Annotated in this window: 50 protein-coding genes, 2 tRNA genes and 2 pseudogenes (1 of these 54 cut by a window edge); 30 read left to right on the top strand and 24 right to left on the bottom strand. The window is 70.5% G+C overall.

Annotation, left to right across the window (positions count from 1 at the left end):
- Positions 1-164 precede the first annotated feature (164 nt).
- The 5 genes from AB0I03_RS11415 to AB0I03_RS11395 all read left to right on the top strand — a co-directional run bounded on the left by AB0I03_RS11415 (position 165) and on the right by AB0I03_RS11395 (position 4,667).
- Positions 165-1,118 (top strand): ABC transporter ATP-binding protein, encoded by a 954-nt coding sequence (locus AB0I03_RS11415; protein WP_360410273.1) that lies wholly within the window; start codon positions 165-167, stop codon positions 1,116-1,118.
- Complete coding sequence (locus AB0I03_RS11410; RefSeq protein WP_360410270.1) at positions 1,115-1,921, top strand: ABC transporter permease; 807 nt, start codon at positions 1,115-1,117, stop codon at positions 1,919-1,921. Before AB0I03_RS11415 ends, AB0I03_RS11410 begins: the two co-directional genes overlap by 4 nt.
- Before the next feature lie 11 nt (positions 1,922-1,932).
- Positions 1,933-2,730: an ABC transporter permease gene (locus AB0I03_RS11405; protein WP_360410267.1), complete on the top strand. Its 798-nt coding sequence runs from the start codon at positions 1,933-1,935 to the stop codon at positions 2,728-2,730.
- Between the two features lie 139 nt (positions 2,731-2,869).
- Positions 2,870-3,781 carry a M23 family metallopeptidase gene (locus tag AB0I03_RS11400; protein WP_360410264.1) on the top strand — a complete coding sequence of 304 codons (912 nt, stop codon included), beginning with the start codon at positions 2,870-2,872 and terminating at the stop codon, positions 3,779-3,781.
- A gap of 19 nt (positions 3,782-3,800) precedes the next feature.
- Positions 3,801-4,667, top strand: coding sequence for a ThuA domain-containing protein (locus tag AB0I03_RS11395; RefSeq protein ID WP_360410261.1), 867 nt, complete (start codon positions 3,801-3,803; stop codon positions 4,665-4,667).
- Positions 4,668-4,860: 193 nt separating this feature from the next.
- Here the strand turns inward: AB0I03_RS11395 and AB0I03_RS11390 are convergent, their stop codons facing one another.
- Positions 4,861-5,478: a pyridoxamine 5'-phosphate oxidase family protein gene (locus AB0I03_RS11390; protein ID WP_360410258.1), complete on the bottom strand. Its 618-nt coding sequence runs from the start codon at positions 5,476-5,478 to the stop codon at positions 4,861-4,863.
- Between the two features lie 49 nt (positions 5,479-5,527).
- On the opposite strand from AB0I03_RS11390, the gene AB0I03_RS11385 reads away from it, so the two are divergent.
- Entirely contained in the window at positions 5,528-6,838 is a 1,311-nt protein-coding gene (locus AB0I03_RS11385) for an aminotransferase class I/II-fold pyridoxal phosphate-dependent enzyme (protein WP_360410255.1), read from the top strand.
- 76 nt (positions 6,839-6,914) lie between these two features.
- On the top strand, positions 6,915-8,198 hold the full coding sequence (locus tag AB0I03_RS11380) for an MFS transporter (RefSeq protein ID WP_360410252.1): 1,284 nt from the start codon (positions 6,915-6,917) through the stop codon (positions 8,196-8,198).
- Between the two features lie 104 nt (positions 8,199-8,302).
- Here AB0I03_RS11380 and AB0I03_RS11375 read toward each other — a convergent pair whose 3' ends face one another.
- A complete protein-coding gene (locus AB0I03_RS11375) occupies positions 8,303-9,070 on the bottom strand; it encodes an SDR family oxidoreductase (protein WP_360410249.1) in 768 nt (255 codons plus the stop codon).
- Positions 9,071-9,125: 55 nt separating this feature from the next.
- On the bottom strand, positions 9,126-9,935 hold the full coding sequence (locus AB0I03_RS11370) for a PHB depolymerase family esterase (RefSeq protein ID WP_360410246.1): 810 nt from the start codon (positions 9,933-9,935) through the stop codon (positions 9,126-9,128).
- A gap of 190 nt (positions 9,936-10,125) precedes the next feature.
- On the opposite strand from AB0I03_RS11370, the gene AB0I03_RS11365 reads away from it, so the two are divergent.
- Together AB0I03_RS11365 and AB0I03_RS11360 are read left to right on the top strand one after the other, a co-directional pair.
- On the top strand, positions 10,126-10,392 hold the full coding sequence (locus tag AB0I03_RS11365) for a hypothetical protein (protein WP_360410243.1): 267 nt from the start codon (positions 10,126-10,128) through the stop codon (positions 10,390-10,392).
- The gene (locus AB0I03_RS11360; protein ID WP_360410240.1) at positions 10,389-10,802 is read left to right on the top strand and encodes a type II toxin-antitoxin system VapC family toxin; all 414 of its coding nucleotides are present in this window, start codon (positions 10,389-10,391) and stop codon (positions 10,800-10,802) included. The genes AB0I03_RS11365 and AB0I03_RS11360 overlap by 4 nt, the downstream gene beginning before the upstream one ends.
- Positions 10,803-10,867: 65 nt before the next feature.
- Here AB0I03_RS11360 and AB0I03_RS11355 read toward each other — a convergent pair whose 3' ends face one another.
- The 5 genes from AB0I03_RS11355 to AB0I03_RS11335 form a co-directional block, all read right to left on the bottom strand.
- Positions 10,868-12,628: an IucA/IucC family siderophore biosynthesis protein gene (locus AB0I03_RS11355; protein WP_360410237.1), complete on the bottom strand. Its 1,761-nt coding sequence runs from the start codon at positions 12,626-12,628 to the stop codon at positions 10,868-10,870.
- A complete protein-coding gene (locus AB0I03_RS11350) occupies positions 12,625-13,218 on the bottom strand; it encodes a GNAT family N-acetyltransferase (protein ID WP_360410234.1) in 594 nt (197 codons plus the stop codon). The genes AB0I03_RS11355 and AB0I03_RS11350 overlap by 4 nt, the downstream gene beginning before the upstream one ends.
- Positions 13,215-14,507 (bottom strand): lysine N(6)-hydroxylase/L-ornithine N(5)-oxygenase family protein, encoded by a 1,293-nt coding sequence (locus AB0I03_RS11345; RefSeq protein ID WP_360410231.1) that lies wholly within the window; start codon positions 14,505-14,507, stop codon positions 13,215-13,217. The genes AB0I03_RS11350 and AB0I03_RS11345 overlap by 4 nt, the downstream gene beginning before the upstream one ends.
- Positions 14,504-15,907 carry an aspartate aminotransferase family protein gene (locus tag AB0I03_RS11340; RefSeq protein ID WP_360411050.1) on the bottom strand — a complete coding sequence of 468 codons (1,404 nt, stop codon included), beginning with the start codon at positions 15,905-15,907 and terminating at the stop codon, positions 14,504-14,506. The genes AB0I03_RS11345 and AB0I03_RS11340 overlap by 4 nt, the downstream gene beginning before the upstream one ends.
- A gap of 463 nt (positions 15,908-16,370) precedes the next feature.
- A complete protein-coding gene (locus AB0I03_RS11335; RefSeq protein WP_360410228.1) occupies positions 16,371-18,041 on the bottom strand; it encodes a DUF885 domain-containing protein in 1,671 nt (556 codons plus the stop codon).
- Positions 18,042-18,107: 66 nt separating this feature from the next.
- Here AB0I03_RS11335 and AB0I03_RS11330 point away from each other — a divergent pair, with 66 nt between their 5' ends.
- The 4 genes from AB0I03_RS11330 to AB0I03_RS11315 all read left to right on the top strand — a co-directional run bounded on the left by AB0I03_RS11330 (position 18,108) and on the right by AB0I03_RS11315 (position 20,589).
- Positions 18,108-18,902 (top strand): hypothetical protein, encoded by a 795-nt coding sequence (locus AB0I03_RS11330; RefSeq protein WP_360410225.1) that lies wholly within the window; start codon positions 18,108-18,110, stop codon positions 18,900-18,902.
- Positions 18,817-19,308 carry an NADAR family protein gene (locus tag AB0I03_RS11325; RefSeq protein WP_360410222.1) on the top strand — a complete coding sequence of 164 codons (492 nt, stop codon included), beginning with the start codon at positions 18,817-18,819 and terminating at the stop codon, positions 19,306-19,308. The genes AB0I03_RS11330 and AB0I03_RS11325 overlap by 86 nt, the downstream gene beginning before the upstream one ends.
- On the top strand, positions 19,308-19,784 hold the full coding sequence (locus AB0I03_RS11320; protein WP_360410219.1) for a hypothetical protein: 477 nt from the start codon (positions 19,308-19,310) through the stop codon (positions 19,782-19,784). The genes AB0I03_RS11325 and AB0I03_RS11320 overlap by 1 nt, the downstream gene beginning before the upstream one ends.
- A 229-nt stretch (positions 19,785-20,013) precedes the next feature.
- A complete protein-coding gene (locus AB0I03_RS11315; protein ID WP_360410216.1) occupies positions 20,014-20,589 on the top strand; it encodes an HD domain-containing protein in 576 nt (191 codons plus the stop codon).
- Positions 20,590-20,672: 83 nt separating this feature from the next.
- On the opposite strand, the gene AB0I03_RS11310 is transcribed toward AB0I03_RS11315, so the two are convergent.
- A tRNA-Asn gene (locus AB0I03_RS11310) sits at positions 20,673-20,748 on the bottom strand.
- Between the two features lie 281 nt (positions 20,749-21,029).
- Between AB0I03_RS11310 and AB0I03_RS11305 the strand changes: the two genes are divergently transcribed.
- Positions 21,030-21,362 (top strand): YtxH domain-containing protein, encoded by a 333-nt coding sequence (locus AB0I03_RS11305; RefSeq protein ID WP_360410213.1) that lies wholly within the window; start codon positions 21,030-21,032, stop codon positions 21,360-21,362.
- Positions 21,363-21,420: 58 nt separating this feature from the next.
- On the opposite strand, the gene AB0I03_RS11300 is transcribed toward AB0I03_RS11305, so the two are convergent.
- Positions 21,421-23,895, bottom strand: coding sequence for a glycoside hydrolase family 3 C-terminal domain-containing protein (locus AB0I03_RS11300; RefSeq protein WP_360410210.1), 2,475 nt, complete (start codon positions 23,893-23,895; stop codon positions 21,421-21,423).
- Between the two features lie 146 nt (positions 23,896-24,041).
- On the opposite strand from AB0I03_RS11300, the gene AB0I03_RS11295 reads away from it, so the two are divergent.
- From AB0I03_RS11295 to AB0I03_RS11275, 5 genes are all read left to right on the top strand, one after another.
- Entirely contained in the window at positions 24,042-24,629 is a 588-nt protein-coding gene (locus tag AB0I03_RS11295; protein ID WP_360410207.1) for a TetR/AcrR family transcriptional regulator, read from the top strand.
- Positions 24,626-25,501, top strand: a complete 876-nt coding sequence (locus tag AB0I03_RS11290) for a putative RNA methyltransferase (protein ID WP_360410204.1) — start codon at positions 24,626-24,628, stop codon at positions 25,499-25,501. Before AB0I03_RS11295 ends, AB0I03_RS11290 begins: the two co-directional genes overlap by 4 nt.
- Before the next feature lie 132 nt (positions 25,502-25,633).
- Positions 25,634-26,473 (top strand): glutaminyl-peptide cyclotransferase, encoded by an 840-nt coding sequence (locus AB0I03_RS11285; protein ID WP_360410201.1) that lies wholly within the window; start codon positions 25,634-25,636, stop codon positions 26,471-26,473.
- 40 nt (positions 26,474-26,513) lie between these two features.
- The gene (locus tag AB0I03_RS11280; RefSeq protein WP_360410198.1) at positions 26,514-27,023 is read left to right on the top strand and encodes a GNAT family N-acetyltransferase; all 510 of its coding nucleotides are present in this window, start codon (positions 26,514-26,516) and stop codon (positions 27,021-27,023) included.
- Positions 27,024-27,125: 102 nt separating this feature from the next.
- On the top strand, positions 27,126-28,289 hold the full coding sequence (locus tag AB0I03_RS11275; protein ID WP_360410195.1) for a hypothetical protein: 1,164 nt from the start codon (positions 27,126-27,128) through the stop codon (positions 28,287-28,289).
- Between the two features lie 39 nt (positions 28,290-28,328).
- On the opposite strand, the gene AB0I03_RS11270 is transcribed toward AB0I03_RS11275, so the two are convergent.
- Together AB0I03_RS11270 and AB0I03_RS11265 are read right to left on the bottom strand one after the other, a co-directional pair.
- On the bottom strand, positions 28,329-29,261 hold the full coding sequence (locus AB0I03_RS11270) for a carbohydrate kinase family protein (protein WP_360410192.1): 933 nt from the start codon (positions 29,259-29,261) through the stop codon (positions 28,329-28,331).
- Between the two features lie 89 nt (positions 29,262-29,350).
- Positions 29,351-30,463 (bottom strand): hypothetical protein, encoded by a 1,113-nt coding sequence (locus AB0I03_RS11265; protein WP_360410189.1) that lies wholly within the window; start codon positions 30,461-30,463, stop codon positions 29,351-29,353.
- Positions 30,464-30,778: 315 nt separating this feature from the next.
- On the opposite strand from AB0I03_RS11265, the gene AB0I03_RS11260 reads away from it, so the two are divergent.
- Positions 30,779-32,026, top strand: coding sequence for an ABC transporter substrate-binding protein (locus AB0I03_RS11260; protein WP_360410186.1), 1,248 nt, complete (start codon positions 30,779-30,781; stop codon positions 32,024-32,026).
- 103 nt (positions 32,027-32,129) lie between these two features.
- Here AB0I03_RS11260 and AB0I03_RS11255 read toward each other — a convergent pair whose 3' ends face one another.
- From AB0I03_RS11255 to AB0I03_RS11240, 4 genes are read right to left on the bottom strand one after another with little or no spacing between them, the layout of a single operon-like run.
- Complete coding sequence (locus tag AB0I03_RS11255; RefSeq protein WP_360410184.1) at positions 32,130-32,966, bottom strand: ABC transporter ATP-binding protein; 837 nt, start codon at positions 32,964-32,966, stop codon at positions 32,130-32,132.
- A gap of 8 nt (positions 32,967-32,974) precedes the next feature.
- Positions 32,975-33,925 carry an ABC transporter ATP-binding protein gene (locus AB0I03_RS11250; RefSeq protein ID WP_360410182.1) on the bottom strand — a complete coding sequence of 317 codons (951 nt, stop codon included), beginning with the start codon at positions 33,923-33,925 and terminating at the stop codon, positions 32,975-32,977.
- A complete protein-coding gene (locus AB0I03_RS11245; protein WP_360410179.1) occupies positions 33,915-34,958 on the bottom strand; it encodes a branched-chain amino acid ABC transporter permease in 1,044 nt (347 codons plus the stop codon). The genes AB0I03_RS11250 and AB0I03_RS11245 overlap by 11 nt, the downstream gene beginning before the upstream one ends.
- A gap of 9 nt (positions 34,959-34,967) precedes the next feature.
- A complete protein-coding gene (locus AB0I03_RS11240; RefSeq protein ID WP_360410176.1) occupies positions 34,968-36,293 on the bottom strand; it encodes a branched-chain amino acid ABC transporter permease in 1,326 nt (441 codons plus the stop codon).
- A gap of 372 nt (positions 36,294-36,665) precedes the next feature.
- Here AB0I03_RS11240 and AB0I03_RS11235 point away from each other — a divergent pair.
- A tRNA-Ile gene (locus tag AB0I03_RS11235) sits at positions 36,666-36,739 on the top strand.
- Positions 36,740-36,841: 102 nt separating this feature from the next.
- Here AB0I03_RS11235 and AB0I03_RS11230 read toward each other — a convergent pair.
- Complete coding sequence (locus AB0I03_RS11230) at positions 36,842-37,603, bottom strand: SDR family oxidoreductase (RefSeq protein ID WP_360410173.1); 762 nt, start codon at positions 37,601-37,603, stop codon at positions 36,842-36,844.
- Between the two features lie 103 nt (positions 37,604-37,706).
- Here AB0I03_RS11230 and AB0I03_RS11225 point away from each other — a divergent pair, with 103 nt between their 5' ends.
- On the top strand, positions 37,707-38,561 hold the full coding sequence (locus AB0I03_RS11225) for a helix-turn-helix transcriptional regulator (protein ID WP_360410170.1): 855 nt from the start codon (positions 37,707-37,709) through the stop codon (positions 38,559-38,561).
- Between the two features lie 207 nt (positions 38,562-38,768).
- Positions 38,769-39,953 carry an MFS transporter gene (locus tag AB0I03_RS11220; RefSeq protein WP_360410167.1) on the top strand — a complete coding sequence of 395 codons (1,185 nt, stop codon included), beginning with the start codon at positions 38,769-38,771 and terminating at the stop codon, positions 39,951-39,953.
- Positions 39,954-40,322: 369 nt separating this feature from the next.
- Here the strand turns inward: AB0I03_RS11220 and AB0I03_RS11215 are convergent, their stop codons facing one another.
- Complete coding sequence (locus AB0I03_RS11215) at positions 40,323-41,303, bottom strand: zinc-binding dehydrogenase (protein WP_360410164.1); 981 nt, start codon at positions 41,301-41,303, stop codon at positions 40,323-40,325.
- A 171-nt stretch (positions 41,304-41,474) separates the two neighbouring features.
- Positions 41,475-44,639 (bottom strand): BTAD domain-containing putative transcriptional regulator, encoded by a 3,165-nt coding sequence (locus AB0I03_RS11210; protein ID WP_360410161.1) that lies wholly within the window; start codon positions 44,637-44,639, stop codon positions 41,475-41,477.
- Between the two features lie 203 nt (positions 44,640-44,842).
- On the opposite strand from AB0I03_RS11210, the gene AB0I03_RS11205 reads away from it, so the two are divergent.
- Positions 44,843-45,658 carry a putative hydro-lyase gene (locus tag AB0I03_RS11205; protein WP_360410159.1) on the top strand — a complete coding sequence of 272 codons (816 nt, stop codon included), beginning with the start codon at positions 44,843-44,845 and terminating at the stop codon, positions 45,656-45,658.
- Positions 45,659-45,670: 12 nt separating this feature from the next.
- On the opposite strand, the gene AB0I03_RS11200 is transcribed toward AB0I03_RS11205, so the two are convergent.
- On the bottom strand, positions 45,671-46,399 hold the full coding sequence (locus tag AB0I03_RS11200) for a winged helix-turn-helix transcriptional regulator (RefSeq protein WP_360410157.1): 729 nt from the start codon (positions 46,397-46,399) through the stop codon (positions 45,671-45,673).
- 160 nt (positions 46,400-46,559) lie between these two features.
- Here AB0I03_RS11200 and AB0I03_RS11195 point away from each other — a divergent pair, with 160 nt between their 5' ends.
- The 3 genes from AB0I03_RS11195 (at position 46,560) to AB0I03_RS11185 (ending at position 48,002) form a co-directional block, all read left to right on the top strand.
- Positions 46,560-47,171, top strand: a complete 612-nt coding sequence (locus AB0I03_RS11195; protein ID WP_360410154.1) for a carbonic anhydrase — start codon at positions 46,560-46,562, stop codon at positions 47,169-47,171.
- 26 nt (positions 47,172-47,197) lie between these two features.
- A complete protein-coding gene (locus tag AB0I03_RS11190) occupies positions 47,198-47,488 on the top strand; it encodes a 4a-hydroxytetrahydrobiopterin dehydratase (RefSeq protein WP_360410152.1) in 291 nt (96 codons plus the stop codon).
- Positions 47,489-47,642: 154 nt separating this feature from the next.
- On the top strand, positions 47,643-48,002 hold the full coding sequence (locus AB0I03_RS11185; protein ID WP_360410150.1) for a hypothetical protein: 360 nt from the start codon (positions 47,643-47,645) through the stop codon (positions 48,000-48,002).
- On the opposite strand, the gene AB0I03_RS11180 is transcribed toward AB0I03_RS11185, so the two are convergent.
- Positions 47,999-49,246: a pyridoxal phosphate-dependent aminotransferase gene (locus tag AB0I03_RS11180; protein WP_360410147.1), complete on the bottom strand. Its 1,248-nt coding sequence runs from the start codon at positions 49,244-49,246 to the stop codon at positions 47,999-48,001. The genes AB0I03_RS11185 and AB0I03_RS11180 overlap by 4 nt on opposite strands.
- Before the next feature lie 100 nt (positions 49,247-49,346).
- On the opposite strand from AB0I03_RS11180, the pseudogene AB0I03_RS11175 reads away from it, so the two are divergent.
- Positions 49,347-50,174: pseudogene (locus AB0I03_RS11175) on the top strand (LysR substrate-binding domain-containing protein); the annotation flags it as partial.
- 90 nt (positions 50,175-50,264) lie between these two features.
- Here the strand turns inward: AB0I03_RS11175 and AB0I03_RS11170 are convergent.
- Positions 50,265-51,560: a YibE/F family protein gene (locus tag AB0I03_RS11170; RefSeq protein ID WP_360410144.1), complete on the bottom strand. Its 1,296-nt coding sequence runs from the start codon at positions 51,558-51,560 to the stop codon at positions 50,265-50,267.
- 174 nt (positions 51,561-51,734) lie between these two features.
- Complete coding sequence (locus AB0I03_RS11165; protein WP_270114469.1) at positions 51,735-52,517, bottom strand: maleylpyruvate isomerase family mycothiol-dependent enzyme; 783 nt, start codon at positions 52,515-52,517, stop codon at positions 51,735-51,737.
- A gap of 141 nt (positions 52,518-52,658) precedes the next feature.
- Between AB0I03_RS11165 and AB0I03_RS11160 the strand changes: the two are divergent.
- A pseudogene (locus AB0I03_RS11160) lies at positions 52,659-53,111 on the top strand (thiamine phosphate synthase); the annotation flags it as partial.
- 114 nt (positions 53,112-53,225) lie between these two features.
- Here the strand turns inward: AB0I03_RS11160 and AB0I03_RS11155 are convergent.
- Positions 53,226-54,572 carry a GH1 family beta-glucosidase gene (locus tag AB0I03_RS11155; protein WP_360410141.1) on the bottom strand — a complete coding sequence of 449 codons (1,347 nt, stop codon included), beginning with the start codon at positions 54,570-54,572 and terminating at the stop codon, positions 53,226-53,228.
- Between the two features lie 320 nt (positions 54,573-54,892).
- On the opposite strand from AB0I03_RS11155, the gene AB0I03_RS11150 reads away from it, so the two are divergent.
- A protein-coding gene (locus tag AB0I03_RS11150; protein WP_360410138.1) for an ABC transporter substrate-binding protein crosses the window boundary here: on the top strand, positions 54,893-55,392 show its beginning. It continues 850 nt past the right edge of the window; the window shows 500 of its 1,350 coding nt (coding positions 1-500); the start codon lies at positions 54,893-54,895; its stop codon lies off the right edge, out of view.

Genomic DNA, 55,392 nt, shown 5'->3' with positions numbered 1-55,392 from the left:
GGGAAACTTCGACTCTTTAATCATTCCCGCTTCGCTGTGAGTTGTAACTACCGCTGACCCCTCAATGGGGGTAGGGCAAGCACTACCTTTACTGACCGGTATTTATGAAGGATTCGCTTCAAAATCTGTTGTACTCTGTCGGGGCCCGGGCTTAGGGTTGCCCCATGCCACATGACGATGAGATCCTGGTGCGCGCCGCGGACCTGCGAAAAAGCTACGGCGAGCACGAAGCGGTGCGCGGCGTCGACTTCGAGATCCGCCGCGGCGAGGCCTTCGGCTTCCTCGGCGCGAACGGCGCGGGCAAGTCGACCACGATGCGGATGATCGGCTGCGTCTCCCAGCCCACCGGCGGCGAACTGGAGGTCTTCGGCCGCGACCCCCGCACCCAGGGCGCCGAGATCCGCGCCCGCCTCGGCGTCGTGCCCCAGGACAACACCCTCGACGGCATGCTCACCGTCTTCGAGAACCTGGTGGTCTACGCCGGCTACTTCGGCATCAAGCGGAAGGCCGCCAAGGTCAGGGCCGCCGAGCTCCTCGAGTTCGTGCAGCTCTCCTCCCGCTCCAAGGACCAGGTCAGCGAGCTCTCCGGCGGCATGCAGCGCCGCCTCGCCATCGCCCGCTCGCTCATCAACGACCCTGAACTGGTGATCCTCGACGAGCCCACCACCGGCCTCGACCCGCAGGCCCGCCACCTCGTGTGGGAGCGGCTGTTCCAGCTCAAGCAGCGCGGCGTCTCGATCCTGCTCACCACCCACTACATGGACGAGGCCGAGCAGCTCTGCGACCGCCTCGTCGTCATGGACGAGGGCCGCATCATCGCCTCCGGCTCCCCCCGCGAGCTCATCGACACGCACGTCACCAAGGAGGTCGTGGAGCTGCGCTTCGGCGCCGCCCACACCACCGAGCTCGCCGAACTCGCCTTGACCCTCAACGGCGTCGGCGCCCAGATCGAGGCCCTGCCGGACAAGATCCTGGTCTACACCGACGACGCCGACGACACCAACGCCGCGCTCGAGGCCCGCGACATCAGCCCGACCTCGGTCCTGGCCCGCCGCGCGAGCCTCGAAGACGTCTTCTTGCGCCTCACCGGCCGCGCCCTCGTGGAGGACGAAGCGTGACCGCACTGAGCGTCGACCGCACCGCCCCCACCCCGGCCCAGGCCGCCTGGCGCGCCTTCAACCTCCAACTGGCCCTGTACAAGCACGTCTGGCACGGCACCGTGTTCACCTCCGTGCTCCTGCCGATCCTCTACATGGTCTCGATCGGCATCGGCGTCGGCGCCTACATCGAGGCCGACTCCCTCGGCGGCCTCGACTACGCGGCGTTCATCGCCCCCGGCCTCGTCTGCTCCGTCGCCGTCATGATGCTCGGCAACGACATGGTCTTCCCCGTGTTCGGCGGCTACCAGGACTGGGGCGGCCACTACCTCGCCCAGCGGGCGACCCCGCTGCGCCCCGTGGACATCCTCAACGGCCACCTCGCCTACGCGGCGGTCTTCCGGCCCTTCACCAACTGCACGCTCGTGGCGGTCGTGCTCGCGTTCTTCGGCGTCTACACCTCGTGGTGGGCCGCGCTCGCGGTCGTCGCCGCAGCGCTCGTCTCGGCCTCGATGGCGCCCTGGCTCCACTTCTGGGCCACGAGCCTGAAGAACGACGCGAACCTCAACATGATCTTCCGGTTCGCCGTCATGCCCATCTCGCTGTTCTCCGGAGTGTTCTTCCCCGCCAGCGAGATGCCCGGCTTCCTCCAGCCGCTCGTGTGGCTCTCGCCCCTGTGGCACGGCACCGAGCTCGCCCGGGCCGCGACCGCCGGCGTCGCCCCCGCGCTGGCACCGGTCCTCCACATCGCCTACCTCGCGGCCCTCGCCGTGGCCGGCTGGTTCGCCGCCCGCCACGCCGTGCAGCGCCGCCTGAACTTCTAGGAGCCCAACGCATGTCGGTCATCGCCTACAGCGCCGCCCGCGCCTCCCTGAAGTCCTCGGGGGCGCTGCTCAACCGCAACTGGGTGGCCATGCGCCGCGCCTGGATCCTCGTGATCTCCGGCGCGGTCGAATCGCTGCTCTTCCTGTTCGCCTTCGGATTCGGCGTCGGCGCCCTCGTCGGCGACATCACCCTCCCCGACGGCACCACCGTCTCCTACACCGCCTACGTCGCGCCCGCGATCCTCGCCAACGCCGCCATGATGGGCGTGCTCGCCGAGACCTCCATCAACGTGTTCGCCAAGTTCAAGTGGATGAAGGTCTACGACGGCATCCTCGCGACCCCCTTGCGGCCCTGGGACGTCGCCCTCGGCGAGGTCTGGTGGGCGCTCATCCGCGGCGGCACCTACATCGGCGCGTTCGTCGTCGTCATGGGGCTCTTCGGGCTCCTGGACTCCTGGTGGTCGCTCCTGGCGGTGCCCGCGTGCGTGTTCATCGCCCTGGCGTTCGCCGGGATCGGCCTCACGCTCGCCACGGTCTTCCGCGACTGGCCCGACTTCGACTGGATGAACGCGGTCGTGTTCGCCATGTTCCTGTTCGGCGGCACCTTCACGCCCGTGGAGGCCTACCCGGCGTTCGCGCAGCCGATCGTCTACATCATGCCGCTCTACCACGGCATCGAGCTGGTGCGCGGCCTCAGCCTCGGCCAGCTCGGCCCGATGATGCTCGTGCACGTCGCCTACCTCATGGCGCTGTGCGTGACGGGCATGTGGATCGCGCAGAAGCGGCTGGCGAAGGCCTTGTACAAATAGGGGCAAGGTCAAGCAGCAGGCCGCGCCCTTCCTCACGAGGGGCGCGGCCGTCGCCGTTCAGCGCACGACACCGTTCAGTAAGAAGAATTTCTTCATATGTGACCTTCACAACGAAGAATTTCTTCGATACCGTCCTGTTATGGAACAGCGCCTCCACCTCCGACCGCGCTTGCAGCGCGTCGCGCTCCTCGTCACCGCCCTCCTCACCGCAGCCGCCGCAGCCTTCGCTCCGGCCCTGACGGCGAACGCCGACGAGATCACCGCCCAAGCGGTGAGCCACAAGAGCCCCTTCAACTGCAACAAGACCTTCTGGGCCAACAACTGGATCGACTCCCCGGCCCACAACCCGAAGAACACCATCGACTGGCAGAGCTACGGCTCCGACGCGATCAACGGCGAGAACGTGCGCGCCACCGCCGGCGGCACCGCCTACTTCTACAACGCCGGCAGCACCAGCTACGGCCTGTGGGTCCAGATCGTCCACTCCGACGGCTCCCGCACCCGCTACGCGCACCTGGCGACCATGGTCGGCGCCGTCGGCACCTCCCGCACGGTCGCTCAGGGCACGATCATCGGCACCGTCGGCTCCACCGGCGGCTCCTCCGCCCCGCACCTGCACTACGAGCAGCGCAACGCCTCCGGCACCGTCGTCACCCCCGTCATCCAGGGCATCCAGGTGCCCTACGGCTCCAAGAAGGCCATCACCTCGACCAACGCCTGCGGCAGCACCAATCCCTATACGCCCCAAGAGGTCTGCGGCTCGGGCTACACCGTGATCGACTCCCAGGCCGTCACCGGCGGCCGCGTCTACCTCCTCTACAACAGCGGCAACGGCTACAACTGCGTCACCACGATCAAGAGCACGAGCATCGGGACCGCCTCCGCCGTCTCGGCCGGCCTCCAGGTCGAGGGCGGCACCATGACCACCGACTCGGGGAGCTTCGCGTACTACGCGGGGCCGATCCGCAAGTACGCCGCCGATTCCTGCGTCAAATGGGGAGGATCGGTCGGCTCCAGCTCGTACCTGAGCGGCTTCGAGCACTGCGGTTAAAGGCCGATAGGCTGGGCGCGTGAGAACCCTGCTGCGACTCCTTACGACCGTCGCGCTGGCCTGCGCGCCCGCCTTCGCCGCCGTCGCCGTGAGCCCGGTGGCCGCACACGCCGCCGGAGGGCCGCAGGTCCTGGTCGTCACGACCGGGAACGCGGCGCAGGACGTGGCCGACTACGCGATCGAGCGCCTCCAGATGGAGGCGCGGCGCTGGAACTTCACCCTCACCGAGGGCACACCGGAACACCTCGAGCGCCTCGGCGGGTACGACGTGGTCATGTTCGTCAACACCGGCGCGGACTTCCTCGACGCGGACCAGCAGGAATCGGTCGAGACCTTCGTGGAGCAGGGCGGCGGCCTCATCGCCACGAACGCCGCGATCCAGAGCGAGACTGACTGGACCTGGTACCACGAGACGCTCGGCGCGACGGCGCTCCCGCCGGCCGACGCCTCGACCGAGGAGGCCGTCACGTTCAACTCCGGATCGCCGGTCACCGAGGGCCTGGACGAGGAGCTGAAGCTCACCGAGCACTGGTACTCCTTCGATCCCGCACCGGTGCAACCGGGTTCCACGGTGCTCGCGCAGCTCGGGTCCGGTCAGGCGGTGGCCTGGGTGGACGAGGAGCTGCCGGTCTTCTACGCCTCGCCCGGCGGCGAGGGGAAGACCTGGGGCGACCGGGACTTCCTGAAGCTCATGCGCCAGGCGATCTGGTGGAGCGCGGGCGAAGAGGGCGCCATGGTGCAGAACTCCGAGGACGCCGCTCCGGCCTGGCCGTACACGCTGACGTTCGCGATGTTCGTGATCGCCGTCGCCGGGGGCGGCTCGATCGCGGTGTGGCGCTTGGACAAGGCCGAGACGGAGAAGGAAGCGGCCGCCGCGCGGGCGTAGCCGCAAGGAGCAGAGCAGCGATCGGGCGGGCCGTCTCGAACTTCGGCCCGCCCGATCTGTACGCGATGCGCGCGGTGCACCTCCTGCGCCAGACGGCGCCGGACCGGCCCGAAGGGAAGTTCCCACGACCCACACTCTGGACGGTCATTTCGCCAAGAGGCCGAGCCGAATCCGGCACCGCGCGGATCGCAGTCTAAAGCCGCCCCACCACCGTCGTGGTCACAGGGGCGACGCCGTTGTCGAACGGCAGGTCCTCGTCCTCGGGCTCCTCGACCGGCGGGCCCGAACGCTGCTTGATCGAGACCTCCTCGAGCGGGATCGCCAGGAGCGCGGACATCGCGTTCTCCTTCTCGTTGGCCTCCCGTGACCGCTCGGCGCGGCCTTCGCCCATCCGGTTGATGAGGGCCTTGAACACGCTCCAGCGCTCGTCCGGGTCCGTGACGAGCTGCGCGTTCGCGTGGACGACGACGCTGCGGTAGTTCATGGAGTGGTGGAACCAGCTCTTGGAGTAGACGAGCCCGTCCACGATCGTGGCGGTGGCGCTCACGGCGAACCCTTCGCGCCCGCCCAGACCCATGCTGGAGCCCGTGGAGCCGTGCACGAACAGCGTGTCCCCGACGCGCACATGGAACGTCGGCAGCACGCGCGGCGCGCCGTCCGGCCCGACGAAGGCGAGGTCGACGAACAGCGCCTCGTCCAGCACCTGGTAGGCGGCGTCGCGCTCGTACGTGACCCGCTGGCGGGAGCGCCTCGGGATGGTGCGCTCGGTAGGGGTGAACTGGCCGCTGGAGGGGCATTCGAGGGCGGACATCGGGGGTGGCTCCTATCGCCGATTTATGTACTGGTACAATGCTTCAGTTATGTCGGTACAGTATCAGATCACCGGATCGGCGGCAAGCGAGATCGCCGCCAGCATCGAGTCCGGCGTGCGCTCCGGACAGCTCGCGCCAGGCCGCACCCTGCCCCCCGTCCGCAAGCTCGCCGCCGACCTCGGCGTCGCCGCCGGCACCGTCGCCTCCGCCTACCGGCGCCTGCGCGAACGCGGCGTCGTCGAGACCGGCGGCCGCGCCGGCACCTTCATCCGCCAGCGCTCCGCCTTCACCCCCACCGGCACCCTCACGGTCCCTTCGGGAGTGCTCGACCTCGTCTCCGGCGAACCCGACCCCGACCTGCTGCCCGACCTCGCCGCTCTCAAGCCGCGCGTCGACATCGTCCACGGCAACTACCGCGACGGCGGCCCCTGTCCGGACCTGCTCGACCTCGCCCGCGACCGCTTCGCCGCCGACGGCGTGCACGGCGAGCTCACCGTCACCTCCGGCGCGCTGGACGCCTTCGAACGCGGCCTCGCGGCCCGGCTCGAACCCGGCGACACCGTGGCGGTCGAAGAACCCACCTGGTCGAACGGGCGCGACCTCCTCCTCACGGCCGGATACCAGGTAGCGCCAGTGGCGATCGACGGCGAGGGGCCGCTGCCCGGCGAACTCGAAGCCGCCCTGGCCGCGGGCGCGAAGGCGTTCATCCTCACCTCGCGGGGCCAGAACCCCACGGGAGCGGCGGTCACCGCCGAACGCGCCGCCGCCCTCCGCGGCGTCGTCGCGCGCCACCCGGGCGTGTTCGTGATCGAGGACGACCACTGGGCCGAGCTCTCCCAGACCCCGCTGCACTTCGTCGCCGACGCCGCCGACCGGTGGATGTTCGTGCGCTCGACGTCCAAGCCCTACGGGCCCGACCTGCGCTGCGCGCTCGTCGCCGCCGACCCGGACACGAAGGCCCGCGTCCAGGGCCGCATGGCCATCGGCCACGGCTGGGTCTCATGCATCCTGCAGCACTTCGTGATCGCCGCCTGGACGGACGACATCGTCCAGGAGCGCGTCGCCACTGCGGGCCGCGTCTACGCCGAACGCCAAGGGGCCCTTCGCGAAGCGCTCGCCGCCCGCGGCATCGAGACGTGGGGCCGCGCCGGGCTCAACCTCTGGGTCCCGGTCGCGGACGAGACCGCCGCCGTCGTGGGCCTGCGGGACGCCGGCTTCGCCGTCGCGCCCGGCCGGGCCTACTCCTTCCACGGCCACCAGGGCATCCGCATCAGCACCACCCGGCTCGACCCCCGGCTCGCCGAAGCGGTGGCCGACGCCGTCGCCCAGTCCTCCGGGCCGGCGTCGCCGCCGATCTGACCCCGCCGCCCGGCCCCCACCGGGAGGCCACGGCCGCATCCCCCGATCCGGCCGACAACTCCAGAAAGGAACCCTCGTGACCGCCCCCCAGACCCCTGCACCCGTCCCGACCGAAACCGACCCCCTGGACGGCACCGCCGTCCTGCAGCAGCGCGTCCTGCGGACCCTCTTCCTCACGCAGATCATCGGCGGCCTCGCCGTCGGCATCGGCATCGCCGTGGGCGCCCTGCTCATCGAGGAGATGACCGGCTCGGCGACCTTCACCGGGCTCGCCCAGAGCCTCTTCGTCGGCGGCTCGGCGCTCGTCGTCGTCCCGGCCGTGCGCATCACCGAGCGCTTCGGCCGCCGCGGCGGCCTCGCCTTCGGCTACGGGTGCGCGGTCCTCGGCGCGGGCGTCGTGATCACCGCGATCAACCTCGGCAGCGCGCCGCTCGCGGTCACCGGCTACTTCCTGCTCGGCGCGGCCTCCTTCGCCGGGCTCCAGTCCCGGTACGCCGCGGCCGACCTCGCACCGGCGGCCCGCCGCGGCTCCCACCTCGCGCTCATCGTCTGGGCGACCACGATCGGCTCCGTCGCCGGCCCGTCCCTCGCCGGACTCGCCGAGCGGCTCTGGACCGGCTGGTTCGGCGGTCCCGCCTACATCGGCTCCATGGTCGCCATCGGCGTGCTCTGCCTGCTCACCGCCGCGGTCATCCTCGTGTTCCTGCGCCCCGACCCGCTCCTGACCGCCCGCGAGATCAGCGGCGAGACCGACGCCCCGAAACGCTCCATCGCGGACGGCTACCGCACCGCCAAGGCCAACCCGGCCGTGCGCACCGGCGTCATCGCCGCGGCCCTCGGCCACTTCGTGATGGTCGGCGTCATGGCCATGACCGCCGTGCACATCAAGCACGGCATGGCCGACCCGAAAGAGGCCCTCAGCGTCGTCGGCGTCATCCTCGGGCTCCACATCGGCGGCATGTACGCGTTCGCGCCGATCATCGGCCGCCTCGTCGACAAGCACGGCGCGCGCCCGGTCCTCATCGCGGGCACTGTGCTCCTCGTCGCCGCGTGCACCGTCTCGGGCTCCTCGCCCGCGGACGACCACGTGCGCCTCTCGATCGGCCTGGTCCTGCTCGGCGTCGGTTGGTCGGCCATGACCGTCGCCTCGGCCGCGCTCGTCACGGGTGCGGTCACCCCCGCCGAACGCCCGTCCACACAGGGCTTCTCCGACCTCGTCATGGGCCTGTCCGCCATGGCCGCCGGCCTCGCCTCGGGCCCGATCGTGGAGTACGCCAGCTACGGCATCCTCTGCGTCAGCTGCGCCGTGGTCGCCCTACTCGTCTTCCCGCACCTGCTCCGCAGGTCGCTGCCTGCGTAAGGGCGAACGGCCTGGCACGCCCGACCGCTCCCGCCAAAAACCGCATAGGATATATCCTATAGGATCCAGCTCAAGCTTATAGGATATATCCTATAGGATTTTGGTCAGTAGCCGTAGGCGCTGGGCGCGTTCTGGCCGCCGTCGACCGGGATCACCGCGCCGTTGATCGCCTTCGCCTTGTCCGAGAGGAGGAAGGCGATGACCTCGGCCACGTCGCGCGGGTCGAGGAGTTCCCGGTTCGGGAACTCCTCCAGGAACGCCTCGTAGCGGCCCGGGTCGGCCAGGCGCAGGCGGTCCCAGTTGCGGTCGGGGATGAGCATCGAGCCGGGCGCGACGGCGTTGACGCGCACCCCGGTCGGGCCGAGCTCGCGGCCGAGCACCGTCGCGGCGTGGTTGAGCGCGGCCTTGGTCGAGCCGTACGCGAGGCCGGGGGAGGGCTTGGTGCCGGAGATCGAGGAGACCAGGACCGCCGCGCCGCCGGTGCGCCGCAGCTGCGACAGGGCGGCCCGGAGGGCGGTCATCGCGCTGGTGACGTTGACGTTCAGCGAGTACGCCCAGTCGTCAGGCTCGGTGTCGACGATGCTCCGCCCGCGCGCGCCGCCGACATTCGCGACCAGGCCCTTGAGGTCTCCGAGGCGCCGCTGGGCCTCGTGCACGAACTCGACCATCAGCTCGGTGTCGTTGACGTCGAGCGCGCGGGTGGCGACCGGGACGTCGAATTCGGCGCGGAGCTTCTCGGCGAACTCGTTCAGCGGGGCGGCGTTCCGGGCGCAGAGCGCCAGCGGCACGCCTTCGGCGGCGAGCACCGAGGCCGTGGCCATACCCAGACCGTGGCTGGCACCGGTGATGAGGACAGGGCTGTTCAGTTGCATGCCGTTCATAATGACCCGTCCCGTCCAGTCGCCGCACCCGCCGGGTGGCGGGAGTTCATTCGAGCGCGGTGAAGAAGTCCCAGATCGCACTGCTGGCCCAGAGCGCATCGGGCGCGCCGGGAGCGCCGAACCACACGTGGCCGCCGTCGACCTGGTACTCGACCATCGGCACGTCGTCAGCGCACGTCCAGGAGCTGCGCTCGAAGTCACCGCCCGAGGTCTGCTCCGGCGCCGCGCAGGCCGCTTTCGCGCGCCACGCCTCCAGGACCGCCTGGCCCTCGGTGCGCGGATCGCTCACGCCCACGAAGGCCGCCAAGGGGATCGGCGTCTCCAGGCCCTCGACCTGCGCGAGGGTGTCGTGGGTGCCTGCGGGGACCACCGCGGCGGCGCCGGCGAGGCGGTCGCCGAGGCCGACCGCGGCGGCGAGCGTCATGTCGCCGCCGTTGGAGAAGCCGGTGAGGTAGATCCGCTCGGGGTCCGCGCCGCGCTCGGCGACGAGCTCGTCGATCAGGTCGGCGAGGAATGCGGCGTCCTCGCCGTCGGCCAGGGCGTCCCATTCGTTGGCCGGGTTCGACGGGTACACGGCGAGGAACCCGGCCTCCTCGGCCAGTGTGTCCATGTTGGAGGAGGCCCGTACCATCTCGCCGTTGCTGGGCATGCCGTGGAGCACGATCACCGTCGGCAGGAGCGCGTCGGCCTCGGGGCACTGGAAGGCCGCCGTGTAGGTGTAGTCGCCGAGGGCGGCTTCGGGCACGTCGGTGAACCGGCCCGGCTCGCAGTCGAGGGCCGCGACGGGCTCGGGGTCGTCGGCGGTGCAGGCGGTCAGGGCGAGGAGGAGTGCCGTCGCACCGAGGAGTCGCTTCATGCGTGGGAGCGTATTGCACTCCACTCTGGAGCGCCACTCTCCGAACGGACGAAACGCGGACGCGGTGGGGGCGGGCTGTTGCCCTCCGCGAATCATCGCCAGGTGCGCGGGGACGCGGACGAGACGAACGTTCGGCGTGTTTCCGACCGGATCTCGCTGTTACCATCGATATTGTGAGGGGGTGACCACGATGACTGACGCAGCACCGGAAGGCCACGAGGTGTCCGTCCCCGGCATCTCCGACGAGACCTACGAACGCCTTCGTAGGCAGGCTTCACTTCACCACAGGACCATCGAAGACGAGGCGCGGGAGCTCCTGGAACAGGGGATCGCCGCCACCGAGGAGGTGAACTTCGCAGATGTGATCCGCGAACGCTTCGCCTCCGGGGGCGGACTCGCAGATCTCGAGTTCCCCGCCCGGAACAACCCGGCGCGATGGGCGGAATTCGGGTCTTGATCATCCTCGACACGAATGTGGTCTCCGAGGTCAGCAAGATCAAGGGTGTCGACGAAAACGTCCAGTTCTGGTTCGTAACTCAGCGAGCGATCGGAATCACGGCCGTCACGCTCGGTGAGATCCGGTATGGCATCGATCGGCTTCCAGACGGCCGGAGGAAGCGCGAACTGCTGCTCCAGCTCGAGCGTTTCGTGCGCCAAGACCTCAACGGAAACATCATTTCCTTCGATGGAATCGCGGCGAACCATTTCGGCCTCATCGCGGCCAAACGCGAGAGCCTGGGCAGGCCGATCGACATCGCGGACTGTCAGATCGCCTCGATCTGCTACGCCAACCAGCTGACCCTGGCGACCCGGAACATCAAGGATTTCGAGGGCATCGGGATTGACTTGGTCAATCCTTTGCGCTGAACAACCTGCAGCCAAACCAAGTGCGTGTGGGCCGACCCCTCGGGGTCGGCCCACACGCACCTCCGTCAGCGCCAGGCGTGCAGCGGATTGTCGAGCCGACCGGCGTAGATCAGGCTCTCCTCCTGGTTCTCGATGTCGACCATCTGCTGGTTGTTCTTGAGCTGCAAGCGGTTCAAGCACGAGAGCGTGAAGCCCTCCTCGAACAGCGGGAACCGCGCGAACGCCTCGGCCAGCTCCGGGTGCGCGGCCTGGTAGTCCTTGAGCGACTCGGCCGCGACGCGCCAGAACTCGTCCTCGCTGAGCACGCCGTCGAGGTGGAGGTGCCCGGCGAGGAACCGCAGGAAGCAGTCCACGACGTCGGTGAGGATCGACAGGGCCCGCACGCCGTCGGGCACCTCGGCCCGGATGCGCGCGATCGCCTCGGGCACCGGCGTGGCGGCTTCGAGGACCGCGCACTCCTCGCCGATGTCCTTGAAGAACACGCGCTCGACCGCGCCGTCCTTGAGCACGAGGATCACGTTCTCGCCGTGGGGCATGAACACCAGGCCGTACCGGTACAGGCAGTGCGCGACCGGCACCAGGTAGGCGTCGAGGTAGCCGCGCAGCCAGTCGGCCGGGCGCAGGCCGGAGCGGCGGATGAGGGCCGACGCGAGCGGCTTCCCGTCGGCGTCCACATGCAGCAGCGAGGCCATGGTGGCGACCTGCTCGCCCTTGGCGAGCTTGGGGATCGGGCTCTCGCGCCAGAGCGCGGCGAGCATCTTCCGGTACGGCGAGCCCTTCGGCGCGCCGGCCGTGTAGGCCGGGTGCCGGTAGCCGACCGACGCGCGCTCGCGCAGGATCGTCACGCCGTGCCGCTTCAGCGTCGGGTCGCCGTGCACGAGGTCGGCCACGTAGTCGCTGATCGCGGGCGTGACCTCCATGTACTCGGTGGAGAGGCCGCGCATGAAGCCCATGTTGAGCACCGAGAGCGCGGTCTTCACATAGTCGGCCGCGGGCCGGGAGCGGTTGAAGAACGTGCGGATCGACTGCTGCGCCTGGAACTCGTCGTGGCCCTCGCCGAGGGGGATGAGCCGCCCGGCGGCGATCTCGGGCGCGAACGTCACGGAGATCTTGTTGCGCCACTGCCAGGGGTGCACCGGGATCAGGTAGACGTCCTCATAGGACAGTCCGCGGTCGGTGAGCATGGACCCGAAGTACTCCCGCGAGTCCGCGTCGAGCTGCGTGTCGAGCAGCCAGTCGAAGTCCAGTTCCGGCGAGGACGCGAACATCGCGTGCTCGCGCGGGGCCGCCAGCCACATGAGGCGCACGCCCGCCCCGGCTTCGGGCGCGTACGAGCGGTAGTCCTCGGAGGTGAAGCCGAGCCGGCCCGACCCTGCGACGAAGCACGGGTGCCCGCCGGTCATGCCCGCCTCGATCGCCTGGAACCCCGCGTCCGCGAGGGCCGCGGCGCTCAGCTGGCCCTCGCCGAGCTGGTAGGCCCCGCGGTTGATCGTCGCGGCGACCTCTTCGAGGTACACCGGCAGCACGGTGTCGCTCAGGCCGAGTTCGCCCCTGAAGGACAGGAAGAACGCGGCGGCGTCCAGCTCGAGGCCGTCGCCGGTGGCGTCGGTGCGCTCGATCGAGGCGGGGTCGACCACCCAGTGGTCGAGCTTGAAGCGGTGCGCGGTGAACCGGTACCGCTCCGCCCCGGCGGCGAGCGTGTACTCCTCGCCGTCCTTCACGGGCACCAGCAGCCGCTCGTGGGCGAACTCGCCGATGGCCTTGGCCAGCAGGTTCCTCGTGGCCTGCTGCCACAGCTGCGGGGTGAGGTGGTCGATGGCGCTCACGCGGGCACTCCTCTCGCGGCGGACCGCTCGAAATCGATTCGGGTGCAGAAGCTCAGCAGCGCCTGCTTGTCCTTGAGCTCCACGCTTCGCTCGGGCTTGAAGCCCACGAACTCGTTGAGGCGGTGGATGGCCTCGTTGCCGGTGTCCGGTTCCACGACCACTCGCTGCGCGCCGAAGCCGTCGAACAGCAGGTGCATGACGGTGGACATGACGCCCTTGGTGAATCCGGGGATCGGCTGCCCGGTGGGGGCGGTGAGCACGTGCATGCCGATGTCGCCCGCGGCCGGGGTGTAGACGCCCGCGAGCTCGGTCGCCGCCGGGTCGTAGACCTCGACGAGGAACCGGGCCCGGTAGTGGTAGAGCCCCATGTACGCGAAGTGCGCGGGGTTCACCTCGATGGCCTCGTGCTCGGCGAGCACGTCGGCCACGGAGGCGTCCTGCATCATCCAGTACCGCGCCTTGGGGTGCGTCACCCACTCGTGCAGGAGCGGGGAGTCGGTGGGCGGGTCGACCGGCCGCAGGCCGAAGTCGCCCAGCTGCGGGTGCAGGTGGTAGAACGTGCTGGGGGCCTTCATCACAGGGCTGCTCACGACTCTGGTGCTCCGAATTCCTGGAAGCCGATGCGGCGTTCGATGGGATAGACCTCCCGGCCGGTCAGGGACCGGATGATCCAGGAGTTGCGGTAGGCGGCCATGCCGAGGTCGGGGGAGACGAAGCCGTGGGTGGCGAGTTCGGCGTTCTGGACGAATATCTCGCCGCCGCCGGAGGCGTCGACGCTGTAGTCGCGGCGGGCCTCCAGGCGCCCGGTCGCGTCGAAGCGCAGCCGGTCGCGGACCCCGTCGAGGAACGCCGGCACGCGGTAACTGTAGCCGGTCGCCAGGACCAGTCCCTCGGTCTGGAGTTCGAAGGACCGGTCCTGCTCGTGCTGGCGCACGGAGAGCCGCACGCTCCCGCATCCCGCGGCCTTCTCCACGGTGCAGTTCGTGAAGAGCCTGGTCGGCACGGACCCGCGCTCGAAGCGCTTCTGGTACAGGAGGTCGAAGATCTCGTTGATGAGCTCGGTGTTGATGCCCTTGTACAGGTTCTTGTGGGCCGCGTTCAGCTCGTCGCGCTTCGGCGCGGGCAGCGCGTGGAAGTAGTCGACGTACTCCGGGCTGGTCATCTCCAGCGTGAGCTTGGTGTACTCGAGCGGGAAGAACCGGGGCGAGCGGGTGACCCAGTTCAGCTCGTAGCCGCCGCCCTCGATGTCGACCAGGAGGTCCCGGTAGACCTCGGCGGCGCTCTGGCCGCTGCCGACCACGGTGATGGACCCGCATTCGCGCAGTCGGTCCCGGTGCTCCAGGTACGCGGAGGCGTGGCAGACCGTGGGGCTCTCCAGCTCGCGGCACGCGGGCGGGATCCACGGGGGCGTGCCGGTGCCGAGCACGAGCCGCCGCGCGTAGTCCACAGTGGTGCCGCCGGGCCCTTCCGAGCGGACCGCGTAGACCCCGTCCTCCCAGGTCACTTCGGTGACGTTCCGTCCGAACCGGAGGTTTTCGAGCTTCTCGGCGGCCCAGCGCAGGTAGTCCTGGAACTCGGTGCGCAGCTGGTAGAAGGACTCGCGGATGTAGAACGGGTAGATCCGCCCGCTCTCCTTGAGGTAGTTGAGGAACGAGTACTCGGAGGTCGGGTCGGCGAGGGTGACGAGGTCGGCCATGAACGGCACCTGCATCGTGGTGCCCTCGATGAGCATCCCCGGGTGCCAGTCCACGTTCGGCTTGCGCTCCAGGAAGATCCCGTTGAGCCCCTCGATGGGCGCGGTGAGCGCCGCGAGGCCGAGGTTGAACGGCCCGAGGCCGATCCCGATGAAGTCGTGGGTCGTCGTGCCGGCGGCGCTCATGCGGCCTCCTGCGCCTTCTTGCCGTGGCGCGCGAGCGCTTCGAGCACGGGGACGATGTCGGCGAGTCCGGTCTCCGGGTTGAGCAGCGTGAGCTTGAGGGCGGTCCGGCCCTCCACCTTCGTGGCCGCGACCATGCCCTCGCCGGAGGCCGCGAGCGACTCGCGGGCGAGGCGGTGGGTGTCGTCGTCGGCCCCGGCGAGCCGGAACAGCACGGTGGAGAGCTGCGAGGGCGGCGCGGCGACCTCGAAGCGCGGGTCCGAGGCGAGCCAGTCCCAGGTCTGGTCGGCCAGGTCGCACACCCGGTCGAACATGGCGCCCAGGGCGTCGGGTCCCAAGGTGCGCAGCGTCATCCAGAGCTTCAGCGCGTCGAAGCGGCGCGTGGTCTGTAGGCTCTTGTCGACCTGGTTGGGGAACGCGGCCTCGGCCGGGTTGAGGTAGTCGGCGTGGTGCGTGACGTGGCGCAGCGAGGCCCGGTCGCGCACGATGAGCGCGGAGGAGCTGACCGGCTGGAAGAACGACTTGTGGTAGTCCACGGTGACCGAGTCGGCGTGCTCGATGCCGCCGAGGAGCCCGCGGTGCTGCCGCGAGACGAGGACGCCGCAGCCGTAGGCCGCGTCCACGTGGAACCAGACCCGGTGGGCGGCGGTGATCTCGGCGATCGGGCCGAGGGGGTCGACGGACCCGAAGTCGGTGGTCCCGGCGGTCGCCACGACCGCTGCGGGGACGAGGCCCTGCTCGCGGCAGGTCTCGATGGCCGCGTCGAGTGCGGCGGGGTTCATGCGGAACCAGTCGTCGGCGGGCACGGTGATCACGGCCTCCTCGCCGAGGCCGAGGAGCCGGGCCGCTTTGACGACCGAGAAGTGCGAGTGCGGGGAGGCGAAGAAGCGCAGGCGGGGGAGTACTTCGACGCCGCGCAGCGGCGTGCCGGCCTCGATCCGGTGCTTGAGCAGGACCGCTTCGACGGCCTCGTCCCGCGCCAGCAGCAGCGCCTGCAGGTTCGACTGCGTCCCACCGGAGGTGAAGATGCCGTCGGCGGCGGGGCCGAGGCCGATGCGGCCGGCGGTCCAGTCGATGAGGCGCTGCTCGATGAAGGTGCCGCCGGCGCTCTGGTCCCAGGTGTCGACCGAGGTGTTGACGGCGGCGAGCACGGTCTCGGCGGCGACGGCCGGGAGTGCGACCGGGCAGTTCAGGTGCGCGAGGTAGCGCGGGTGGTGGAACCAGACCGCGTCCTTGAGGTAGAGCTCGCCGACCTCGTCCATCGCGTCCTCGAAGGACTCCAGGGGCCGGTCGAGGTCCACCGCGGCGATCGCCGGGCCGAGGTCGGCGGGGGCGGCGCCGGTCCATGGCCGGTCGACCGCGGTGAACCGGTCGGCAAGGCGCCCTGCGACGTCGACGATCATGCCGCGGTAGGCGGCGGCCGATTCGCGGCCCAGGAGGGCCGGCGGGTCGGAGCTGGTGAGCGGCGCGGGAGCCGGACGGAGGTCGGCGCTTGTCAGCACGGAGGGTCACCTTTCGGAGAAGTACGGCGCGGAGGGACGGGAACTCGGAGTACCGGGGAACGTGTAGGTTAGGCTAACCTAAATGACGACCGCGCAGAAGAGCTGATCCCGAATGGTGACGTTCTCCACGAAATCTTGCGAAAGCTTCCCGCTCAAGGCATTTGCGCGCGGCGTCCCGCGCCATGCAAAGTCCTTAATGGACTGTGGGAATCGGCTGCGCCGCAGTGAAAAGCGTGCACGCACCGATGAAGAGTAGGTGTTGCGGCGGGGCCCGGGGGGAGCCACCGCCGCGCTCATATCGTGCAGTACAGGGCCTGAACTGTCTGTCACCAATCCGACAACATCGCGTCAGGCCCCGGAACTCCTAGGCGGACTCGGCGATCCAGTCCTCCACGACCCCGGTCATCGTCTCCAGCGGGATCGACCCGTTCGCGAGGATCCGGTCGTGGAAGTGCCGCAGGTCGAACGCGTCGCCCAGCGCCTCGCGCGCCCGCTCCCGCAGCGCGCCGATGTGCCGGCGACCGATCGTGTAAGCGAGCGCCTGGCCCGGCCACGCGATGTAGCGGTCGATCTCGTTGGCGATGTTGGCCTCCGAGAGCGCGGTGTTCTCGCGCATGTACGCGACCGCCCGCTCCCGCGACCACCCGAAGACGTGCATCCCGGTGTCCACCACCAGGCGGCAGGCCCGCCAGGCGTCGAACGAGACCATGCCGAGCCGCTGCAGGTCCCCGCTGTAGAGCCCGATCTCGTCGCAGAGCCGCTCGGTGTAGAGACCCCAGCCCTCGCCGAACGCCGTGACGTACGCGAACCGCCGGAACTGCGGCAGCCCGTCCAGGGTCTGGCCGAGCGCGAACTGGAGGTGGTGCCCCGGAACGGATTCGTGGAACGCGAGCGCCTCGTACTCGTAGCGGGCCCGGCTCGCGGGCTCGTACGTGTTCACCCAGTGGGTCCCCGGCCTGGACCCGTCGGCGGCGGGCACGGTGTAGTACGCGAGGGTCGCGCCCTTGGCCGCGGCCTCGGGGATCACCTCGACCGAGCAGGGCGCGATGTCGTAGTCGAGGAACGCCTTCGGCAGCGCCGCCTCGGCCCGCCGCAGCGCCTCGGTGACGTCGGCGAGGATCTGGTCCGCGTGCTCGTACCGCAGCGACCGGTCGTTGCGGAGCCGGTCGACGACCTCCGCGACATCGGACGTCCCCAAGGCCCGGGACCCGATCTCGGCGAACTCGCCGCGCAGCCTTGCGACCTCCTCGAGCCCGATCCGGTGGACCTCCTCGGGCGTCAGATCGGTGGTGGTGAACTGCCGCGAGGCAGCCGCATACCCTTCCAGCCCACCGGGAACACGGCACACCCCGACCTCGCCGTCACTGCGCGAGACCGGCAGGAACTCCGTCTCCAGGGCCTCGCGCCACCGCCCGAGCGACGGCCGCACCCGCTCGGCGACCAGGGCGGCGGCCTCGTCCTTCCAGCCGTCCACACCGGTGGGAGTGGGGGCCGTGAGCGGATCCTTCGCCAGGTCGGTGGCGAGGTAGTCGTCGATCTGCTCCATGACGGCGAGCACGCCGCGGCGGGTCTGGTGCCGCCCTTCGGCGGCGGCCTGCCGGTAGCGCTCGAGCACGGCGTCGAAGTAGTCGCCGAGCGAGCCGAGCCGCACGAGGTAGTCGCGGCTCCGCTGCTCGGAGTCGAGGCTCATGCGCGCCAGCGAGGAGAGCATCGTCGAGACGGGCCCGGTGATGGTGTTGGAGAGCCCGACCTCGCCGAGGGCCGCTTCGATGCCCGCCGACTGGTCGGCGGTGAGCCGCGCCAGCATGGAGTACGTGATCCGGTCCTGCCCTGCAAGGGCGTCCGCGTCGATCCCGTCGAGGCCCGTGCGGATCTCGGCGTGGTGCGCGAGCCGCACCCGGTCGCCCTCCCGGCTGGGGTCCGGCAGCTTGTCGTCGTATCCGGCGATGCCGTAGAAGCTGGCCGATGTGGGGTTGTCGGCCAAGTGGAAGTCGAAGTACCGCTGCGCCAGCGCAGCGAGCTGAGGGTCGCCCATGGCTCGACCCTACTTGGACGCCATGGGCTATGAATGGGAGCCGTCGCCGACACGAGGAGCACGCTCATGGGTGCGAACGCCGCCATCGTCTTTCTGGGAGAAGGCCTGCCGAAGGATGCGCTGCGCGATGCGCCGCCGCCCGACCCCGCCGCATCCGCCGCGCTCGCGGCGTCGGTGCTCGGCGCGCCGGTCGTCGAAGCACGCCGCGGCCCGCTCGCCGAGTCGACCTGGCCCCGCGAGGAGATGATCGGCACGGCGAGCTACCCGGACTTCGACCTGGTCTGCTTCAACCCGCTCGCACTGGACCGGCCCAGCGACCTGACCGAGTGGATCGAGCAGGTGTCCCCGACCGGGAGCGCGTACGGCTTCTTCATGCACAGCGTGGTGGACTTCTGCGCGATGGCGGTGTGGGAGCACGGGACCCTCCGCCGCTCGCTGAGCCTCGCCCCCGACAGCGGCATCATGGAGGACCTGGGCGAGCGGTACGACTTCGAAGGGCCGTTCTGGAACGGCGACCACTCGATCCACTACTACGCGCCCGAATACCCCTTCCCGTTCCACCCGCTCAACCTCGGCGAAGCCGCTCTGAACGCATGGTTCGGCTTCCACCTCGAAGGTCCGCCGGACACCGAAGTGGACGCGTGGGCGTTCGAGATCCCGTGCTACCGCCGTGCGGCGTTATGGCAAGGTGGGCGGCATGTCTGCAGCTCTCGTTCTGCCGCGCAGCGTCGAGGAGGCGGTCGCGCTGACGTCCGCCGGCCAGTCGTTCGAGTACGTGCACTTCTGGGGCCACTCGCCGAACGCCGACGGCAGCGCCGGCCGCGGCTGCCTGAGCCAGTGGTGGCCGGCGATGTTCACTGAAGCGGACCGCCGCTTCGCCTCGGCCGAGCACTACATGATGGCGCACAAGGCCTGGCTCTTCGGCGACGACGCGAGCGCCCGGAAGATCCTCGCCGCCGGCCACCCCGGCGAAGCCCAGGCACTGGGCCGCAAGGTCCGCGGCTTCGACCAGCGGACGTGGGAGGCCGAGCGCTTCGGCATCGTCGTGCGCGGCAACCTCGCCAAGTTCGGCCAGCACGACGACCTTCGCGCCTACCTTCTCGGCACCCGTGACCGCGTCCTGGTCGAGGCCAGTCCCCGCGACCGCATCTGGGGCATCGGCCTCGGCGGGACCGATCCCCTCGCCGCGTCCCCGCATACCTGGAAGGGCCTCAACCTCCTCGGTTTCGCCCTCATGGAAGCCCGCGCCCAGCTCGCCGACTCCTGATGCGCATCGGCATCACCGGCCACATGCACCTCACGGCCGCCACGGTCGACCTCGTCAGGTCCGCACTCCTCGCCGAACTCGAACGCTTCGATCCAGCGGCCTTGACCGGCGTCTCTTGCCTCGCCGAGGGCGCCGACGCGATCTTCGCGCAGGCCGTGCTCGACACGGGCGGTCGCCTGGAGGCGATCCTGCCCGCCCGCGACTACCGCGACACCCGAGCGGGCCCAGGCCACCGACCTGTCCTCGACTCGCTGACCGCACGCGCAGCAAGCGTCAACTACATCGCCGAGACGTCCTCTGTCCAGGCGTACGCCGCCGCGAACGACGCGATGCTCGCCTCGATCGACCTGCTCTTCGCCGTCTGGGACGGCGTCCCCTCGCCGAAACCGGGAGGCACCGCCGACGCGGTCGCCGCGGCCCGCGCGCGAGGCGTCCCGACCCAAGTCATCTGGCCCGAAGGCGCGCAACGCGGTTAGCGCGACTGCTCGACGGGAGCGCGTCGATGCCGTCGCCGTTGCGAGCCGTTCGGCGTCAACGGGATCGAAGGTGCGGAACGTGAGCGGCCCCGGTCGATCGCGCTGAGCGGCGCCGCCGGCGGATGCTCGATGCACCCGTGGATCGGCGCCCTCACGAACGGCTCCGGCGGGCACTACGCTCGATCGCGGACCGCGTCCCGACTGGCGCGGGTGGTGAAAGGGCAGTGACATGACCGAACTCGCGGGTGCCGCCGGGTATCTCCTCGAAGCCGGGATGCTGAAGCGCGCCCGGCGCTCCGGCTGGTGGATCGCGGGGGTCCGCGATCCTGAGAGCATCGCCGAGCACAGCTGGCGGGCGGCGGTGACCGGCATGGTCATCGCCAGTCTCGAAGGCGCGGATCCGGCCCGGACCGCGCTGCTGTGCGTCCTCCACGACACCCCGGAGACGCGGATCGGCGACATCCCCAGGATCGGGCACGACTACCTCACCGCCGTCGACGCGCTCGACGTCGTGGCCGATCAGACGGCGGAGTGCCCGCCGCGCATGAGCGAGGCCATCCGCGACGCCGTCGCCGAGTTCGAGGCGGGGGAGACCCCGGAGGCGATCTGCGCGAACGACGCCGACAAGCTCGAATGCCTGGTCCAAGCCGTCGAGTACCGCCAGCAGGGGGTCGCGACCGTGCAGCCCTGGATCGACAGCGGCCTCGCCGCCCTGCGCACCGACACCGCCCGCAGCCTCGCCCGCGAGGTCCTCGAGAAGGAGCCCCTCGCCTGGGAGCTCGTGCGCCGCAAACCCGACTCGTGACGACCGCAAGCGGCGACCGGCCCGGGGAAACGAAAAAGCCCGGATCGGCTTTCGCCGTCCGGGCCGTTCCCACTGTCTCAAGGTGGCTCCCCAACTTGGACTCGAACCAAGAACCTGCCGATTAACAGTCGGCTGCTCTGCCAATTGAGCTATTGGGGAAGGGGTTCGAGCTCGGCTTTCGCCGTGCGAACCGGATATGACAGTACAGGACCGGCGCGGGCGGGTGCCACCGGGGTGGGTGTGGTGTGGGTCCGATCCGGGCGGGTGAACGGGACCGAATCGGGCGACGCGTTTCCGTCATGGGCCGCGTGGGCACCCTCACATGGGGCAGAATGGCCGCTATATGCGGCAACGCACAGTGAACTCCAGAGCACAGTGAAACGAACTCCCAGAGCAGAGTGAAACCAGATCGGCCCGCGGGTCGGCCGAGGAGGCAAATAATGCGGAAGTGGTATCTCGTAGCAGGGTTCGCGGTCGGATACGTCCTGGGGGCGAAGGCCGGGCGGGAACGTTACGACCAGATCGTCGACTACACCAGGCGCGTGACCGGGAACGACAAGGTCCAGGAGGTCGCCTCGACCGTTCGCACCCAGGCGAACAAGGCCGTGGACGCGGCGCAGGACAAGATCAAGGGCACCAAGTTCGGCGACATCGTGGAGAGCTTCACGGCGAACGCCGACGAACCCCCAAAAGCTGAGCCCTGGGACTCCGCCGGGGTGACCACGCCGGCGCGGAGCGACAGGGCGCTGCGCGGGGATTCCTCCGGCTTCTGAATCCACTGAAGGCGCACGGCGCGGCGGGCGGGACTGCGGTCCCGCCCGCCGCGCTCTGCTATGCCGGGGTGATCCGGGCCCGCAGGCGCAGGTCGGCGACGCTGCGGCCTGCGGCCACTGCCCATGCGCCCGGGACGGGCCGCCAGGCGTGGTCGGCCTCGCTCCAGAACTGGAACGAGCGCTCCTCGAGCGGGATGGTCACTGCCACGGTCTCGCCCGGGGCCGCCTCGATCGCGGCGAAGCCCGCGAGGCGGTGCGGCTCGATGCCGCCCGCGATGTCCACGCCGGCCTCGGGGGAGAGGTAGACCTGGACGACCTCGCGGCCGGTCGCCGCGCCGCTGTTGCGGACCCGCACGGTCGCTTCGCCGGCTTCGACCGTGAGGTCCTCGTACGTCCACTCGGTGTAGGAGAGGCCGTGCCCGAACCAGAACGCGGGCTCGGCGGCGTCGCGCTGCTCCCAGGCGCGGTAGCCGATGAACACGCCTTCGTCGTAGTGCAGCTCGCCGTCAGCGGGCACGACCTGGACGACGGGCGCGTCCTCGAGGCGCCGCGGCCACGTGGTGGTGAGGCGCCCGCCGGGTTCGGCACCGAGCAGGACGTCGGCGAGCGCGTGCCCGCCCTCCTGGCCGGGGAACCAGGTCAGGAGGATCGCGGCGACGTCGTCGGACCAGGGCATCTCCACCGGTGAGCCGGTGTTGACGACGACGATGGTGTTCGGGTTCGCCTCGGCGACGGCCGCGACGAGCTCGTCCTGGCGGCCGGGCAGGCGCAGGTCGGGCCGGTCGAAGCCCTCGGACTCGGTGAGGGCGGTCGTGGAGACGACGACGACGGCCACTTCGGCGGCGCGGGCCGCCTCGACCGCTTCGGCGATGAGCCGGTCCTCGTCAGGGCGGGGCCCGGTGTGCATGAGCCCGAACAGGACTGAGGGCGGGAACCCGGGCGGGAAGGAGAACGGGGCGAACTCCAGGCGGACCGGGACCTGCTGTCCCGCTTCGAGGTGGAGGGTCACGCGTTCGACGCCGGGGCCGAAGAACGCCTCGAACGGGTCGTCGCCGGTGTAGTCCTGGTCCGCGTCGAAGCGGACCTCGCCGCCGATGCTGAGCTTGTGGTGGCCGAAGCCGCGGGTGCCGAAGACGTGGTCGCCCGTGGCGGTGACGGTGAAGACGCCTTCGAGGACCGCGTGGGAGAACTCGTCGGGCGCCAGCCCGCCGGGCACGTACCCCATCCATTTGACGTCGCCGTTGGCGAGGGGCTCGGCGGGCAGCTCGGTGCCGTCGGTCCGCACGGGCCGCACGCTGAGGTCGAAGCCCTTGCCGGCGGCCAGGATCTGCTCGAAGAGGTCCACACCCTGCGCGTACTGGACGCGGTCGCCGAGGGCCTCGCGGAGGCCGTCGAGCGGCGACACGACCTTGGGCGGGAAGACCGTGGCGGAACCGCCGCCGAGGATGCGGGCTTCGGCCGCGGCCGGGCCGATGAGCGCGACGCGGCCGACCGAGTCGGCGGCGAGCGGCAGGATCGGCGTCTCGCCGCCTTCGGGGGCGTCGTTCTGCGCGAGCACGAAGGAGCGCTGGGCGATCTCGCGCAGCAGCGCCTCCGGATCGGCGACGGCTTCGCGCCGTTCGCCGACTGCGGCCTCGACGCCTTCGAGGGCGCCGACGCGCGCGGCGAGCTTGAGCATGCGGCGCACGGCCTCGTCGACGTAGGTCTCGCTGGTGCGCCCGTCGCGGACGGCCGCGACGAGGTCCTTGCCGTACACGGTGAACGGGCCGGGCATGGCGAGGTCGAGCCCCGCTTCGATGCCCTCCACGGTGTGGCGGGCCGCGCCCCAGTCGGAGACGTTGAACCCGTCGAATCCGAACTCCTCGCGCAGCACCGCCATGAGCTCCTGGTGCGCGGTCATGGTGTGGCCGTTGACGGAGTTGTACGCGGTCATGACGCCCCACGGGCGCACGGCCGCGGTGACCATCTCGAAGGGCCGCAGGTAGAGCTCGCGCAGCGTCCGCTCGCCGATGATGTTGTCCACAGTGAACCGGTCGGTCTCGGCGTCGTTGCCCACGTAGTGCTTCATCGTGGTGGCGACGCCGCACTCCTGGACCCCGGCCACGTACGCCTGGGCGATGCGCCCGGTCAGGTACGGGTCCTCGCTGAACGCCTCGAAGTGGCGCCCGCCGAGCGGGGAGCGGTGGAGGTTGATGGTGGGCGCCAGCAGCACGTCCACGTCCTTGCGGCGGGACTCGGCGGCGAGCAGGTTCCCGATGCGGCGCACCAGCTCGGGGTCCCACGAGGCGGCCTGCGCGGTGGGGCTCGGCAGCGCCAGGGACGGGTCGGCGGCGGTCCAGAAGCGGCCGCGCACGCCGATCGGGCCGTCCGACACGGTCATCGACCGCAGCCCGGCCTCGGGCACCGCGATGGTGCGCCACATGTCGAGCCCGGCCAGCAGGTCGGCCTTCGTCTCCAGGTCCATCTTCGCGAGGGCCGCTTCGACGGCCTCCGCATACTCGGGCCGGTCGGCCGGGATGACCCAGTCGCTCATGGCGCCCTTCCTTTCGGTGTTCCTCGTCGATCCCCTCGGGGCGGCATCTGCGAGTCTCCCACGCTTACCGAGCAACCGGTAGGTTTAGTCGCCGAACCGTTACCATCTATGCTCTGTCCAAGGACTCCCGCAGATTCGAGACGCCCATGCCGAGCATCCAGCACAGCGCCCGCGGCCACGCCCGCCGCGACGAGATCGTGCGGGCCGCCATCGAGACCATCGCCGAACGCGGCTACCGGGGCGCCAGCCTCGCCGCCGTCGCCGAGAAGGCCGGCCTCAGCCAGCAAGGGCTCCTGCACTACTTCCGGAGCAAGGAGGACCTGCTCATCGGGGTCCTCCAATGGCGGCACGAGACCGACACCGGCGGGCGCGACATCGTCGCCGAACCGATGTCCCTCGCCGCCACCCAAGGCGTCGTCGAGGCCAACGCGCACCGCGAGGCCATCGTCCGCACCTTCTCGGTGCTGCTCGGCGAGTCCGTCACCGGCGACCACCCCGCCGCCGAGTACTTCCGGCTCCGCTACCGCCGCGTCCGCGAGGCCATGACCGCGACGCTCCGCCTGGAATGGGGTGACCGGCTCCCGTCCGGCCTCACCCCGGAGGAGGCCGCGCCGCTCGCCGTCGCGATCATGGACGGTCTCCAGTTCCAGTGGCTCCACGAGCCCGAGTCGTTCGACATGCCCGCTGCATTCAGGGCATTCGTGCGGCTCCTCGATCCGAAAGCGGCACCTTGACAGACAGCCCCGCGACCCTGCCCGCCCTCGACGCGCTGGCCTGCCCGAACTGCGCAGGCCCGCTCACGCAGGCCGACCGCCGCCTGTCCTGCCCCGACGGGCACTCCTTCGACCTGGCCAAGCAGGGCTACGCGCCGCTGCTCGCCCCCGGGTCGAACACCACCACCGGTGACACCGCCGACCAGATCGCCGCCCGCGAGGACTTCCTCGACTCCGGCGTCTACGACCGGCTCATGGCCGCGGTCGCGAACGCCTCGCTCACCGACGCCCCCGGCGCGGTCATCGAACCCGGTTGCGGCACCGGGCACTACCTCGCCGCCGCGCTCGCAGTCGACGCCTCGCGCGCGGGCATCGGCCTCGACACCTCGAAGTACGCGCTGCGGCGCTGCGCCAAGCGCACCGTCCCCGGAAGCGAACCCGGGACCGGACGGCGCCTCGCCGCGGTGCTCGCCGACGCGTGGCAGCGCCTGCCGATCCGGGACGGCGCCGCCGCCGCGGTCCTCAACGTCTTCGCCCCCCGCAACGCCGACGAGATCGCGCGCGTACTCCACCCGCAAGGCGCCCTCGTGGTCCTCACCCCCAGGCAGGACCACCTGCGGGAACTCATCGGCACCCTGGACATGCTGAGTGTCGACCCCGAGAAGGAGCAGCGCACCGCCGACCAGCTCGGCACCCGCTTCGAGGCCGAGCGGACCGACGAGGTCGTGTACTCGGTCGGCTTGGGGCACAGCGAGGTCCTGCGGCTCGTCGGAATGGGCCCGAGCGCCCGCCACCTCGACGCCGCCGCGCTCGCGGCGACGGTGGCCGCACTGCCCGAGCGGATCGAAGTCCAGGTCGCCGCGAACGTGACCCGGTGGCGCAAGAAGCATTGACGTGCCTCGATGCATGTGCCGTCGGGAACCGGCCCCGGCCGTGGGCGAAGCGCCCGGCTCGGGGCACTTGTCCTCGGTCGACCCGACCAGTACGGTACGAACCATCACCCCTCACGGCTGGAGATGAGATCAGTGTTCGATGAGCAACGCGCGACCCGGCGCGGCCTGGCGTTCGGCGCGGCCGGCCTGCTCGCCCTCGCCGGCTGCAGCACCGGCGACGCCGCCGCAGAGGACCAGGTCCACGTCGACGAGGACGCCGGCGTCGAAGCCCTCCAGGTCGAGGTCCTCGAGACCTTCGACCACGACGCGACCTCCTTCACCCAGGGCCTCCAGCTCGCCGAGCACCCCGAGCACGGCACCGTCCTCTACGAGAGCGCCGGCCAGTACGGCGCCTCGGACGTGCGCATCGTCGACCCCGGCACCGGCGACGTGCTCGCCTCCCAGGACCTCCCGGCCGAGCAATTCGCCGAAGGCCTCACCCTCACCGACACCGACCTGTGGCAGATCACCTGGCAGGAGCACACCGCCCACCGCCGCGACCCCGTCACCCTCGACGTCCTCGACAGCGTGCAGTACGAAGGCGAAGGCTGGGGCATCTGCTATGACGGCGAGCAGCTGGTCATGAGCGACGGCTCCGCCACCCTCACCTTCCGCGATCCGAAGACGTTCGAGGCCACCGGCACCGTCGACGTCACGCTCGAAGGCGAGCCGGTCTTCCAGATCAACGAGCTCGAATGCACCGGCGGCCAGGTCTGGGCCAACCTCTGGCAGACCGACCAGATCGTGCGCATCGACCCCGCCACCGGCGAGGTCGGCGCGGTCGTCGACGCCACCGGGCTGCTCCCGGCCGAGGAAGCGGGCGGCGCCGACGTGCTCAACGGCATCGCCGCGGCCGAAGAGGACGGCACGTTCTACCTCACCGGCAAGCTCTGGCCGAAGCTCTACCTGGTCGAGTTCACACCGGCCGCTTAACGAGGTGCGGCCGGGCCGCCGCCGTGGCAGCATTCGGGCCATGACGCCGACCCTGCGCACCGCGCGCCTCGTCCTCGAACCGTACGTCCACGCCGACGAGGAGGACTTCGTCGCGCTCTTCGGCGACACCCGCGTCTCGCAGTGGATGGGCGACGGCCCCGAGCCCGAGGAGGCCAACCGCGCGCTGTTCCACCGCGTCTTCACGCACGTCTACGACACCGGCAAGTTCGACGTGTGGGCCGTGCGCGAGGACGGCGACCTCATCGGCCACGCCGAGATCAAGCCGACCGAGGAGTCCGGCGGCCACGAGCTCATCTACGCCCTCGCCCACCGCGCCTGGGGCCGCGGCCTCGGCACCGAACTCGCGCAGGCGATCATCGACTACGGCTTCACGACACTCGGTCTCGACGCAGTGCACGCCACCGTCGCCGACCGGAACACCGCCTCGCTCGCCGTCATGAAGAAGCTCGGCTTCGCGCACGTGCGCGACAAGCCCGAAGACGACGGCTCCGTCACGAAGGTCCTCACCCTGAAGCGCCCGAGCGCGTAGGGCCCTGCCGCATAAGGGACGTGCGCACGCACCGTCCTCAGTGAACGGACCGTCGCGAAAGCGGGAATTGCGCGGGAGGTGCGGGTAGGCCATGATGAGGTCATGGCCATCACACCCCTGGACCGATTGCTGGAGTACAAGATGCACCTCTTGACCGACTCCCGGCAGCCCCGCGCCTACGCCACCTGGTGGCAGGACCTCACCACCGCGGCCCTCTCCGCGTGGTTCTTCGGCGGCCTCATCCTCGACGTCAACGCCCACGCCCGGGGCTGGGCCGAATCGTTCTTCACCTGGTGGCACCTGGCCTTCTACACCGGCTTCTTCGCCACCGCCGCCTGGATCGCCTGGATCCTCATCCGCGCCCACCGCGCCGAGGGCCGCACCGGCATGGCCGCCGTCCCCCACGGCTACGGCCCCGCCGTCATCGGCGTCCCGCTGTTCCTCGTCTCCGGCATCGCCGACATGATCTGGCACCAGGTGCTCGGCGTCGAGACCAACCTCGCGATCCTCTTCAGCCCCTCGCACCTGACCCTTGCCGCCGGCGGCGTCCTCATCGTCGCCGCGCCCCTCCTCTCGGCCTGGCGCCGCGCCGCGCTCGCGGCCGAACCCGAGCCGATCCCGCTCGAGGCCCGCATGGCCGCCCCCGCACTCTCCCTGGGCTACATCACGTGTGCGCTCGTGCTGTTCCTCGCCTACCTCGTGCCGCACACGAACGCGCCGTCCGCCGTCGCGGCGGCACTGCACGGCCCGAACGTCTTCGAGGGCTTCCCGGTGGCGGGCATCGTGTTCACCACGGTGCTGGTGCTCGCGCTGGCGGTCCTGATGACCGGCCGGTTCCGGCTTCCCTTGGGGTTCTTCACGGTCGCGTTCGCGTACCCGGCGGTCATGGCCGGCGCGTACTCGGGCTTCGAGTACGGCGGGTACGTGTGGATCTTCCTGCTCTCGGGCGCGTGGCTCGACTTCCTGGTCTGGCTCATCCGGCCCGAGCTGCGCCGCCGCCGCGACCTGCTCGTGCTCGCCGGGGCCTGGGCGGTGCCGGTGTGGGCCGCGTTCCTCATCGGTACGGGCACTGCCACCGGCGTGTGGCCGGCCGTCGAGATCGGCCTCGGCGCGCCGCTGGTCGCGGCCGTCGTCGGCGGCCTGTTCATGCTGGTGGTCCAGCCCGAGCGGCGCGATGCGGTGCGCACGGTGCCCGTGGAGCCCTCGCCGTTCGACGACGTGATCGCCCGCGCGAAGGCCATGACCGCCAACAAGCCCGCCGAGTAGCGAGCGGCCCCGGCGCGAGCGTCGGGGCCGGGTTCGCCGCTATTTCTTCAGCGCCGCAAGGCTTGCGGTCAGCAGCTCCGCGGAGATGAGGGCCGTGCTCGTGCCCTTGGTGCGGCACGCGTACGCGCCCGCCACGCGGCCCGCGTCGATCGCGGTCGCGAGGTCGCCGCCCCGGGCCCGCGCCCACAGCATCCCCGAGACGAACGCGTCGCCCGCCCCATTGGAGTCCACAGGGGACCAGTCGGCCCATTCGGGGACCGCCGCGCCGAGCTGCGCGACCGGGTCGATCGCGTCGTAGTGCTCCAGGGTCCCGCCGCGTTCGAGGACGTACCCGCCGTGCTCGCCGTTCGTGGCGATCACGACCGTGGCGCGGCCGTTGTCGAGGATCCAGCGCATCGCCTTCTCCGGGTCGCCGCCGAGCTTGGCGGCGGAGAGGGTCACGAGGTCGGCGCGCAGGGCGAAGGCCTTCTGGTGCTCGGCCTCGCCGTCCCACCCGTGGAGGTCGGTCGAGACGGTCACCCCGTCGGGGATCGCGGTGAGCACGTCCCTGGTGTGGTTGGGGATCGAGACGTGGACGTGCTCGGCCTCGGCGACGTGCGGGCCGAAGAACTCGGCGGGCATCCGCAGCTCGGGGTCGTGGCGGTAGTCGTAGAAGGAGTAGCGGCGTCCGGCCGCGTCGACCAGGTTCACCGAGCGCGAGGTGCCGTTGGGGGAGATGAGGTGGCGGAAGTCGAGGCCGTGCCGCTCGTAGTGGCCGAGCACCAGCCGGCCCTGCTCGTCGTCGCCGATGTAGTCGATGAAGCGGGTAGCGAGCCCGAGGTGGAGGCAGCCGAGCGCGACCCCGTTCCCGGTGTGGGCCACGTAGTCGTGGATCGGTTCCACGCCGAGCGAGTCGCCGTCGCCGATCGCGATCTCGGGGACGCGCACGATGGTGTCGACGCCGACGCCGCCGACCACCAGGATGTCGAGCATGTAGGTGCTTCCTTTGCAAGATATTGCAGCAATGTCCGGAATTGATTGCGGGACTCGACCTTAGGTCGAGTCCCGCCATCGGTCAAGCCCTATCGCACCACTCCGGTGTCGACCCTGCCCCGCCGGATCGCGTAGGCGAGCGTCGCCGCGCCGAGCGCGGGGCCCCACAGCCAGAACGGGAACGACCAGATCAGCTCGGGCGCGCCCTGGCGGATCCCCAACGCCGCCATGGGCACCGCCATGAACGTGAACACCCCCGCCATGGCCGCCCCGGGGACGATCGCGATCATCGGCGGCACCGGGCGGCCCCTGAGGGCGAACATCCAGAACGGCCAGCGCTCGCCCCACCGCTGCGTCAGGCCCAGGCACAGCACGCCGCCGCCGAGCGCGGCGAAGCCGAGCAGCAGGCCCCAGATCCGCATCTCGAGCGGGAGGTCATCGCCGACCGGGCCGCCCGTGTAGCCCCACGGGGTCAGCCAGCTCATGCGCACCAGGCCGTAGGGGAGCGAGCAGGCGAAGGCGATCCAGGCGGCGGCCCGGCCCCACTTCGCGGCGCGTTCGGGGGCGAGCCAGGCGGGAGCGGGCTCGCCGTCGCGGCGCTGCACGAGCAGCTGCAGGGTCAGTGCGGTCCAGACGACGGCGCCCGCGAGGGTCCAGATCTGCGCCAGGAAGTAGCCGCCGATGCCGACCATGGTGTCGCCGAGCTCCTTCGCGAACCCGGCGACCGCGGGGTAGTCGACGATTCCGGTCACGCCGAGTCCGACGAGGACGGCGGCGATCGCGGCGGCGGTGACGAGGCGGGCGGTGGTGCCGCGGGCCACGAGGACCGGGACGACCGCTGCGGCGATCGGGATGAGGAACGCGCACAGGTACCCGGCGAGCGAGATCGGCGCGACCGTGGTCAGCGCCAGTCCGAAGACCGCGGCGTAGAGCGCGGTGAGCGGCCAGAGCCGCGTCTTGGCGCGGGCGATGAGGAGCCCGCCGAGTCCGGCGGCGATGAGCGCGGCGGGCGCGATCCAGTCGGGCACCGCTGCGGGGAGCGGGATGGTGGGCTCGTAGAGCTCGTGCGAGTAAGGGCCTTGCTCCGGGTCGAGGAGCTGCCACAGGCCGAACGGGAGGGCCAGGAGCGACCAGAGGAAGGCGGCGAGCACGGTCGTCCGTGCGAGGCGGGTGGGCCGGCGGAGCGGCGTTCGCGTTGTCATGCTTACAGATTCGCGGTTTCGCGGACCTCGTCCCTCCCGCGAGCGGGCGACCGCGCTCCCCCGGCGGGGGCTTTCGGGCTCCCCCTCCCGGGGGAACCGCCCGATTTGGGCGGTCCCGAACGTCGCTGGGCCGCAACACGGCCGACCTGCGATTGCAATACCTGTTCGAGAAGGTCACGGACTCATCACAAACAGGATCGGGTGTGGTCACGACCGCTGTCATCGCGTTCCCGACTGCCATAGTGTGTAACTCGGATCACGCAAACCTCCAGTCTCTGCCGCGTGACCTCTCGAACAGAAGAACTAGGAGCAACCATGTCTCGCTTTCCCCGAGCACTACTGGCAGTGGCCACAGCGGGTATCACAGCGTTCTCGCTCGCCGCGTGCGGTGACGATTCGGATTCCGGTTCCGGCGGCACCGACTGCGAAAGCGACGGCTTGAAGATCGGCACGATCCTGCCGCAGACCGGTTCGCTCGCCTTCCTCGGCCCGCCCGAATTCGCCGGCGTCGACCTCGCCATCCAGGAGATCAACGAGTACGGCGGCGTACTCGGCTGCGACGCAACGGTCATCCACCAGGACTCGGGCGACACCACCTCGCCCATCGCCAGCGAGTCGGCGGACGCCCTCATCCGCCAGGGCGTGCACACCGTCATCGGCGCCGCCTCCTCCAGCGTGTCGCTCAGCTTCATCGACAAGCTCTACCAGGAGGGGATCGTCCAGATCTCCCCGGCGAACACCTCGCCCGAGTTCACGACGTACCCGAACGGCGACTACTACTTCCGCACGGCGCCTTCGGACGTCCTCCAGGGCCGCGTCCTCGCCGACACGATCATCCAGGACGGCCACGAGAGCATCATCATCCTGGCGCTCCAGGACTCCTACGGCACCGGCCTCGCCACGGCCGTGGAGCAGAACTTCACCGACTTCGGCGGCGAAGTGATCGACACGATCGTCTACGACCCGGCCGCCACCGAGTTCTCGGCCGAGGCCGGCCAGGTGGCCGACTCCGGCGCCGACGCCGTCGTCCTCATCACCTTCAACGAGATCGTGAACCTCGCTCCGGCGCTCGCCGAAGAGAACATGAGCGCCCAGGACCTCGGCTGGTACCTCGTCGACGGCAACCTCTCCAACTACGGCGAGCAGTTCCCCACGGGCTTCATGGAGGGCGCCAAGGGCACCTACCCCGGCGCCGACACCGCCGCGATCCAGGAGCGCCTGCTCGAAGTCGACCCCGAGCTCGTCGACTTCACGTACGGCCCCGAGTCCTACGACGCCACCGTCCTCGCGGCGCTCGCCGCGATCCAGGGCGGCGAGGTCGACTCGGAGGTCATCAAGGACAACCTGATCGACGTCAGCCGCGAGGGCACCAAGTGCAGCGGCTTCACCGAATGCGCCGAGCTCCTGGAGGACGGCGAGGACATCGACTACGACGGCTACTCCGGCCCGATCGAGTTCTCCCCTGAGGGCGACGTCTCCGCCGCCACCATCGGCGTCTTCCAGTACAAGGCCGACAACACCTTCGAGAACCTCGGCTACACGTTCGGCGACCTCGAGCAGTAGCCGGCAACCGCACGACAACGGCGATGCCCCTCGGGACCACAGGACCCGAGGGGCATCGCCTCATCCGTGTTCTAGCGGGCCGCACCCGCGGACGCGCGGGCCGTCAATGCGCCCGGCCCAGCGTCCCCAGGTACAGCTCGACCACCTTCGGATCGTCGATGAGACTCGCACCCGGACCGGTGTAGGCACTGCGGCCCTGGTCCAGCACGTAGCCCCGGTCGCAGATCTGGAGGCACCGCCGAGCGTTCTGCTCGACCATGACCACCGTGACCCCGGTCTCGTTGATCTGCTTGGTGTTGAAGAAGACCTCGTCCTGCATCGCCGGGGACAGCCCCGCCGACGGCTCGTCCAGCAGCAGCACCGTCGGCTCCATCATGAGCGCCCGGCCCATCGCCACCATCTGCCGCTCGCCGCCCGAGAGCGAACCGGCCCGCTGCGCGCGCCGCTCGCCCAGGATCGGGAACAGGTCCACCACGAACGCGAACCGCTCCCGGAACGCCTTGGGCCGCAGGAACACCCCCATCTCGAGGTTCTCCTCCACGGTGAGCGCCGAGAACACGTTGTTCGTCTGCGGCACGAACCCCACGCCCAGCGGCACCAGCTGGTGCGCCTTCCGGTTCGTGATGTCCTCGCCCCGCAGGGTCACCTGCCCCGAGGTCACCCCCACGAGCCCGAACATCGCCTTCAGCAGCGTCGACTTCCCGGCCCCGTTCGGGCCGATGATGCCCACCAGCTCGCCCTCGTTCGCGTACAGGTCCGTGCCGTTCAGGATCGACACGCCCGGCAGGTACCCGGCCTCGACCTCGTCGGCGCGCAGCAGCGCCTCCTGCGAGGCCGCCAGGTGCCCCTCCCGGGAGCACACCTCCGTGTCCGAGTCCGGCGTGGCCTCCAAGGGCACGCCCGTCGGTCCGATCCCGACCGCAGTCTCGTTGTCGCTCATGTCGTCTCCTACCGCTGAGCCGCGTCGTGATGGGCGCCCAGGTACGCGTCGATGACCCGCCGGTCCGCCGAGATCTGGTCCGGCGTGCCCTCCGTGATGAGCTGCCCGGCCGCCATGACCGCGACCCAGTCCGCGATCTCGTGGACCATGTCCATGTCGTGCTCCACGAACAGGACCGTCATCCCCTCCTCGCGGAGGTTCTTGATGTGCTCCAGCAGCGTCTGCTTCAGCGCCGGGTTCACCCCGGCCATCGGCTCGTCGAGCATCACCATCTTCGGGCTCAGCATGAGCGCGCGGGCCATCTCCAGCAGCTTGCGCTGGCCGCCGGAGAGCTCTCCGGCGTAGTCCTCGCGCTTGTCGATGAGCTTGAACCGCTCCAGCAGCTCCATGGCCCTGGTCCGGTTCGCCGCCTCCTGCGACTTCCACAGGGGCGGAATCAGGCCGGCCCAGAAGCGCTCGCCGATCTGGTCGGCCGCGCCGATGAGCATGTTGTCCATGACGGTCATGCGGGTGAGCGCCTTCGTCAACTGGAACGTGCGGACCATGCCCGCCCGTGCTACCTGGTACGAGCGCATCCGGTCGGCGCGGCGGCCGTCGAACACCCACTCGCCCCGGCTCGGCCGGTCGAAACCGGTGAGCAGGTTGAAGAACGTGGTCTTGCCCGCGCCGTTCGGTCCGATGAGGGCGGTGATGGTGCCCCGCTGCACTTCCAGGTGCGCCACGTCGACGGCCACCAGACCGCCGAACGCCCGGCGCACGCCCGTCGCGTTGAGGATCGGGTCCTGCTTCGGCGCACCCGGTTCGGGCGGCACGTCCGCCAGCGAATCGCGCGCCGCGGTGATGCCCGCCCTCGCGGCCCTGTCCTCGGCGGGCAGAGCCTCCCGCCCCGTCTCGGGCGGTGCTTCACCGGACTGAGCTTCCCCGAACCGTGCTTCACCGGACTGTGCTTCATCGGACATCGAGCATCAGCTCCCTTTTGTTGCCGAGGATGCCCTGCGGCCGGAAGATCAGCAGCAGGACCATGCCGAGGCCCAGCAGGAAGAACACGAGCGGCCCCACCTGCGTCTGGTTGAGGTACTCGGTGGAGATCACGCCGGCGTTGATCGCCTGGCTCAGGCCCTGCGAGAAGATGTTGTACAGGAACCAGAACAGCGCCGCCCCGAGCACCGGTCCGAAGATCTTGGCCGCGCCGCCGAGGATCAGGACCACGTAGAAGTAGAACGTGAAGTCCGTCGAGAACGTGTCCGGCTGCACGTTCGCGCGGCTCAGCGCGAACACGAACCCGGCCACCGCGCCGATGAGGCCGCCGATGACCAGCGCCTGCATCTTGTACGCGAACACGTTCTTCCCCAGGCTCCGCACGGCCTCCTCGTCCTCGCGGATCCCCTTGAGGACCCGGCCCCACGGGCTGTGCACGAGCAGGGCCAGGACGATGCAGAAGAACGCCACCAGCGCCCACCCGATCGTCATGACCCACAGGTCGCGGTGCGAGTACTGGAGGTCGAACAGTCCGAAGTCGACGGTGAGGCGGCCGCTGTCCATGGACACGAACAGGAACGTCCAGGTCGCGTCCTCCGAGAGCGGGTTCAGCGCGAAGAACGGGTCGGAGAACCCGCGCATGCCGTCCGAGCCGCCGGTGTGCTCCGACCAGACCGTGGCCCGGAAGAGCCGCCGCACGATCTCGGCCGCGGCGATCGTGACGATCGCGAGGTAGTCGGCCCGCAGCCGCAGCGTCGGAATGCCCATGAGCAGGGCCAGCACCACGGCGCAGCCCAGCCCGACGAGGATGCCCCACCAGAACGGCAGCCCGAAGGCCACCACTGCCAGCGCGAGGCCGTAGGCCCCGACCGCGGCGAACGCGGCCTGGCCGAAGTTGAGCAGGCCCGTGTAACCGAACTGGAGGTTCAGGCCGATGGCGCCGAGCGCGTACACGAGCATCGTCGGCCCGATGGCCTGCGTGAGCGCCTGGCTGAAGACGAAGTGCCAATCCATTTCGCTCTCCTAGCCGATTCGCTCGCGGCGGCCCAGGATGCCCTGCGGCCGGGTGAGCATGATGATGATGAGGACCGCCAGCGCGCCGACGTACTTCAGTTCGGGCGCGACCACGAGGGTCGACATCTGCACGAACACGCCGATGAGCATCGCGCCGACGAACGCGCCGAACGCGGTGCCGAGCCCGCCGAGCACGACCGCGGCGAACACCATGAGCAGCAGGTGCTGCCCCATGTCGAACTTCACGCCGTCGCTGATGCCCAGGAAGACGCCGGACATGGCCGCGAGCCCGCCGCCGATCGTCCACACCAGGCGCACGACCTGGTTCACGTCGATGCCGGTGGACTCCGCGAGCGAGGGGTTGTCCGCGACGGCGCGGGTGGCCTTGCCGAGCCGCGTGTAGACGAGCGCGAGGCCGACCGCGATGCAGACGACGAGCGCGATCGAGCCCGTCACCACCTCCTTGGGGGTGATCACCAGCCAGCCGAAGTCCCAGGGCTGCTGGCCCACGAACTCGTTGTAGCGCTGGCGTTCGCCGCCGACGAAGAACAGGGTCGCGTTGCGGATGAGCAGGGCCACGCCGATCGAGATGATCATCATCGAGACGAGGCCGGTGCCGCGTCGGCGCAGCCGCGCCCACAGGCCCCAGTCCTGGAGCCAGCCGAAGACGGCGCCGAGGAGGACGGCGGCGATGGCCGCGATCCAGACGGGGACGCCGAAGGTGAGGTTGAACAGCAGGGCCATGACCGCGCCGAAGGTGACGAGGTCGCCGTGGGCGAAGTTGGTGAGGCCGGTCGTGCCGAACACCATGGAGAGGCCGACCGCCGCCAGGGCGATCATGAGTCCGAAGTGGAGACCGGAGAACAGGAGGCTGACGGCGCGGGTGGCGCCGCCCTCGTCCTCGATCTCGGCGAGGTTCTCGCCGTTCTCCGCCTCGTCGGCACCGGTGCTCGACTCGTCGCCGCCCGGGGTCTCGCCGGTCGCGTCGCCGCCGGAGGAGGGTTCGTCCCCGCCGGGGTCCGCGCCGCCGGTGACCTGCGTGTCGAGCGGGAACAGCACGGTCCTGTCGGCGTTGATGGTGACTTCGAGCTCCGGCTTGCCGTTGCGCACGACCAGCCCGTCGGGGAGGGTGGACTCGTCGAGGACGACGACGTAGTCGCCGGCGGCCTCGAGCGGTACGGCCCAGGTGCCGTCCTCGGCGCTCTGGACCGTGGCGATCTCGGTGCCCGCCGCGTCGCTGACGGTGATCGAGACCCCCGCGACCGGTTCGTCCTGCTGGTTCTCCAGGGTGCCGTGGACGCCGAAGGCGTCCTGGGCGGTGGCGCTGCTGTTCACCCCCAACCCCAGCAACAGGCCGGCGAACGCAGCCGACAGCAACAACACTGCACGTCTCAATGGGCCCCCTCGGGAGGTTTGGGCTTCGGAACCCGCGCATCGTGGATTGTTCGAGAAACACGAAACGACGGGAGTGAGACGGATCTTATGGAGAGGTGAGTAACAACTGCAGGTGTCGTTATCGAACCGTTGCAATTGTGGCCCAGATGTTATCGGAGTGCACCCTCGTCTCGCCCGGTTGTTCCCTACGCCCGTTGCGACCGCATTCGAGTGCGGTGAAGTCCTCGCGACGTTCCTGCGACGCGCCCCAGGCGGCGGCCTTCCCCTCCGGACACCGAGCGGCCACGCGGTGTGAGAGGATATTGCCCGCTCGGGGCAGTAGCTCAGCTGGTTAGAGCAGGGGACTCATAATCCCTGGGTCGCGGGTTCAAGTCCTGCCTGCCCTACAGAGCGAAGGCCCCGCGATAGGCGGGGCCTTCCTGCTGCTCATGCCGCGTCGGCGGCCGGACGCGGGGGAAGCGGCTCCCCGCCGGGCCCGATCGCGGGCGCTACCAGGGGACCACGTCGGTGTCGAAGTACTCGTTGCCCTCCTGGAAGAACCCGCCGTTCGGGCCGTCCTCGCCGATGAGGGCCAGCTCGACCGCGGCCTTCGCGGCGTCCTCGGGCCGGCGCGTGCCCTGGTTGGCGTTCAGGTCGGTCGCGGTGTAGCCCGGGGTCATCGCGTTGATCTTGATGCTGGTGGACGCCAGCTCCTTGGCCCAGGACACGGTCAGCATGTTCAGCGCCGACTTGGAGGCGCCGTAGGCGCCGCCCTGCATGGACGCGAACGGCTGGTTCGGGTCGGTCATGAAGCCGAGGGAGCCGACCTCGCTGGAGACGTTCACGATCCGGCCCGCGTCCGCCTTGCGGATGAGCGGCAGGAGCGCGTTGGTCACCGAGACGACGCCGATGACGTTGGTCTCGAAGACCTTCCGGGTCGTCGCCACGGTGAGCTCGCTGGTGTTCCAGTCCCCGTCCGCGAGTGCGATGCCCGCGTTGTTCACGAGGATGTCGAGGCTCCCGAACTCGGACTCGACGCGCTTCGCGGCGGCGGCGACCGAGGCCTCGTCGGTCACGTCGAGGTGCAGGAAGCGGGCGTCGAGGCCTTCGCCGCGCAGGGTCGCGGCGGCGGCCTCGCCGCGCTCCTGGGAGCGGGCGCCGATGAGGACGGTGAGGCCCTCGGCGCCGAGGGCGCGGGCGATGTGGAAGCCGATGCCCTTGTTGGCGCCGGTGATCAGAGCGGTCTTCGCGGTGGTGTCGGTGTCAGTCATGTCCACGAGCTTGCGCCCGGTTGCGGGGGTTGCAAAGAGGACCGTTTGTGGTGGTACTACTGGTACCTGGATCAGCTCGGCGAACCGGGGGAGTATTGGCGGCATGGACCGCCAGCAGCTCGCCGACTTCCTCCGCACCCGCCGCGCCGCGCTTCGCCCCGGCGACGTGGGTATGCCCGAGGGGCCGCGCCGCCGCACGCCCGGTCTGCGCCGCCAGGAGGTCGCGCAGCTCGCGGGGATCTCCGTGGAGTACTACATCCGACTCGAGCAGGCGCGGGGGCCGAAGCCGTCGCGGCAGGTCCTGACGGCGCTCGCCCGCGCGCTCATGCTCGTGCACGACGAGCGCGCCCACCTGTTCAACCTCGCCGACGAGCGGCCCGACACGAGCGCTTCGAGCCGCGGCGATGTACCGCCGACGATCCTGAACCTCCTGGCCGGGCTCGACGACTTCCCGGCGTACGTGGTGAACGCGGCCTACGACATGCTCGCCTGGAACCCGCTCGCGGACCGGTTGATGGGATGGCTCTCGCAGCTCTCCCCGGAGCAGCGGAACATCCTGCGCGCGAACTTCTCAGGTCCGCACGCCGCTGCGGCCCTGTCGGACGAGCGCTATGCGGGATTCCTGCGGCAGTGCGTGGCCGATGTGCGCGCCTCGCTCGCCCGCGACCCGGCCGACGCGGTGCTGCGGGCGCTCGTGGACGAGCTCCTGCGCTCGAGCCCGGAGTTCGGGGAGCTGTGGGCCGACCACGAGGTGGGCGTCCGCACCGTCCAGACCAAGCAGGTGGTGCACGAGGAGTACGGGCCGCTCGAGTTCGACTGCCAGGTGCTCGAGGTGCCGGCCACCTGCTTTCGCATCATCTTCTATGTGCCGCAACCGGGTTCGCGCACCGCCGAGGTGTTCGCGACCATGGCCGCGTTGACGCCCGTCACCTCCGGGGCCCCCGCGTCGGTCGCGTGACCCGGCGGCGACGGACATCACGCTCGGATTTCACCCGCAAGGCTTTTACTCTTTGGGCGAGTGTATTTATGATTGATGCGGAGGCGCGAGCCTCCCGCTCTTGAACAGCGACCGGACGGCAAGGAAGCAGCCGGTGACAGCCTCAGCGTTCTCACCCTCCTTCTCTTCTTCCCGGAGCTGCTTTCCATGCGCATGCCCCTGTTCGCCATGTCAATCGGCGCATTCGGCATCGGCACCGCCGAGTTCGTCATCATGGGCATCCTGCCCCAGGTGGCCGCCTCCTCGGGCGTCTCGCTCGCCGAGGCCGGCCTGGCCGTCTCGGCCTACGCCATCGGCGTGGTCCTCGGCGCCCCGCTGCTCACCGTCGCCACCACCCGCGTGCCCCGCAAGCCGCTGCTCATCGCCTTGATGGCGTGGTTCGCGGTCGCCAACCTCGTCACCGCCCTGGCCCCCGACTTCGGGACCCTGCTCGCCTCCCGGTTCTTCGCCGGGCTGCCGCACGGCGCGTTCTTCGGCGCGGCCGCGGTGGTCGGCGCGAGCCTGGTCTCCTACGAGCGGCGCGCCCGCGCGATCTCGGGCATCATGTCCGGCCTCACCGTCGCCACGATCATCGGTGTCCCGGTGAGCGCCCTGCTCATCGGACAGTTCTCGTGGCGCTGGATCTTCGCCGCCGTCGCCGCGCTCGGCGTGGTGGCCGCCGCCGCGATCTGGGCCACCGTGCCCGACACGCGCGGAGTCATCGTGCCCACCAAGGCCTCCGACGAGATCCGCGCGATCCGCTCCAAGCGCGTCCTGCTCCCGCTCGTCACGGGCGCGGTCGGCTTCGGCGGCATGTTCGCGGCCTACACCTACCTGACGCCGATCCTCGAAGAGGTCACCGGCCTGGGCACGGTCGCCGTCGCGATCACCCTCGCGGTGTTCGGCCTCGGCCTCACGGCCGGGAACATCGTCGGCGGCCACGTCGCCGACCGCGCCCCGATCCAGGGCCTGTTCGCCTCGTTCACGACCATCGCGGCCGTGATGCTGATGATGTTCTTCACGATGGCGAACCCGGTCCTGGCGATCTCGGGCGTGTTCCTGATGGCGCTCTCGTCCTCGCTGGTCGGCCCGATCATGCAGCGGCTGCTGCTCGACGGCGCGCACGCCGCCCCGTCACTGGCCTCCTCCCTGCACCACGCGGCCTTCAACCTCGCCAACGCGAACGGCGCCTGGCTCGGCGGCCTGGCCCTCTCGGCCGGGCTGAGCCTGACCGCGCCGATCCTCGTCGGCGTCGGCCTGGCCCTGGCCGGTCTCGCCCTCTCGGTCCCGCTCGCGCGGGCCCAAGCCGAGGCCGAGGTCCTGCCGGTGGTGCCGAGCCACCTGACGACCGCCGAACTCGCCCGGGCCTCCTAACCAAGACCCTTGCGGCGAAACCGGTCGAGCACCGGCACCGCTGAACGAATCGCTCGGTCCCGGGTCGAACTCGAGCCGAACCCGATCCGACCTGGTCCCAGGTCGAACTCGAGTCGAACCCGATCCGACCCCGCCGCCCCGGCCCGCAGCCGGGGCGGCGCCGTCGTTCCCGGAGCTCTCCGGTGCCACGTCCCAGATGGCCTCTCCGGCTGCGCGGCGCCGCCGGGCCGTCAGGCCCGCGTTCAGACCCGAGGGGTCGCCATCGAGCCCGGCCTGCTCCCGATCCGACCCCGCCGCCCGACCTCGCCGCCCGACCCCGCCGCCCGGGCCTGCAGTCGGGGCGGCGTCGTCGCCCCCGGAGGCCTTCGCTCACGGGATCAGCACCACCTTGCCCGTAGTGCCCCGGTGCTCAAGGGCGCGATGGGCTTCGGCGGCCTCGGACAGCTTGAACGTGTGCACCGCGGGGCGGAGCCGCCCGGCCGCGAGTTCGGCCAGCGAGCGCTCTTCGAGCGCCCGGAGGCCGCCCAGCTTCTCAAGGAGCTTCGGGCCGAGAGCGCCGGAGACCGTGAGGCCGCGGTTCACGATCTCCTCCACCGTGCCCTCGGTGGCCTTCCCGGCAGACCAGCCGAAGACCACCATGCGGCCGCCGAAGCCCAGCCTTTCGAAGGCCGCCCGGCCGGTCTCGCCGCCCACGGAGTCGAACAGCAGGGTCGCCTCGCGGCCCTCCAACGCCTTGTCCAGCACCGAGGTCCAGTCCCCGGCCTTGTAGTCGATCGCGGCATCGGCCCCGTTCTCGGCGACCTGGCGGACCTTGTCCGGTCCGCCCGCGAGGCCGACCACGTACGCTCCGGCGTTCTTGGCGGCCTGCACCAGGAGGGTGCCGATGCCGCCCGCGGCGGCCGGCACGATCACCACGTCCTCACTGCTCACCGGGCCGACCGAGAGGACCATGAGCGCGGTCCGGCCGGTGCCGATCATCGCGATCGCCTCCGCGAACCCGGCGCCCTCGGGGATCTCGTGCACGTTCGCGACCTCGCGCACCGATTTCTCGGCGTACCCGCCGGAGGCGAAGCCGAGGTGGGCGACCACCCGCTTGCCGATCCATGACGCGTCGACGCCCTCCCCGACCGCGTCGACGATCCCGGCGGCCTCGCGGCCGGGGACCATCGGCAGGTCGGGGAGCGGGTACGGGCCGTTCTTGTCGCCCTTGCGGAAGGTCGTGTCGAGCAGGTGGACGCCGGCGGCGCGATTGGCGATGCGCAACTGCCCGGGGCCGGGCTCGGGATCGGCCACCTCCTCGTACACGAGTACCTCGGGGCCGCCGAATTCGTGGTGCCGGATCGCGTGCATGTCGTCCCTCGCTGTCGTTCGGATGCGTTCGCATCGATGGGTGTGACACCACTGTAGGAACCGGCCGACTGGGGCCGCATCTGTCGAACGACCTGAGTCGCCCCTGACGAAAGTCAGGGGCGACCGTGGGCGTTCACGCTTTCGGGTGAACATCGGCGGCGTGACGACTCGTTACCCGATTTCCTGTCGGCGCTGCCGGGGAGCATTGACGCAGGCTGGTCGGCCCCCGGGTGGGTGGGGTGGGTCTTTCGGCGGGCGGTTGCTGATGGGCGGGTTATTGAGCGGTCGGTTGCGGGTCGGTAAGCCCGGGTCGATGCCCAAGGCGCTCAAGAGGTTCCGGGACTCCTCGCGGCACGCCTCGGCCGCGTTCGGGTGCCCGGCCGCCTGGTAGGCGTTGGCGAGGGCGAGGAGGCTGCGGGCCTGGCGGAGCGGGTCGGGCATGGCCGCGAAGACGTCGCACGCCTGGCGGCCCATACTGATCGCCTTGCGCAGGTCGCCCTCGGCGGTGTGGAGCTTGCACATGACCCTGGCCTTGACCGCGAGCGACTCCGAGGTCTCGTACCGGGCCAGGTGCGCGACCCGGGCCAGGGTGTCCCGCACCTGCTCGAACTGCTCGGTGTCCACATACAGGTCGGCCAGCCAGTACGTGTAGATCAGCTGGTGGCGCCAGTTGTTGAACTGCTCGACGAGTTCGAGGCTGCGCAGCAGCGCCGCCTCGGCCCGCGGGAAGTCCTCGTCGGCGCGGTGGACCGCGAACTGCCGGAAGTACAGCCGCGACTGGTAGTACTTCGACGGGTGGTCGCGCAGCATCTCGGCGATCTCGCGGCTGAGGTTCTCGGCGGCGCTGATGCGGCCCTGGTCGACGTACAGCTCCGAGAGCGACAGCAGCGGGTACACCGTGGTCGGCCCGTCGGGGGCGGCCGCGTCGAGGTCGCGGGCCTTCAGCAGCAGCGCCTCGGCCTCGGCGAAGATGCCCATGCGCCGCAGCACGGTGCCCAGCGAGGTGAGGACCTCGACGCGAACGTTCCGGTTGCCCGAGCGCTCGGCCGCCACGACCGCCTCGCGCAGCAGCGACACGGCCTCCCGGTACCGGCCGAGCTGGGTGAGGGTGGTGGCGAGGTCGTTGCGGGCCTTGCCGGTGGCGTCGCCGTGCGGGGTGAGGCGGAGGTACTCGAGGGTCTTCTCCGCGTACGCCTTCGACTTGTGGAGGTCGCCGGAGGCGAAGGCCACCGCGTCCGCGAGGGCGTAGGCGCGCACGGCGTCCATGGGCTCGTCGGAGCGCTTCCCGGTCTCGATGCCGAGTTCGGCGACGTGGGCGAGTTCGGGCAGCTCGTACAGGGAGTCGGAGAGCGCCCGCCGGTTCGCGGCGTCGTCGCGGTAGCCGGCGTCGGCGAAGGAGATGAGCCGGGAGAGGAGCCGCGAGACGTGCGGGTGGCCGTTCCATTCGAGGAAGGTCGCCACGATGTTGCGGTACTCCAGGACGGGCAGGCGCGTGGAGCCCTGCGCGTACCACGCGACGGCCTGCTCCCGGAGCCGTTGCAGCGCAGCCGGGTCGAACGCCGACTCGGCTTTGCGGCGGGCGTACTCGCGCACCAGGTCGTGGAAGCGGTAGCGGCCGGGCCGGTACTCGTCGATGCGGTGGGCGGCCACGAGGTTCGCCAGGAGCCGTTCGGCCGCTTCGGGTTCCCAGGTGACGAGCGCGCACGCGAGCCCTTTGGAGAAGTCCGTGCCCGGCAGGTACGCCAGGTTGAGGTACAGCAGCTCCTCTTCGGGTTCGAGCGCCTGGTAGGACAGGTCGAACGCGGCGGCCACCGTGGTGGTCGGGTCGCCTTCGACGGCGAGGCGGGAGAGCCGGTCGTGCCCGGCGAGCGCCGTCGCGGTATCCGCCAAGGTCGTGCCGGGCTGCGCGTCGAGGTTGGTGCCGACGATGCGCAGCGCGAGCGGCAGGCCGCCGCAGAGCTCCGCGACCCGTTCGGCCGCAGCGGGTTCGCGTCCCACGCGGTCCGCGCCGATGAGGCTCTCGAGGAGCCGCACGGATTCGCAGCCGTCGAGCGCGCCCACGGTGACCTGCCGGATGTCGTGGGCGGCGGCGAGGTCGGGGAGCCGCCCGCGGCTCGTCACGACCGCGACGCAGCCGGCCGTGGCCGGCAGCAGCGGCAGCACCTGGGCCGAGTTGCGGGCGTTGTCGAGGATGAGGAGCGTGCGGGTGTCGGCGAGGCGCGAGCGCAGCAGTGCGGCGGCCTCGTCGAGGTCGGAGGGGATGGCCTCGGTCGGGACGCGCAGGGCGCGGAGGAATCCGGCGAGGGCGTCCAGCGGGGCGAGCGAGGGCGTTCGGTCGAAGCCGCGCAGGTTCACGTACAGCTGCCCGTCGGGGAACCGCTCGCGCACCAGGTGCGCCCAGTGGAGTGCGAGCGTGGTCTTCCCGGAGCCGCCGATCCCCGAGATCACGGCGACTTGCGGGCCGCCTTCGAGGAGCCGGTCGAGCGCCGCCAGCTCGGCGGTGCGGCCGGTGAAGTGGACGCTGTCCGAGGGCAGCTGCGCGGGCGCGGGCAGTTCGGCGCGGGGCTTGGGGGCACCGGTTCGCGGTGCGGCCCTGAGGGACGGGTCGTCGCGCAGGATCGCCGTGTGGAGATCCTTGAGGCGCTGGCCGGGGTCGATGCCGAGCTCCTCGGCGAGCTGGCGGCGGATCGACTCGTACACGTCGAGGGCCTCGGCGGGCCGGTCCTCGCGGTAGAGCGCGGTCATGAGCAGCTCGGCCGTGTGCTGGCGGTACGGGTGGGCTTCGAGCACCCGCCGCAGGTCGGCCACGACCGACACGCCGGTGGCCAGCGCGAGTTCGAGTTCGGCGCGGGACTCCTCGGCGGCGGCGCGCTCCTCGTCCCAGCGGCGCGCCCCCGCCTCGATGAGCCGCCCGCCCAGCCCGGCGAGGGTCGGGCCGCGCCACAGGTCGAGGGCTTCGCGCAGGCTCGCAAGGGCCGCTTCGGGTTCGGAGGCGGCCTCCTGCTCGCGGGCGATGCGCACGGTGCGCTGGAAGCGCAGGGAGTCCAGCTGCTCGGGCCGCACGCGCAGGCGGTAGCCGTCGCCGACGGTCTCGAGATCGCCGGTGCCCGTGGGCAGCAGGATCCCGCGGGCGCTGGCGACGGTGTTCTGGACCTGGCGGCGCGCGGTCGTGGGCGGCAGCTCCTCCCAGATGGCGTCGACGAGTCTCGGCAGGGGCACCACGTGCCCGGCCTCCAGGAGCAGCACGGCGAGCAGCCGGGGCAGGGTCCGCCCGGGCAGTGCCACGGGCAGGCCCTCCCTGGTCAGCTGCAGGGGGCCGAGGATGCCGAAGTCCACGGTCCACCTCCCGGGGAGTCGAGGTGCGGCCGTCATTGCGCGGGGACGCTTCCAGTCTATGGGCAGAACATGATCATTTGGGAACGGTTGCAAAGGGTTTGCGCAGAGTGACTGCACAGGTACCGGTGTGTGTCTCATGAACGACTCGTGAAGGTCTTGACGAGCCCGCCACGATGCTTCTCGTATCGAGCAGAGGAGGAGCGATGTTCACGAGACAGCGTCCCGAGGCCCAGACCAAGCCTCAAGAGGCCCGCGCCAGGTTCCGCGGCGGCCTGGTCGCCACGACGAGCGGCTGGTCGCAGGGGTACGTGCAGACCAACCTGGTGTCGGTGCCGGCCCGCCACGCGATCAGCCTGCGCCGCTTCGCGGTGCGCAATCCGCGGGCCTGCCCGCTGCTGGACGTGGTCGGCCCCGGCCGGTACTGGACCGACCTGGCCTTCGGCGCGGACCTGCGCCGCGACCTGCCTGCGTACCGGGTCTACCAGAAGGGCGAGCTGGTCGCGGAGCGCACCGACGTGGCCGATCTGTGGAGCTCGGACCTGGTGACCTTCCTGACCGGCTGCACCTTCACGTTCGAGCCGTTCCTGGAGCGGGCGGGCATCCCGCTGCGCCACCTCGAGCAGGGCGTCAACGTCCCCATGTACCGCACCACGCTGAAATGCCTAGGCGCCAGGCGCTTCCGCGGACCGGTGGTGGTCTCGATGCGGCCCATGCCGGCGGCGCAGACCGACCTCGCGGCGGCGATCACCGCCGACATGCCGTACGCGCACGGCGCCCCCGTCCACATCGGCCGCCCCGGCGCGATCGGCATCCGCGACCTCGACCGGCCCGACTTCGGCGACCCGGTGCGCCTCCACAAGGGCGACGTGCCCGTGTTCTGGGCCTGCGGTGTGACCCTTCAGGAAGCGGTCGTCAAGGCGAAGCTGCCGTTCGCGATCACCCATGCGCCAGGGCACATGCTCATCACCGACCGCCGCGCGAAGACCAGCGGCACCGGCGAGATCCGCCTGGTTTCATGAGCACTGGATTCGCTAGACCGGGCCCGGTGTCGCCCCCGCCGACGCCGGGGCCGGTTCCGGCAGGCGGAACAGGCCCAGGAACCGCTCGGCCATGGCCTGGTCGCCCTGGACGGTGACGCGGCCCGCGTGCAGCGAGACGTCGAGGCTGCGGCTGCCCAGGGTGAGGCGCTTGAGCGTCTCGGCATCGGTGCGGATCACCGCGTGCGGGTGCTCGGGCCGGCCCGGTGCGAGGAGCAGCTGCGCGTCGATGATCTCGGCGATGAACGGCCGGTCGTCGACCCACAGCTCGAACGCCGCGTCGAACCCGCGCGCCGCCACCGGCATGAACAGGGTCCGCATCGAGAGGATGAGCGCGTCCGCGCCCATCGGCGCGTCCAGCGGGATCGCGGCCGAGCGGGCGCCCCAGCGCAGCAGGAACACGATGACCGGTTCGAGGTCGCGGCCCCATTCGGTGAGCTCGTACACCTTGGACGCGGCCGGGGGCGGCAGGCGGCGCTTGGAGACCACGCCGTGCGTCTCGAGTTCGCGCAGCCGCTGCGAGAGGACGTTCGCGCTGGCCCCGTGGAGCCCCGTGCGGAGGTCGGTGAAACGCTTGGGTCCCAGGAGCAGTTCGCGGACGATGAGGAGCGACCAGCGTTCGCCCACGAGGTCGAGCGCGTGGGCGGCCGGGCAGCCGTCGCCGTAGGTGCGCACGGGTCTCCTCCAGAAGGCAGAGTGGATGAAACCGCTGGTGAATCCCATTGCGGTAGTACGTATTCATCATAGAGTCACGTAAGACGAGCTTCAAGTCCTGGTAAATGACCAACAGATCTCGGAACGGTAACGTGCGCTCTGTAAAAGGTGCGTGTCCGTGTGCCGGTCCGGCTTGCGTCCGGCCGCATCGTGCGGCACCATTCAGGGCGTGCCAGAACTGACCGCCTCCTCGCTGATGGAGCACCAACAGGCCGCCAACACGCTGGTCGCCCTCCTGGAGGGCAACGGCCGCTTCATTGCCGGCGAGCCCCGCTACAAGCGCGACATCGTCGCGGCCCGCGAGGCCGCGCCCGGGCAGACGCCCAGCGCCGCCGTCTTCACGTGCATCGACTCGCGGGTGACCGCCGAGAGCGTGTTCGACTGCGACTTCGGGCAGCTGCTCGTGGTGCGCACGGCCGGGCACGTGCCCGACCGGGCCGCCGTCGGCTCGCTCGAATTCGCGGCCGCCGAGCTCGGCATCGCACTCGTGGTCGTGCTCGGCCACGAGCGGTGCGGGGCGATCAACGCGGCCCTGCACGCGGTCGAGGACGACGCGCACGACCCGCGCACCGACTACCTCGTGGAGCAGCTGTGGCAGCCGGCCTCGCAGGCGTGGTCGGAGACGAAGGAGCCCGAGGAGGCCGCCTCGCGCGCGATGCGGCTCCAGGTGCGCCGCACCGTCGCCGACCTGAGCCGCCGCGAGAGCCTCGACGGCGTGCTGGTGGTCGGCGCGGTCTACGACCTGGACACGGGCAGCGTAACGCTCATCGACGAGAACTGATCGCGAAGAGCTGTCAGAATCGGGGTATGAGCGACCAACCCTTGACCGAGGCCGAGATCGAACTCGCGCTGTCGGAACTGCCCGGCTGGAGTCACGTCGGCGACCGCCTCGAGCAGACCTGGACCTTCGACGGCCACCTCCGGGCACTCGCCGCCGCGAGCGCCGTCGGGTTCCTGAACGAGCAGCGCGGCCACCACGCGGACCTCACGATCAACTACAACAAGCTGCGGGTCTCCGCGACCACCCACTCCGCGGGGAACAAGGTGTCCGCGAAGGACACCGACCTGGCCCGGGCGGTGAGCGACCTCCTGGACTGATCCGCCGGACCGAACCGCTCGACCGGCAGGCGCGGGAGGGACTGCTGCGGCCCCTGGTGCGCCTGTGCCACCTATGCGTATTACCTGCGAAAACGGGTAATGCATAGGGGCTTCGTCTCTGCGATGATGAAGTCAGCACAGGTGGGAGCACCTCATGGACGCAATGGACGCACACGCCGCGCGGCCTTCCAGTACTGACAAGCGCATCGCCCTCGACCGCCTCGCCAGGGCGCGTCGCAAGGGCATGCTCGACTCCCGGGAGTACCGGCTGCGCCGTCGCATGGCCGAACGGGCCCAGAGCGTCGCCGACCTCCAGACACTCCTGCTGGACGTCGGCGACGACGAGCTCGGCCGCGAGGACCACTGGCGGTACGGCCGCTGGCGCGGGCCGGTTCGGGAAGGCCGCGAACTCGAGATCCAGCGCTTCGTGGGCGCGCTGTTCCTCGTCGCCGCCGTGATCGCGGTGATCGTCTGCGTTTCAGTGGCGATCGTCCTCTACGAGCACTGGCGTTAGGCGACGAGCGCCTTCAGCTTGTCCCGCAACGCGTCCAGGGACTCGGCGAGCCACGGCATCTCCAGCGGGTCGTTGGACACGAGCGCCGCGAGGCGCTCGGAGTCGGACTCGCCGTAGAGGCCGGTGACGGCCACGCGGATCGTCAGGGCCGCCGGGTCGTCCCCGAACGCGTCCCCGGCGATGACCACGATCCCGAACTCGTCCAGCAGGACCCGGGCGAGGTCGGCGCTGGTGCGCACGCCCCAGCGCTCGGCCAGCGCCGCGCGCAGGGGCTCGAACTCCGGCCACACGTAGAAGCCGCCCTGCGGGACGCGCACGTGGCAGCCGACGGCCGCGAAGACTTCGGCGACGGCACCGGCGACCGCGCCGTGCAGGCGCCGCGCCATGGCGACGCGGTCGACGAGTTCGGCCGGGTCGGACCAGGCATAGGCGGCGGCGTGCTGCATCGGCAGGGGCGCTGAGGACCAGAGTTCGGAGGCGATGCCGCGCACGGACTCCTGGATCCGGCGTCCCAGGTCGGAGTCGGGGAACCGTGCGGCGCCGATGCGCCAGCCGCCGAGGGCGTAGTTCTTGGAGAGCGCGGTGGTCGTGATGGTGCGTTCGGGCGCCCACCGGCCGGGGGAGGGGAACGCGCCGGGCTTGAACACGAGGTCGCGGTAGATCTCGTCGGCCACGATGACGAGGTCGAGTTCGCGGGCCTGCTCGCACAGGGCCTGCACGGCGTCCTCGGAGGCGAGGCGGCCGGTCGGGTTGTCCGGGAGGGTGACGACGACGAGGCGCGGGTCGCGGCCCGCAGCGCGGGCGTCGCGCACAGCCGCGGCCATGAGGGCCGCGTCGGGCACGCCGCCTTCGCCTTCGGGCACGGGCACCCGGATCGGCTCGCGGCCGAGCAGCTGCGACTGGGCGGCGTAGGAGACCCACGCGGGCCGGGGGAGGACGACGTCGCCGCCGACGGCGTGCTGGAGGGCGAACAGCAGCGGCTTGGAGCCGGGGCCGAGGAGCACCTGGCCGCCTTCGGTGGGGTTACCGCGGCGGGTCCAGTACCCGGCGGCGGCGTCGCGGGCCTCGTCGGTGCCGGCGACGGGCCCGTAGGCGATGCGGCCGGCGGCCTTGGCGAGCCGCTGGCTCAGCAGGGGGTGCACGGGGATGCCCGCTTCGCCGAATCCGAGTGCGAGTACCTCCTGCCCGGCGGCGCGGCGCGCGGCGACGGCTTCGTTGGCGGCGAGGGTGGCGGAGACGGTCACAGTGACTCCCTGATGGATGGTCGTTCGACGTGGCCTAATCTCCTCTCGAACGAGCATCATCGCAAGTATTTCTAGCTTTTGCCGAGGGTAAGATTTCCTTATGCTCGATGTGCGCCGCCTGCGGCTGCTCTACGAATTCGCGGCCCAGGGATCGATAGCCGCCACTGCCGCGGCGACCGGCCAGACCGCCTCGGCGGTCTCACAGCAGTTGGCCGCCTTGGAGAAGGAGACCGGCGTGTCGCTCCTGGAGCGCACCGCCCGCTCGGCCCAGCTGACCGACGCGGGTCGCCGCCTCGTGGCCCACACCGCGCACATCCTCGAGGCGATCGACGCGGCCGAGACCGACCTCGCGGCCGAGTCCGCCCAGCCGCGCGGGCGGGTCACCGTCACCGCGTTCCCCACGGTCGCCGTCGCCCTCGCGGGCCCGATCGTGCGCCGCCTGCGCCGCTACCCCGAGCTCCAGATGGTCCTGCTCCAGCAGCACACCGTCTCGGAGTCCCTGGCGCGCGTGCGGTCCGGCGAGATCGACCTGGCCCTCATCGACGACTGGTCGGGCCAGCGCCGCCCGCCCACCTCGGGGCCGCTGACCTTCCACCACCTGGTGAACGACCCGCTCGTGGCGGTGCTGCCGATCAAGCACCCCTTGGCGGCCAAGGAGGTCCTGTCGGCGCACGAGCTGGCGGGGGAGTCCTGGATCGCGTCCCCGGAGGGCGAGCCGTCGCGGATGGCGCTGGCGCGGCTGTGGCGGGCCGAGGGGATCAGCGCGCCGGTCTCGGAGTTCGAGGGGCTCGACACGATCCTCACCTTGGTGGCGAAGGGCCTGGGGGTGACGGTGGCGCCGTGGATGGCCGCGGCCGAGCGCAAGGACGTGGCGGTGCGGAAGGTCGTCGAGGACCTGCCGGGCCGGGAGGTCTACGTGGTCCACCGGACGGCCTCCACGGGCCGCCCGGCGGTGATGACCGTGCTCCAGGCGCTGCACCAGGCCGCGCGGAAGCTCATGACCGCGGCCGAGAAGTTCTTATCGCAGGTGCGAGGGCGGGTACGGCGACTCGTCCTCGTCCCACGCCGCCGCCTCGGGTGCGGGCTTCGGCCTGGGCTTCGGCTTCTCCTCGGGGTCCTTGGGCTCCTTCGGCTTCGGCTGCCGGCGCGCGAGGTACGCGGCGAGCCAGGTCGTGATCGGCACGGCCGCGATGAGGCCGAGCGTGCCGGCGACCGACCGCACGATCTCGGTGGCGATCGTCTGGCTCGTGAGCACCTGCTCCAGCGGCCGGTTGGCGGCGGCGATGAGCACCAGCAGCGGCAGCGACGCGCCCGCGTAGGCGAGCACGAGGGTGTTCACGACCGAGGTCAGGTGGTCGCGCCCGACCCGCATCCCCGATTTGAACAGCCGCGCCGGACCCCATTTCGGGTTGGCCTTCGCCACCTCGTCCACAGTGGCGGCCTGCGAGACCGTCACGTCGTCGATGACGCCGAGCGCGCCGATGAGGATGCCCGCCAGGAGCAGGCCCGACATGTCGATCGGGTACTGCAGCGCCAGGTTCGTGGTGTTCTCGTCGAGCACCCCGTTGAGCTTCGTGAGGTTCACGGCCGCCTCGGCCAGGAGCACCGTGACGACGAGCGACGCGAGCGTCCCGACCACGGCCACCGTGGTCGTGCGGTTCCAGCCGTGCCCCAGGTAGAGCGAGACGAGCATGATCGCGGCCGAACCGACGACGGCGACCAGGATCGGCGAGGACCCGTCGAGGACCGCCGGGACCATGAACAGCAGCACCACGGCGAAGGTGATCCCGAGGCTCACCAGCGACCGCAGGCCCTTCCACCGTCCGAACGCGACCACGGCGAGCGCGAACGCGATCACGAGCGCCCACAGCGCACTGGAGCGGTCGTGGTCGATGATGTGGTACTGCTGGCCCGAGACCGAGTCGGGCGTGTGGAGGAGGATGACGTCGTCCCCGGCCTCGACGACGGGAGCGCCTGGGCCGCTGGGGATGTCGACGACCGTCTCCTCATCGGCGTGCTCGCCGGTGAGGAGCCGCACGACCACGTCGCCGCACACGGTCGCCTGCAGCTGCTCGTTCAGCTCGGCGTCGGCCGCGTCGCATTCGGTCTCGTTCACCGTGAGCACGTGGCCGTCGACCTCGGTGCCGTACCCGTCGATCCCCTCGGCGTCGGCGACCCCCGAGGGCCACAGGAGGATCAGGCCCAGGAGCGTCACGGCCGCCGCGGGGACCAGGATCCACAGCGCGGCGCGGGGGACGGCGTCGTTCGGGACGGCATGGCTGTGCATGGGCTGCTTCGCGGAATCCTCGTTCACGACCGTGAGCTTACGATCCCCGCCCCCCGGCGCGGCGCAGCAGCGCGCCCCGACCGGCCCCCGCTGCGGCGGCGGCCGGTCTGATATCCGCATTGGCCGGACAAATCGGACCGTGAGCGGTCGACTACCTGCAGTTTCGGACTGTAGCGCTCCAGTCGCCCAGAGTCAGAAACGTCATACGTCCACCGGGTCGACCCAGCGGACCGCGGAGTAATTGCGCCACAAGTGGAGCAGTGCCGGGTCCCCGCGGACCAGCAGATCGTCGAACGGCAGCCGGTTCCACAGCGCCAGGTACAGCAGCTCCACCGGGCCCTCGATGACGCAGTGCGGGGTCTCGACCTCGCTGAACGTCACGAGCGGACCCGTATCGGTGGGGTGGATGTACCAGTCGCCGCGCCCCGGCGGCAGATCGGTGGCATGGATGTGGAGCACGGACGGGCGCAATGCCCGCACCCTGCTCGAGGGCCTGCCGTGGAACCCCAGCAGCAGCTCGTCGATGCCGTCCGCCGCGAACTCGGGACAGATCGGTGAGATCTCGTCGCCCCGGGCCTGCTCGGCGTCGACACGGTGGATGGTGGTCTCGTGGGCCTGCCTGCGGACCCAGAAGCGGCGCGACGACTCGGAGGGGAACATCTGCCAGCACTGGAGCCCGCTCGGAGCGGCCTCCAGCACGGCCGCGAGCCGCAGCAGCCCTTCGCGGACCCAGTCGACCAGCAGGTCGTCGTGCGGCATGGGCCCCACGATGCGCTGGAACTCCTGTTTCCGTGGATCGTAAGGCAACGCTTCGCCCACGATCGCCGCCGCCCAACGATGGACGGTCCCGATGTGGGTCAAGAGATCCTTGACGTTCCATCCTGGGCAGGTGGGCACGCTCGCATTCAGCGCGAGTTCTCCACCAGCGACAGCGATCCGCTCCCCTTCGGTGCGCAGCCCGTTGATTTGATCGCCGATGTTCATCCCCTGAAGTTTCGCACCTGTGTCGCGAATTACGCAAGCTCGAGCATCGGACCGATACATAAGTGTTAAAAGAGGAAGCGCTGGCGAGTAGGACGTTAAGGGACTCCCGCCCCATCGGCCGCACCCGGATAGGGTCGGGCCGTGGAACACCGACTGCTCGTCATCACCGCGATCCCCGGCTGCCCCCGGCCGCTCACCGAGCAGGTCGCCCTCGCCCTCCGCGGCGGACCCTTCGCACTCGTCTTGCGCGACAAGCACCTCAGCTGGGACGAGCGCACCGCGCTCGCCGCAGCCCTGCAGCCGATCCTCGACGCGGCCGGAGGCCTGCTCATCGTCGCCGACCCGGCCGCACCGGTCGCCGCCGCGCACCTCTCGCGCACGTTCCCGACGCCCCGGCCCCGGCCCGCGATCGTCGGCCGCTCCGTCCACGCGGGCGAACCGATCGACCCCGGCCTCGACTACTGCACCTACTCGCCGATCTGGCCCACCGACTCCAAACCCGGGTACGGGCCCGCGGTCGGGACCAGTGCGCTGCGCGAGGCGTGCGCGGCGAGCCCGGTCCCGGTGTACGCGCTCGGCGGCGTCACCGGCCCCGACCGGGCCCGCGCCGCAAGGGAGGCGGGTGCGGCGGGGGTCGCGGTCATGGGCGCGGTGATGCGCGCCGCCGACCCGGAGCGCGCGGTGCGCTCGCTCCGGGCCGCGCTGGCGTTACCTGGTCAGGCCGTTGTCGGCGATGACCTTGGAGTAGAACTTCGCGCTGTCCTTGGGGGTGCGCTGCTGGGTCGCGTAGTCGACGTGGACGATGCCGAAGCGCTTGTCGTAGCCGAAGGCCCACTCGAAGTTGTCCATGAGCGACCAGGCGGTGTAGCCGCGCACGTCGGCGCCGGCCTCGATCGCGTCGTGGACGGCCGCGATGTGCGAGCGCAGGTACGCGACGCGCTCGTCGTCGTGGACCTCGCCGTCCTCGCTCGGCCCGGTCGGGTAGGCCGCGCCGTTCTCGGTGATCATCGTGGGGACGCCGTAGTCCTTGTGGATGCGCACCAGCAGGTCCGTCAGGCCCGTGGCGTCGACGGCCCAGCCCATGTCGGTGAAGTCGAGCCCCTCGGGGGTGTAGGTCTCGACGCCGATCGTGCCGGGGCCGACCTCGCTCTCCGGCTCGTCCGGGTTGGCGCGCAGCCAGGTCGGGCTGTAGTAGTTGACGCCGAGGACGTCGATCGGCTGGTTGATCTGCGCGAGGTCGCCGTCCTGGACGAAGGACCAGTCGGTGTGGTGCTGGGTGCGCTCGATGACGTCGGCGGGGTACTGGCCGCGCAGGATCGGGTCGAAGAAGACCCGGTTCGCGATGCCGTCCACGACCCGCACGGCCTCTTCTTCGCCGCGGCACTGGGTCGGGTTGAGCACGATCGAGACCTGGTCGGCCCCGGCGGCGCGCAGCGACTGCACGGCGAGGCCGTGCGCGAGGTTGAGGTGGTGCACGGCGGCCAGCGCGGCGGCGGGCTCGGTGCGGCCGGGCGCGTGGTGGCCGTTGCCGTAGCCGAGGAAGGCCGAGCACCACGGCTCGTTGAGGGTCCACCAGGTGTGGACGCGGTCGGAGAGGCGCGCGCCGACGATGGCGGCGTAGTCGCCGAAGCGCTCGGCGGTCTCGCGGGCGGGCCAGCCGCCGCGGTCCTCGAACGTCTGCGGGAGGTCCCAGTGGTAGAGCGTGGGCATCGGCTTGATACCGGCGGCCACGAGCTTGTCGACGAGGCGGTCGTAGAAGTCCAGGCCCTTGGGGTTGGCCGGGCCGGTGCCGTCGGGCTGGATGCGCGGCCATGCGATGGAGAACCGGTAGGTGTCGACGCCGAGGGAGGTCATCAGCGCGATGTCCTCGTCGACGCGGTGGTAGTGGTCGCAGGCGACGGCCCCGGACTGGCCGCGCCAGGTCTTGCCGGGGGTGGCGGAGAACGTGTCCCAGATGGACTGGCCCCGGCCGTCCTCGGTCGCCGCGCCCTCGATCTGGTAGGAGGCCGTGGCGGTCCCCCACAGGAAGCCCTGGGGGAAGGTCAGCTGCGTCATCGGTCGCACCTTTCGCGAACTATTCGGCTGTACTTCTGTAACAGCAGGAGGTTGCCGGGCCTCGGAATGATACGTCATTGGTATCGCTCCCATTAACTGGGTGCCGACAGATATCGATCCAATCCCACCCGGTAACGATTCAGCAATGCACACTTGACAATCAGTGTTACCCAGAGCACCATTGCCAGCGTCGTTCCAACGGCGGGTGAGGCAGTCCCGACCTGGGGCGGAACCAGTGAGAGCGGTTCCCCGCAGGCAGGGACAGGGAGGCAGTCGGACTCGCCGGGGGCACCAACACCTGCGAAGAGAGGGAAACCCCGATGAGCAAGACGCGAAGAATATCCTGCCTTGCGGCTGCCGCCAGCGCCACCGCGATCGCCGTGACGGCGTGCGGCGCCCCCGACGAGGGGAACGACCAGGAGAACTTCAACATCCGCGGTGAGATCCCCGCGGCCGCCGAGGACTGCGCGCAGTACGACTCCTACGGCGACTTCGAGGACGAGACCGTCACCATCTTCGGCTCCATCCTCGACCAGGAGGCCGACGAGATGCAGGCCGGCTGGCACTACTTCGAAGAGTGCACCGGCATCAACATCGAGTACGAGGGCACCGGCCAGTTCGAGGCCGACATGAAGGTCCGCGTCGACGGCGGCACCGCGCCGAGCATCGCGCTCTTCCCGCAGCCCGGCCTCATGTCCAACTTCAAGGACGACCTCATCGCGGCCTCGCCGGAGCTCTCCGCGCTCGCCACCGAGGGCTGGAGCCCCGACTGGCTCGAATACGGCACCATCGACGGCACGCTCTACGCCGCGCCGAACTC

Origin of the sequence: Glycomyces sp. NPDC021274, from assembly GCF_040641195.1 — a bacterium.
In the GTDB taxonomy this organism is placed as follows: domain Bacteria; phylum Actinomycetota; class Actinomycetes; order Mycobacteriales; family Micromonosporaceae; genus Glycomyces.
Note: the sequence above shows the minus strand (reverse complement) of the source record. Positions and strands in the feature narration are given on the sequence as shown.

Excerpts from the sequence above, each read along its gene's own strand:
- AB0I03_RS11415 (WP_360410273.1), top strand. The coding sequence starts at position 165 with ATGCCACATGACGATGAGATCCTGGTGCGCGCCGCGGACCTGCGAAAA.
- AB0I03_RS11405 (WP_360410267.1), top strand. The coding sequence starts at position 1,933 with ATGTCGGTCATCGCCTACAGCGCCGCCCGCGCCTCCCTGAAGTCCTCG.
- AB0I03_RS11400 (WP_360410264.1), top strand. The coding sequence starts at position 2,870 with ATGGAACAGCGCCTCCACCTCCGACCGCGCTTGCAGCGCGTCGCGCTC.
- AB0I03_RS11390 (WP_360410258.1), bottom strand. The coding sequence starts at position 5,478 with ATGTCCGCCCTCGAATGCCCCTCCAGCGGCCAGTTCACCCCTACCGAG.
- AB0I03_RS11385 (WP_360410255.1), top strand. The coding sequence starts at position 5,528 with ATGTCGGTACAGTATCAGATCACCGGATCGGCGGCAAGCGAGATCGCC.
- AB0I03_RS11375 (WP_360410249.1), bottom strand. The coding sequence starts at position 9,070 with ATGCAACTGAACAGCCCTGTCCTCATCACCGGTGCCAGCCACGGTCTG.
- AB0I03_RS11370 (WP_360410246.1), bottom strand. The coding sequence starts at position 9,935 with ATGAAGCGACTCCTCGGTGCGACGGCACTCCTCCTCGCCCTGACCGCC.
- AB0I03_RS11365 (WP_360410243.1), top strand. The coding sequence starts at position 10,126 with ATGACTGACGCAGCACCGGAAGGCCACGAGGTGTCCGTCCCCGGCATC.
- AB0I03_RS11345 (WP_360410231.1), bottom strand. The coding sequence starts at position 14,507 with ATGAGCGCCGCCGGCACGACGACCCACGACTTCATCGGGATCGGCCTC.
- AB0I03_RS11340 (WP_360411050.1), bottom strand. The coding sequence starts at position 15,907 with ATGATCGTCGACGTCGCAGGGCGCCTTGCCGACCGGTTCACCGCGGTC.
- AB0I03_RS11335 (WP_360410228.1), bottom strand. The coding sequence starts at position 18,041 with ATGGGCGACCCTCAGCTCGCTGCGCTGGCGCAGCGGTACTTCGACTTC.
- AB0I03_RS11330 (WP_360410225.1), top strand. The coding sequence starts at position 18,108 with ATGGGTGCGAACGCCGCCATCGTCTTTCTGGGAGAAGGCCTGCCGAAG.
- AB0I03_RS11320 (WP_360410219.1), top strand. The coding sequence starts at position 19,308 with ATGCGCATCGGCATCACCGGCCACATGCACCTCACGGCCGCCACGGTC.
- AB0I03_RS11315 (WP_360410216.1), top strand. The coding sequence starts at position 20,014 with ATGACCGAACTCGCGGGTGCCGCCGGGTATCTCCTCGAAGCCGGGATG.
- AB0I03_RS11305 (WP_360410213.1), top strand. The coding sequence starts at position 21,030 with ATGCGGAAGTGGTATCTCGTAGCAGGGTTCGCGGTCGGATACGTCCTG.
- AB0I03_RS11300 (WP_360410210.1), bottom strand. The coding sequence starts at position 23,895 with ATGAGCGACTGGGTCATCCCGGCCGACCGGCCCGAGTATGCGGAGGCC.
- AB0I03_RS11295 (WP_360410207.1), top strand. The coding sequence starts at position 24,042 with ATGCCGAGCATCCAGCACAGCGCCCGCGGCCACGCCCGCCGCGACGAG.
- AB0I03_RS11280 (WP_360410198.1), top strand. The coding sequence starts at position 26,514 with ATGACGCCGACCCTGCGCACCGCGCGCCTCGTCCTCGAACCGTACGTC.
- AB0I03_RS11275 (WP_360410195.1), top strand. The coding sequence starts at position 27,126 with ATGGCCATCACACCCCTGGACCGATTGCTGGAGTACAAGATGCACCTC.
- AB0I03_RS11270 (WP_360410192.1), bottom strand. The coding sequence starts at position 29,261 with ATGCTCGACATCCTGGTGGTCGGCGGCGTCGGCGTCGACACCATCGTG.
- AB0I03_RS11265 (WP_360410189.1), bottom strand. The coding sequence starts at position 30,463 with ATGACAACGCGAACGCCGCTCCGCCGGCCCACCCGCCTCGCACGGACG.
- AB0I03_RS11260 (WP_360410186.1), top strand. The coding sequence starts at position 30,779 with ATGTCTCGCTTTCCCCGAGCACTACTGGCAGTGGCCACAGCGGGTATC.
- AB0I03_RS11255 (WP_360410184.1), bottom strand. The coding sequence starts at position 32,966 with ATGAGCGACAACGAGACTGCGGTCGGGATCGGACCGACGGGCGTGCCC.
- AB0I03_RS11250 (WP_360410182.1), bottom strand. The coding sequence starts at position 33,925 with ATGTCCGATGAAGCACAGTCCGGTGAAGCACGGTTCGGGGAAGCTCAG.
- AB0I03_RS11245 (WP_360410179.1), bottom strand. The coding sequence starts at position 34,958 with ATGGATTGGCACTTCGTCTTCAGCCAGGCGCTCACGCAGGCCATCGGG.
- AB0I03_RS11230 (WP_360410173.1), bottom strand. The coding sequence starts at position 37,603 with ATGACTGACACCGACACCACCGCGAAGACCGCTCTGATCACCGGCGCC.
- AB0I03_RS11225 (WP_360410170.1), top strand. The coding sequence starts at position 37,707 with ATGGACCGCCAGCAGCTCGCCGACTTCCTCCGCACCCGCCGCGCCGCG.
- AB0I03_RS11220 (WP_360410167.1), top strand. The coding sequence starts at position 38,769 with ATGTCAATCGGCGCATTCGGCATCGGCACCGCCGAGTTCGTCATCATG.
- AB0I03_RS11215 (WP_360410164.1), bottom strand. The coding sequence starts at position 41,303 with ATGCACGCGATCCGGCACCACGAATTCGGCGGCCCCGAGGTACTCGTG.
- AB0I03_RS11205 (WP_360410159.1), top strand. The coding sequence starts at position 44,843 with ATGTTCACGAGACAGCGTCCCGAGGCCCAGACCAAGCCTCAAGAGGCC.
- AB0I03_RS11200 (WP_360410157.1), bottom strand. The coding sequence starts at position 46,399 with ATGGGATTCACCAGCGGTTTCATCCACTCTGCCTTCTGGAGGAGACCC.
- AB0I03_RS11190 (WP_360410152.1), top strand. The coding sequence starts at position 47,198 with ATGAGCGACCAACCCTTGACCGAGGCCGAGATCGAACTCGCGCTGTCG.
- AB0I03_RS11185 (WP_360410150.1), top strand. The coding sequence starts at position 47,643 with ATGGACGCAATGGACGCACACGCCGCGCGGCCTTCCAGTACTGACAAG.
- AB0I03_RS11165 (WP_270114469.1), bottom strand. The coding sequence starts at position 52,517 with ATGAACATCGGCGATCAAATCAACGGGCTGCGCACCGAAGGGGAGCGG.
- AB0I03_RS11155 (WP_360410141.1), bottom strand. The coding sequence starts at position 54,572 with ATGACGCAGCTGACCTTCCCCCAGGGCTTCCTGTGGGGGACCGCCACG.